Raw genomic sequence first — 56,583 nt, 5'->3', positions numbered from 1 at the left:
GCGTTCTATTTCTGGCTGGAGGCTGAGGCGGCCCGGATCGCGAAAGCTTCGCAGGTAGTCTGACGATGGTGAGCACCTTGGCATCCATGGCGGAAGATCGTGTCCGGCGGTTGCGAGTGCGTGTGCGCGGTGCCGTGCAAGGGGTGGGATTCCGGCCGTTCGTCTATAGGCTTGCGAGAATGATGCAGCTTACCGGCTTCGTGCTCAACGACAGCGCCGGCGTGCTGATCGAGGTCGAGGGCACCGCTGTCGACTGCTTTGCGGAACGCGTCTGGAAGGAGGCGCCGCCGCTTGCCCGCGTCGATACCGTCGATAAGCTGGAACTGGAGCCGGCCGGCGACGAAACGTTCGAAATCCTCGAAAGCGTCGGCGGCCGTGGCGCCACGCGCATTGGCGCCGACGCTGCCACCTGCGTCGAATGCCGGCACGAACTGAATGATCCGGACAACCGCTTTTTCGGTTATCCTTTTGTCAACTGCACTCATTGTGGCCCGCGCTTCACCATCACCCGTGCGCTCCCCTATGATCGCGGCCGGACCTCGATGGCTGCGTTCCCGATGTGCAGCGCCTGCGGCGCAGACTATGCCAACCCCGAAAGCCGGCGGTTCCATAGTGAGCCCCTCGCCTGCCCGGCTTGCGGCCCACAGCTTAGCCATCCTATCGCGGAGGTCTCCGCGCGGCTCATGAATGGCCAGATCATTGCGATCAAGGGCGTCGGCGGCTTCCAGCTCTTCTGCGACGCACGCAATGATACGGCGATTGATCGTCTCCGACGACGCAAAATGCGCGACGAGAAGCCGTTCGCGATCATGGTGCCGGACATTGAGACAGCCCGAATACTTGCCAGGCCCTCGCGGGCGCAAGAGGATTTGCTCGCCTCGACCGCCGCCCCGATCGTCCTTATCGAGGCGCGTGATCACCTTTCCAAGCTCATCGCTCCCGGCCTCAGTCGGATCGGCCTGCTGCTCGCCCATGCGCCGGTGCACCACCTGTTGTTTGCCGCGTTTGCAGCAGAAGCGGCCGGCGCTCCCGCCGCTCTGATTGCGACCAGCGCCAATCCGGAGGGTGAACCGCTCGTATCAGATAATGACGATGCCATGCATCGGCTTCCCGGGGTTGCCGACCTGATCGTCACACATGACCGTGACATTGCCATTCGCGCTGACGATTCCGTCATGCAGGTAATTGACGGCGCGCCGAGCTTTCTGAGGCGCGCCCGGGGTTTTGTCCCGGAGCCGGTCGATCTTGGCGAGGACGGCCCATGCGTGATTGCCACCGGCGCGGACTTCAAAAACGCGATCTGCGTGACACGGGGCCGGGAAGCGTTCCTGTCGCAGCACATCGGCGGTCTCGACAATGTCAAAGCGATCAGATTCCAGCGGGAAGCCCTCGAGCATCTCTGCTCTATCCTTGATGTCAGGCCCGAATTTGCTGCCTGCGATCTGCATCCGGATTTTCGTTCAGCGCGGATCGCGGAACATTTGGATTTGCCGCTTCTGCCGGTGCAACATCACCTCGCCCATGTCGCGGCCGTGGCGGCGGAACATCATGCCGGCGGGCCGGTCCTCGGGCTTGCACTCGACGGCCACGGCTATGGCGTCGATGGCAGTAGTTGGGGAGGCGAAATGCTGGTCGTCAACGGTCCTCGCTGGCGACGGCTCTCTTCGCTTCTGCCCTTGCCGGCGCCAGGCGCCGGCCGGGTCGCGCGGGAGCCCTGGCGCATGGGAATTGCCGCTCTTCAGGCCGCCGGCCGGCGCGACCTTGCGGCCACGCTTTGGCCCGGACATCCTGGTGTCGCGCAACTTGATGCGATGTTTTCCCGCGGCTTGCAATCAGCCGATACGTCCAGCTTGGGGCGGCTATTCGATGCAGTGGCTGCGATAGCGGGCGTCCGCCTCGTCCAGAGCTACGAGGGGCAGGCAGCAATGGAACTCGAAGCACTCGTCGATGATCCCCAATGTCTTGCCGGGGGCTACAGTCTCGCCGATGGCCTGCTTGATTTCCGACCCCTCATCATCCATCTGGCGGAGCGGCAGCTTGGCCGCCGAAAGGCCGCAGACCTATTCCACGGCACGCTGATCAGCGGCCTCGCCGATTGGGCTTCCCTTGGTGCATCGCAGGCTGGCACGCGAGCGATCATGCTCGGCGGCGGCTGCATCACAAACCGCATTCTGGCCGAAGGTCTTTCCAGCGCCTTGCGCGACCATGGCCTCGAGCCCTACCTGCCGCACCAGATCCCGCCCAATGACGGGGGTATAGCGCTCGGTCAGGCCGCCTTTGCACGGCACGTCATCAAACACGACTGCGCCCAGAACTGGGAGCACCGGACATGTGCCTAGCCCTACCGGTCCAGGTGGTGGAATTGCTGCCAGACAATATGGCCAAGGTAACGCTGGACGGCGTCTTAAAGGTCATATCGATTGCACTCGTGGAGGATGTGACGCCCGGTGACTATCTCATCCTCCACGTCGGCTACGCGCTTGCAAAGATCGAAACTGAAGAAGCAGAAAGGACGCTTGCCTTGATCCGCGAAGCTGCCCTGGGAGGTCCGGCGTGAAATATATAGACGAATACCGCGATGCCAAGCTCGCCAAAGATATTGCTCGCCAAATCGCAGCGGCGGTAGATCCGGCGCGCAGCTATCATTTCATGGAATTCTGCGGCGGCCATACCCATGCAATTTCGCGCTATGGCCTTGAAGACCTGCTGCCGTCCAATGTGCAGATGATTCATGGACCGGGATGTCCAGTCTGTGTGCTGCCGATCGGCCGCATCGACGCAGCGATCGCGCTTGCCATGTGCCCAGAAATCACACTTTGCACCTATGGTGACTTGATGCGTGTACCATCCTCAAACGGCTCGAGTCTGCTCAAGGCCAGGGCGACCGGCGCCGATATTCGCATGGTCTATTCGACACTCGATTCGCTAAACATCTCCGAAGCCGAACCGAACAGGCAAGTCGTCTTCTTTGCCATCGGTTTCGAGACCACGACGCCGCCGACGGCGCTGTCGCTGCGGTTCGCGATCGCTAAGGACCTCGCAAACTTTTCGATCTTCTCAAACCACGTGCTAACACCGGCTGCGATCCAGACTATCCTTGAAAACTCCGATGCTCGCACGCTCGGCACTATCAAGATCGACGGATTGCTCGGCCCTGCACATGTCAGCACCGTCATTGGTACGCAGCCATTTGAAGTCCTTGCCGAAGAATATAACAAGCCGATCGTGGTGGCAGGCTTCGAGCCGCTCGATGTCATCTATTCAATCCTGATGCTCGTCCGCCAGGTCAATGAGGGCGTCCATAAAGTCGAGAACCAGTATATCCGAGCCGTGACCACCCTTGGCAACGAGAAGGCGAGGCGCGAGATCGCCAATGTCTTCGAATTGCGGGAAAGCTTCGAATGGCGGGGACTGGGCGCGATTCCCCAAAGTGGGCTTGGCCTCAGGCCTGGATATGCCAAATACGATGCCGAGAAACGTTTCGACGTCGTGACGCCGGCGGCAAAAGACAATCCGGCCTGCGAATGCGGCGCCATCCTGCGCGGTGTGAAGAAGCCGTCCGACTGTAAGCTGTTTGGTAAGGTTTGCACGCCCGATTCGCCGATGGGTTCCTGCATGGTGTCGTCGGAAGGCGCCTGCGCCGCGTATTGGCTCTACGGCCGTTTCGGCAGGCAGGGAAAGGCGGACGAAAGCAGCAGGACGATCGCATGACCACGAAAGCCAAAAGGTCGCGGCTCGACCTCAGGAACGGACGCATCGATCTCTCGCATGGGGCGGGGGGGTGCGCCACGGACCAGTTGGTCAAGGGCATTTTCCACAGGGCCTTCGACAATGACTGGCTCCGGGCTGGCAACGATCAGTCGGCATTTGCGGTTCCGGCAGGGTGCATGGTGATGACCACCGACAGCTATGTTGTCTCGCCGCTGTTCTTTCCGGGGGGCAATATTGGCTCGCTTGCGGTGCATGGGACGATTAACGACATTGCCATGGCCGGCGCATGCCCGCTCTATCTTTCGGCAGGTTTCATTATTGAAGAGGGGTTTCCGCTCGCAGATCTTAATCGAATTGCCGACGCCATGGGAGCGGCCTCCCGCGCGGCAGGTGTGCCAATCATCACTGGCGATACGAAAGTGGTTGAGCGCGGCAAAGCCGACGGCGTGTTCATATCCACCTCCGGCATCGGCATGATTCGAGCCGGTCTCGACCTACGCTCCGATGCCGCGCGGCCAGGCGATGCGGTCATCATCTCTGGTTCGATAGGCGATCACGGCGTCGCCGTGATGTCGAAGCGCGAGAACCTGGATTTCGATACGGACATCATATCGGATTGCGCTGCGCTGCACGGGTTAGTAGCGGCAATGGTCGAGGTCGCCGGATCGTCAATCAGGCTGATGCGAGATCCAACGCGCGGTGGACTTGCGGCGACACTCAACGAAATCGCCAATGCCTCAAATGTCGGCCTCCGCATCGACGAGGAGACCATTCCGATCAAACCGGAAGTAGCCGCGGCCTGCGAATTGCTCGGCCTCGACCCGCTCAACGTCGCCAACGAGGGCAAGCTCGTCGTATTGGTGGCGCCAGAGTTTGCGAATGCGCTGCTCGCCGTCATGCGCGCGCATCCGTTGGGTGCGCAGGCCGCATTGATCGGCCATGCCGAGGATGACGACCATTGCTTCGTCCAGATGGCGACGTCGTTTGGTGGCAGTCGCATTGTCGATTGGCTATGGGGCGAACAGTTGCCGCGGATCTGCTGAGCACGGCTGTGCATATCGCTTCACGCAAGACGGCGTGCCCGGAGCCAGCAACGAGCTTGGTGAGCAGCTTTAATGCGTACTTTCCATACGCACTCCCTCCTGTGGCCATGAAGAGATCTAAGTGCGGGCACACAAACATGATTGGTTCACAAGATCTCGCGCTGATCGCTGAATCGCGCGAGCATCTGTCGAATCTGCATATTTTCTTGACGAAGATATTTCATCAGCAAAGCCTTAAGCCGTCGATTCTCTTCTTCAAGTGCGATTAGCTCCTCGCCTGAGATATCGTCGTGGCTGGCGTTTGATTGGCCGCTTGTCATTTCGTCGGCATTATCGATATTCGCTTCACGTCGACGCTTTATGTTCTTTCGAGACCGGCTGGAAGAGCCCTCTTTCGGTTGTGAAACAGAGGCGAAGATCGCCCCATCGTCCTTCTGAGACGGGCACGTTTGTTCGGTTTCGAGAGAGGACGCCGCAATCCGTTTATCATCGCCGGTTTCAACCTCGTCGTTGAGATGAGTCTCTGGTATTGGATCCGACCACAGCTCGCTTTCTCGCTTCGGAACATCTGAGACGGTGTCAGGCTCGAAGAGATGTGGTGCGTCTGCCTCCGCCTCGCGCGCCAGCGTCTTGAGGTCGGTATCACCCCAGATAGAAGCTGGCTGGATCGTTGATCTGCGCCGGGCCGATTTGAGCTCGACAACGAATTTTCGCTGCTGTGTTTTCATGTATGTCCCATCTTTGAGATCGTAAGGAGGATTACGATCGGTCAAATCGCTCAAGCATCTTTTTAAGCTGATCATTCTGCAAAAGCAGCTTTTGAGCCAATTTAACCCTCAGTTGCGTGATTTCCTCGTCCAGGTTTGTCACCTCTTCGAAAAAGCCGTCCTCAGACGATGAGGATGTCTCATCTTGAGCATTGCTTGAGACAGCTGTGCTCTGCGCAGTGACGTCAATGTGAACTCCTTTCGCATGTGCCGGCTTTTTCGTCCGCGGTATGCCAGGGACCCGACTGCGCGTATTGCTTTCAAGCGGCACCGCGGAAGCTTCAGCGCTCGGCTGCCCGACCTCCGGAGGCGACAGTTCTTGAACCTCGTCACCTTCAACCGGTGCCGCACCTTCAATTTCGACCTCACCTTCGAATTCTTTTGAATCAGTCCTTATGATCTCAATAGATCGGCTTTCATCGGGCTCGGAGCTACTGGAGGGCTCTGGTGGGTTTAGCGCAAGCTGCGGTACGTCTTGAGTTTTGCTTTGGCTTGCGTCGGTATCGACACCATGCCCAATCGAACTTTCGGGTGCGGACTGTCGCCGCGACGTTAATCGAGCAAGGAATTTCCAGGGTAATTTCATAGTGCCTCAACCTCGACCAGTCCGTATCCATAGTGGCGCCGCAGCTTGACACCGGGCTCGGAAGGCGAGCCCGGCGAACGCATCTTCTGCCGAGAAGGATAGCTCAGGTCGATTTCGCCACCATCCCGCTGTTGATCGGCGATCAATCTAGCCCGAGCCGCTTGCGCAGATCGGCATTTTCGGCACGCAATTTCTCTGCCAAGAGGTTACGCAGCCTCTTATTCTCTTCTTCCAGCTGAAGAAGATCCGCCATCTCGTCCCTTGCCGAAATGGCCGTCGTACCTTTTTGCACGGACTGCTGTGCCGGCCTCTTGGCTGCAGTGTCCTTTATGGGTTCCTTGACGGAGATGTCGGCCACCTGCATTTCGACAGGCTGGGACTTTGTGTCTGCGGCTTGGTCGCTACGCTTCCTGCGACCTCGCGGCGCCTTCGCGGGTTTCCCAACCTGCGTAGTACCCGCTGCCTCGGCAGTTGCTTTCGGGCGTCGCGGAGCGCGCTGTTTTTTAGGCGCCGGCGTTTTTACCGGTATATTCGTGTCTGCCATCTCAGTGCTTGTGCCAGTATTATTCTCGTCAGCCATGAGTATCTCCCTCTGTCGGCAGGAGTTCTTTTCGGCTGAGTGAAAGACAGAGTCAACATTGGTGATTTTGTGGCCTACTTTTTGGACAGCACCTCTCAAAACTCGTGCCTAAAGGCGAGCGGCTGGCCTGCGGACTTTGGCAATGAAAAAATGCAGAGCTTGCGAGGTCGAACCGTCTGTCGAACGACGAGTTAGCGACCACATCTGCCAGGAAAGGGAGCTCCCCCTACCAGCTTCTGCGATCGCTCACGTCATTCAATGTTCGGATTTTCCTAAATCATTTGCAATAGATCGATGCTTCAGCTGGCACCCGATTCTTGACAGATATGTGCAAAGCCCGTTTGCACCGTCATGGAAATTGGCCCTTGGTTTGACCGACAAAGAGGATACGAAATGCGTGCACCATCAGGTTCTGTTCCCGGACTTTGCTCTGCCTCCGCCACCATGTTCGCTGTCGGAATGGCGTTCCTTGGCTATTGGGGAGTGTATGAGCCAGGCGGCTGGCATCGGTCCGATTTGATCGTCGTGTCTTGGCGCTAATCGGTTTTGCGGCGCTTGGCTCAGTTCCTTGGATCGTAACGACCCCTGTCGCGGAGGAAGGCCAGGAAAAGATCGTAGCCGCCAGGCGAGCGCTGTTGCTGGGCGTCGCATTGATCTGGTTGTCCGTTCTCGTGTCGTTTTTTTCTTAAGCCTCAGTCCGCACCAGACTGGGATTGCAGGGTCTGTGCAGTTCCTTGGCTGGATCGAGCACATCCAGTACGCAACTCCATGCGCCAACAGCTTCAGCTGCCCAGGAACCCCCAAATCCACCAGCAATTTGTTGCAATTCGGTTTTCGAGAAAGATGGCGGTTTTCATTTGAAATGTGGATGATTGCAAAGGATTTGACCAGATGCGGTCTCTAAGGACTGGGGCCGTTCTCTGCTTAGATTATGAAATTCAGCAATTCGCAGACGACGAGACCCGCCGCGCCGCGCAGGCCGGCGACATCTTCACGATCGCCGAGGGCAAGGGCGATCTCGTTATCTCCGGGATTGAACATCAGTTGCCTGACGCTCTTTCGAATAAGATCTAACATCAATTTTCCGCCATGCACGATGTCGCCATGCAAAGTGATGCAGCTGGGTGCCATCAGCTGTTGAAGGTTCACTAACCCGACAGAAATATTGGACGCGTAGTCTTCAAGCAGTTCTTTTGCCCCTTTAGCGCCAGTTTCGGCGAGCCACACCAAGCGGCTCGCATCCAACAAGCCAGCCTGCGGCAGGCCCCTGGCCCTTGCTTCGCCTCTCAGCCATGGCAGTGTCGCGATCGTTTCCCAACATCCGCGTCGTCCGCATCTGCACATTTGGCCATTGAGTTGCACGATGGTATGGCCGATCTGGCAGTGTTTACCCCCGGCGGCCCTATAAGGATGTCCATCGACATAGAGGGCCGCGCCCAACGACTGACCGATGTAAACGACCGCAAAATTTCTCTGTCCACGTCCTTGCCCGAACCAACGGTCGCCAACCAGCAAGGCTCTGGCATCTTGGTCGACGCAAGCCGGAACCCCGAAACGCTTTGCTAACTCCGCTTTTATCGGAAAGCCATGAAGGTACGGCGCGAAATCCATAGCCGCGATCGAGCCCGTTTGCGGGTTGAGCTCTCCTGCAACTGCCATGCCGATGCCTAGAACCTCTTGGTCGGCAGATGCGACTGACTTCTCAATGCAGGCACTGACGATCTGAAATGCATCGGCAGCATCTGTCAGATCTTTCGCCAAATCCACCTCGTGTTGAGCATAGAGCTCGCCCTCCAGAGAGACCAAGCATGTGTGGACACGGTCGTGCATCAGCCGAACTGCGCAGATCGGCTTGGCCCCTTTCGAGAACCACAGCTTTGTAGCGGGTTTTCCGCCGGACCGATCGGGGGGTACCAGGTCGCCTTCTTCAAGAATACTCTGATTGATCAGTGGTTGGACTATGCCGCCGATGGTTGCGCGGCTGGCACCGGTGACGCGCGCAAGCTCGACCCTGCTGGACGGACCCATATCGTAAAGGGCCTGCAGCAAGCGTCCTCGATTTGCAATCCCTAGCGTCCGCGCGGCGATTAGGGGATGAGCTGGCCTAAATCCTTTACTGTCGCTCTGGTCCCCCTCGGCCGGCCTGATGAGGCGCTTGCCAGATCCTTCGTGAGTGTTCGCGTTGCTCGCACACGCAATTGATGGTTTTTCCGTTCTTTTTATCATGGACTCCGTCTGATCCGACTTTCTCTTGTTGTGGAAACTCGATCGTCTTTACGCCACTCCCGCCTGAGTGCCTGCAGTCGTTGCCGAACGCTCCCGAACCCCCGAACCGATATAGCAATCATCACACACCTGCTTTTCTCCACCGCCGTTTGAATGTTCATTTCGAAAACGAAGAATTATCCTTCGAGTATATATTTATATTCGGGATTAAAATTTCCAAAAACCGGAGCACTACAACAGAAAGTCCCACAAACGCAAAATATACTTTTAAATATATTTCAGAACTACTGTTGATCTGACCTCCTAAAACATTAGAACTCTTCAGCAAATCGACAGACATCGACGTAACCAATCGCCGGAGGAATAAATGAACGAATTTGCCAGCAATAATCTGGACCTCTGTGAGTCCGGAGGGCACCAGCGAGAAAGGGATCTCGCTCTCCTTGGTGGGGAGCCCACCGTTCCTTCCGGGCGGATCACGCCTTGGCCAGCCACACAGACGGAGCATTTGGATGCACTCCGCGAAGTTGTAGACAGTGGAAAGTATCATCGGGTCAATCACCCTATCGTGGCCGATTTGGAGCAGGATCTCGCTACTTGGACGGGGAAGTGGAAGGTGCGCGCCGTCGGCAGTGGTACGGCGGCAATCCATATCGAGCTTGATTATTTTAAAGGTCGAGGCGAGCAGGTGGTGACTGCGGCGCTAAATTGGCCGGGCGCGGTGGGGCCAATTGCGATTAGTGGCCTTCAGCCCGATTTCGTTGATGTCGACATGAACCTCGCCGGGATCGATCAAGACGCGGCAGCCGACCGATTCGGACCCGGTGTCGGAGCGGTTCTCATTACCCATCTCTTCGGGAATAACATTCGTGTTCCTGATGCAAGATCTGCCGCGCGCGCCGAAGGGATTGCCGTGATTGATGACGTCTGCCAATCGATCGGCGCCATAAAAGCGATCGCAAATGGGGCATACATTGATACAGACGCCCTCGCTTTGTCTGGCAACGGCGCCAAGCATCTTGGAGCCGGCGAGCTCGGATTCGTGATTACGGAGGACAAAGATCTAATTGAACATGTGGACTGCGTTTCACTGACGAGTTCATCTCGAAACGGAGATCGGACTTTTTCGCCGTCTTCAGCAGGATATAACTACCGTCCGAACGTCTTCTCCTCCTCCATAGCAAAAATGCGATTGAGCAACCTCGAGACACAACTTCAGATTCGAAGGAATAATGGGAAAATTCTATGGGAAATGATCCGAGATCTCTCCGGTATATTTCCCCTCTTCGACCCATCTGACTGCAATCAGTCCATGCTCAGCTTCCCACTTCGCATCGAGCCGGAAGCTCTCGGTTTTGGTCCGGGTCCGACGGCAAGGGATACCATCGTCAAACTGCTGCAGGCGGAGGGCGTGCCCGTTTTGATCTGGCTCAGGAAGCCAGTGTTCGAATATCTGCCGAATATTGCCAAGGATTGGAAAGCCGCCGATTTTCCAAACACGGTAAAACTTTTAGATACCATGTTTTGCGTATCGGAAATCGCGCCACCCAACGAAGCCGGGGTAATGGAACTTTACGCAGAAGCATTTCATCGGGTCTGGACGGCTCTTTCCAAGTTTGGCCCAAAGATTTCCGATATCATGACAACCGTCTGAACAAGCTGAATCCAAGCAAAGTCACCTTCGCGCTTGCTCTCTTGCAACGCCGTTTTCCAGCGACAACGGAGTGATCCCATGACCTCGTACAAAACGCCAAAACTTCTGATTTTCGATTGTGATGGAGTCCTAATCGACAGCGAAATCATTGCGACAGCGGTTCATATCGAAGTGTTGGCAGCGCACGGATATAATATAGCTGCGGAGACTTACAATCGTCGCTTCACAGGCATGACTGATCGGCAAACCTATTCAACCATCGAAGCTGAGTCTGGCTTGCGCTTGCCGGCGGGGCATCATGAATATGCTATGGCAGAAATTGGTAGACGGTATGCCAGCGATCTCAAAGCCATCTCAGGCGTCAACGAAGTTCTGGATGCCATTGATGTGGCGCGTTGCGTGGCATCGAGCAGCAATCTGAAGGAACTGCATTTCGCGCTCAAGCTAACAGACCTCTACGATTATTTTTCGCCGAATGTATTCAGTGCTTCCCAAGTCTCACGTGGCAAGCCCGCCCCGGATCTTTTTCTATTTGCGTCTGAGAGAATGAACACGTCGGCGGATAATTGCTTGGTCATCGAAGATAGCGTTGCCGGGGTCCAGGCGGCTGTGGCGGCTAAAATGCGGGTAATTGGTTTCGTCGGTGGTTCTCATTGTCCTCTTGGACATGCTGAAAAATTGCTGGAAGCCGGCGCCATGAGAACATTCAGCCAGATGGCGGCTTTGCCAGAAATTCTATCAAGTTGATGGTTGGGCGATGGTGTGCCAGGCAGGCTGGAGCCGTAGCGAGCGAACCAAACGCGCAAATGCGTTTGCGTTGGAGGGTTACCCAGGTGAGGACCCCTTTTGTCCGCGGCTACTGATCAGCGTCAGATTATCCCGCTGCAATGCTCTTTAGGAAGAGCTTCAATCTAAAGCAACCCGACACTCGGCAAATAGGAAGAGACGATGGCTGAAAAGCAAATACACATTCAAGCTCCAATAGTGATTGAGTATCTGGAGAATTGTCGCGATCTGGTTCCGGTTTGTGCAAGCTGGTCCTTTGGGCAATGGGGTTGTCAGGCCAATGGCTCATTCGAGCAGACACAGCGTGAGTTCCAAGCCTCCTCAAGAAGTTCTATGCCGCTAACTTTGGTTGCTAGCGAAGACAGCAGACCCACAGGGATGATCAGCCTTTCCAATTGTGATTTTAAAGGAAGGCCTGATCTTTCGCCCTGGCTAAAGTCGCTGTACGTCCATCCATTTCATCGCAATAAGGGTACAGCTTCATTGCTGGTTAAGAGGCTGGAACACGAAGCTTTGCGCCTCGGCTACGAAAGGCTTTATCTTACCACGGAGAGCGCAAAGCTCCTCTATACAAAGAATGGCTGGTCGGAAATGGACCACGTACAGACACCTTATGGTGATGCGACTTTAATGACAAAGATGTTGCTGGTCGCAAGTACGGCCTAGGTCAGACGGGCCAAGGGGCGCCTGTGTTGGTCTGCGTGTACTCAAACCTCCTCCGGGACTCCAACTGATCTGACCGTGTGAACATATCGTAGACTGCCATGAATCGTGTTTCGGACCATCAGATCATGGAAGGCGTGACCTCAGCCAGACTGTCATCTATAGTGGACTTCAAAAATCACGTCCCCACGAATCCTTAAGCAGCCCAAAGCGTTGTGGCGTTTGAATTTCCCGGCGTCACGCGGTCTTCAATTGCATCGACAGAGGAAACTGAAAAATGTGGCTTTGCGAGAATGCTCTCCAATGTCGCGGAATAGCCGTTCCAACTTCCGCTGGTGAACAGGTCCCCGCAAAGGCTGACGCGGCCTATAATGCGGTACTTCAATTGCTTTACCGCTATGCTCGCGTGCCGGTGCAACATCTTAGTGATCAGGAGCTTGCCTGCGAACTGGACCTTGGGCGGACACCGATACGCGAAGCACTCATCCGACTTGCCGCAGAGGGCAAGATCGTTTCGATCCCTCAGAAAGGCTATTTCACCAGGCCGCTCGTGGAGGGAGCATTGTTGGACTTGTATGGTATCGCACGTCAAACCCTCACCTACGCGCTCTGGCGTATGCGGCCGCATGTGCCGGATACTGACGGCGAGCGTGACAACCCGCCCCGCGACCAGCTCGCGATACATGCCGAAGCCGTCTTTGCCCAAATTGCCCAGCTGTCGGCAAACTGCGAAATCTGCCGAATTGTCGACAAATTCTGTTTTTGCTCACATCCCGTCCGGATGGAAATAATTATCTCGGAGCTTGGCCCTTCCTACGAACAAAGCCTTGCAAGGCTGATCGACGCGATGCGGTTATTGAGCAAGGCAACGGGCGCGGTGGAATCAGCATTGATGAGTCACCTTGATCTCGAACAGAACGCGCTCCCACGCGTCGTACAAGAGGTAAACAGGCGGCGGTCGACAAGTTTTCCTCGGCTGGTGAGAAGTTTGTAAATATGCAGTTGTGATTGCCGAAATCGAGCTCCGCGGCTGGACACATGACGGCAACCTTCGTCATGCCTCCTACAAGGGTTTGCGCGAAAACCAGGATAATGCCGCTGTCTTCGACATCGCCGAGCGGCCTGCGAGGGCGCTCGACCCTTTCGAGGAGCGCCCTATCGAACCTGGACGATCGCGCGCGGCGGGCCGAGCAAATCACCTGCTGACATTACTCACCCCAAATTCGTCCGCCGATGCCCCCATTTGGAGCGATCTCGTCGATACGCTTGAGGTCCGCGTCCGTCAGTACCAGTTCCGCGGCGGAAATGTTCTCCGACACACGTTGCTGATTGCGAGCACCTGGGATCGGCACGATGTAGTCCTTTCGCGTGAGCAGCCAAGCCAACGCAAGCTGGGAGAGGCTGACGCCTTTCGCCGCGGCGAGCGAGGTGAGCTCTTTTGCAATCTCGACGTTCTTGGCGAAATTCGCCGGCGCCCACCACCCGAGGTTCTGCCGGAAATCGTCGGCGGCGTATTGATCGCGAGATGCTACGTGGCCAGTCAGGAAACCACGCGCCAACGGGGAATAGGCAACCAGTCCGATGCCTAATTCTTCAAGGACCGGCAGCAGCGGCTCCACGTCCCTGGCGAGGATGGAATACTGGTATTGCTGAATCGAGATAGGGGCAACGGCACTGGCGCGACGGATGGTGTCCTCATCCGAGTTGGAGAGGACCGAGGCATTTCACCTTACCCGCGTGGACAAACTCCTGCATCACGCCGACCACGTCTTCGATCGGGACGTTGGGGTCGGGAATGTGCTGGTAAAGCAGATCGATGGTGTCGATGTTCAGATTCTTGAGTCTGGAGTCCACAACGTCACGGATGGTCTCCGGCCGGGAGTCAGGGGAGTAGCTTTCCGTCAAGCCGAATTTCGTTGCGATCGTCACCTGATCACGAATTGGCCGCAGCGCAATGCCGAGCAGCTTCTCACCTTCACCCCAGCCGTACATGCGTGCGGTGTCGAAGTGGGTGACGCCGAGCTCATGGGCGCGGCGGATGGCCGTGATCGATTCCTGATCGTCGCTGGGGCCGTAACCGATGGCGGTGCCCGTGGCACCGTAACCAATGGCGCCGACCGTAAGGCCGTGTCGGCCAAGCTTGCGTTGCTGCATCGTGAATGTCCTTTCTTATCCGATGCGCCCATTTTGAGTTTGACACTTCGATTGACGATGTCCGATCCTACCGTTTCATTGCCTGATCCTGCTGATCGCTTGACGTTTGCAGGCTAACGAGGGCAGAGGGCCCCATGACCGATCTTGCCCAGCTCAAAGCCATTGTCTTGCGCCATGCAGGCAAGCCCCAACCGAAGATGCCGCGGGTCAGCGTCAGCACCTTCGATCGACCGTCGGAGCCGGGCTGGCGGTCTACAACCCGGTTGTCTGCTTCGTGCTGCAAGGATCCAAGCAGGTCTTCATCGGCGACCAGGTGCTTGAGTATGGCGCCGGCCACTGCATGGTCGTGGCGGCCGAACTCGCCGCCATGGGACAGATCAGCGAAGCGTCACCCGAGGAGCCCTATGTCGCTCTCAACCTCTACATCGATCCGGAGGTAATATCCGCACTGCTCCTGGAGATGGGCAGCATGCCGGAACCCCCAATGAATAAAGGATTCGGCTTCAGCCCCGCAGGGCCGGCATTGATCGACGCCTGGCGGCGCCTCGTTGAACTTCTCGACCGCCAGGATGAAATCCCGATCATGGCGCGTCACAGGGAGCACGAACTCATGTTTCGCTTGCTCATGGGACCTCAAGGGGCGTTGCTCCGGCAGATTGCCGGCAACGGTAGCCGCCTGTCCCATGTCCGGCGGGCAATGGCATGGATTCGCGAGCATTACACGGAGCATCTCAGCATCGCAGCCATGGCCACTGTGGCCGGCATGAGCGTGTCGGTGTTCCATCGCCGCTTCAAGGCGATTAGCGGCTTGAGCCCGCTCCAGTACCAGAAGCAAATCCGCCTGCACGAGGCGCGTCGGCGCCTGATCGCGGAGCGCTCAGAAGCAGCAAGCGTCGCCTACGCTGTCGGCTACGAGAGCGTTTCGCAGTTCAGTCGCGAATACAAACGGCTGTTCGGCGCACCACCCCGGCAGGACGCCGGAAAACTGCAGAACATCGTTGAATCGGTAGCCTAGTCTTCTTAGAGCTCATGCACGAACCAGCGCGCGACAGGCTTCAATTTCGCCCAGATGATCCAGCACCCAGGTCGCCAGTTGCATGATCGGTGCGGCAAGAGACCTGCCGAGATCTGTCACGCCATACTCGACCTGAGGCGGCACGGTCGCATAGACCTTGCGGGTCACCATCCCGTCCGCTTCCAGAGACTTCAGGTTGCGGGTGAGCATTTGTTGGGAAATCTCGCCTATCACGCGTTTCAACTCATTGAAGCGCCGCGGCCGGTCGGCAAGCATCGTGATCTTCAGGATGGTCCATTTGTCGCGGATGCGGCCGAGAATCGCGTTGACCCTGCGACAGTTGGGGTTTGGTATAAGGCTGATTTGGCGGGACAGGCATATGCATGTGACTACGCCTCGAAAATATGCGTTGTTGCGGCATCGGCAGTCAGTAACGACCGTTCCTGCCAGATCATCGACGTGGGATTTGAAGTGGTGGAACGAGAGAGCACACGACAGTCTGATTGGGTCTCGCGCAAACCCTAAGCTGGTTCCGGCGATGAGTCGTGATCGGCGGCGCGTCGGAACTCAAACAACGTCGTTCTTTGCCTCACAGGACTTGACGGGGTGTGGCCCATAATGGAGATGTCGCTTCGTGGCTTTGCCGCTCAATTCTCCCTTCTTCGCGTAGGAGAAAGTCACTTTGAACAGAAAGTCACCGGTCTATCTGAACGCGCTGCGTGCCTTTGAAGCCAGTGCACGTCACGGCAGCTTCTCCGGGGCTGCCGAGGAACTCAAAGTCACCTCAGCTGCGGTAGGACAGATGGTGCGGGGGTTGGAGGATTGGCTGGGAATGCCGCTCTTTCATCGTACCACCACCGGAAAGGCGAGGCTTACCCCGACCGAACGGGCCGAACATGCCCTTCCCGATATCAGGGCAGGGCTCGATCAGCTAGTCATTGGGCTGGAGCGTCTTCGCGCGTCCGCAACGAGCGGAATCCTCAACGTAACCGTCAGTCCTGCTTTCGCCGCCAAATGGCTATTGCCCCGCATCGACCGCTTCCAGGCCAGATGTCCGGAGACCGACATTCGGCTCGAGACGAGCCTGAAGCTGGTCGATTACAAGGCACATGGAATAGACATTGGCGTGCGCTACGGAGATGGAAGCTGGCCGGACCTGATCGCCGAAAAGCTGATGGACGAGGAAGTCTTTCCTGTCTGTTCGCCCAGGTTTTCAGAAATTGGAAGTCTAAACGTCCCAGCCGATCTGACGCGCCAGACGCTCATACACGATCTCTCCGTGGACCCGGCACTCGGTTTTGTCACCTGGGACCGCTGGCTGCGCGCCGGCGGCGTATCAGATTCCCAGCCGCAAAGGGGCATGAGTATCAATAATTCCGCTGCCGTCCTGCAGGCTGCGATCGAGGGTCGGGGCGTAGCGCTGGCCCGCAGCATCCTCGCCCATGACGATCTGACTGCGGGAAGGCTCAAGCGGCTCTTCCCCGATGTGACCGTGCCATCGACGCTTGCCTACTACATCGTCTACCGGTCGCAGTATGCGTCGCTGCCGAAACTGCAGGCCTTTCGCAACTGGCTGCTTGAAGAAGCCGGCACGGCACGGCCCTAACTCGGCCGCAGCGCAGCGCGCCAAGATTTTCTTTGCCGCGCCCAAGAAACTCTCATTTGTCAAGCCGGCCATGCGGGCGCATCAAACGGCGCATATGCATTTTTGGCGAGGAACATCCCTCGCCGCGTGCGGCCAAGCGAAACCCGAAAGTATGACCGTGGCTTATCTCCAAATCACCCTTCAGATCGCCGCCGCGAACCGTCGCGCTGCCATCGGCATCTATCAGAAATACAAGGAAACGTTCCTCACAGACATCGGAGCGACCTCCAAGGAGCTTCTGATCCGCGACGATGACGTGCAGGTTCTCCATGGGTTCAACAGCGTTGAGGACGCAGGGCCTATCTCGAAAGCGAACTCTTCAACGACGACGACGTCACCGATTGAAGCCGCTGCTGGCGGCAGCGCCGGACATTCGGATTTACGCCATCGCCTGAACTGCAGCGAGCATAACATCCAGATAACCCGCTAATGGCTTCAACGACAACAATATCGACTAAGGCCATTGTCATCGTCGGCGGCGGCCTTGCCGGACTTACGGCAGCCTATCACCTTCATCGCAACGGGCTCGACTTTACCCTGGTCGAGGCACGGGAACGGCTGGGCGGCCGCATTCTCACGGCTGACCCGCAAACCGATGTCTCGCACGACGGTTTCGATCTCCGCCCTTCCTGGCTGGCCCGACATGCATCCGTCGGTTCAGGAATTTGCACGCGAGTTGGGGGGTCGATCAGACCTGGCAGAGCTGGATCAGTTTGGCAGGCAGCGAACAGCACTCAACGATCCCGGTTATCTGGCTGGGGCCATCGAAGCCGGTGAGCGTGTGGCCACGCCCCTGATCACCAGGCGAGACGGAGATCGTTCATCCCCTATCTTGAAATGCGAGGAAAGGAGCAGGTCATGAAAACAACCTATCGGGCGATGCAGATATCCACGTCCGGCGGCCTTGAGCTTGTGGACCGACCGACGCCGGGCGACGAAGAAGTGCTGATTGCGGTTGAAGCCTGCGGCATCTGCGGCGCGGATTTAAGCGACATCGACAAGGCGGACCGGAGACTACAGCCGCCGCGCGTTCCCGGCCACGAAGTGGTCGGCCGGATCATCGCGCTTGGATCAAACACGCCCTCGGCTTGGAAGCTCGGCCAGCGCGTCGGCGTTGGCCGGCTCGGCGGGCATTGCAACGAATGCAATGAATGCCGTGGCCGTTTCAATCTATGCCGCAACCAGCCCGTTCTCGGTTCTTCCTGCGATGGCGGTTACGCGGAAATGATGATTGCGCGCGCGACCGGACTCGTTTCCATTCCGGACAAGCTTTCATCGGAAGAGGCAGCACCGATCCTTTGCGCCGGCATCGCCACATTCAATGCCTTGAAGAAATCGGGCGCTGAGGCAGGCGATACGGTTGCTATTCTCGGAATAGGCGGGCTCGGGCACATGGCGCTGCAATATGCCCGCAAGATGGGCTTCCGCGTGGTCGCGGTGGGTCGGGGCGACAATATTGCCGAAGATGCTGTGAAGCTCGGCGCCCATCGTTACATTGACACGAACAAGGAAAATGCCGCCGAGGCTTTGAATAAGATGGGCGGCGCCAAAGCGATCCTGACCACGATCGGCAATCCGGACGCCGTCTTGGTTTTGATGCCTGCACTTACACCGGAAGGCCGCCTGGTCGTGCTCGGCGTCGGCAAGGATCCCCTGCCGGTATCGACTGGATATCTGGTGGGCGCTGAGCGAGGCGTGATCGGCTCAATTACGGGGTCGCCGTTCGAGAACGAGAAGACATTGGACTTCAGCGTCCTGGCCGGCGTGCGGCCGATGATCGAAACCATGCCGCTGGAGCAGGCCGCCGAAGCGGTCCGAAGAATGCGTTCCGGTGAGGCGAAATTCCGGATCGTTCTGACGATGGGAGACCAGACCAATGCGGATCAATGAAGACCTGACAAAGCCGGTCATCGCCCATGCGGCCAAGCTCGACTGGGTGCCGAGCCCCGCCGCCGGCGTCGACCGACGGATGCTCTACCGCGTCGGCGGTGAAGTCGCGCGTGCGACCTCGATCGTGCGCTACGCGCCGGCAAGCGCCTTTCCCCGCCATGTCCATAGCGGCGGCGAAGAAATTCTTGTGCTTCAGGGGACGTTCCAAGATGAGCATGGCGACTATCCGGCCGGAAGCTATTTCCGCAACCCGCCCGGCACCTCGCACGTACCGGCGCCGGAGGAGGGCTGCATGATTTTCGTGCGCCTTTGGCAGTTTCGTCAGGGCGACAGCATGCAGATTGTCCGGCAGCCAGGCGAAGGCCAAGCGGCCCCATTGCGCGCCGGCGCCCGTGCGGCGCGTGTTCTCTTCGAGGATATCGCGGAACGCGTTTCGATCGAGACCTGGCAGTCCGGCTCAGCCATTGCCATCGAAAATCGCCGTGGCCTCGAATTTCTGGTGCTGTCCGGCAGCCTGATATTGCAGGGCGAGACGCTGGAGCCGCAATGCTGGGGACGGTTGCCGGCAGGCAGATCATTTGAGGTGGCGACAGGCCCAGAGGGCGCCGAAATCTGGATCAAGGACGCCCCTCTTCAGCACGCCGATGTGCTGCCGATGCCCTCCTCGGCCAAATGGGGATCGCCGAGGCGACGTTCCGCGACAAGGACGATGTCGCGAAACAGGAAAAAATTGCGTCAAGAAACGTCTGGGTTCTGACGGCGGCACAGTCGCTCGGGGGCGCCAATTCTCCCATCGTCATTTCGCTCGGCGGGCTCGTCGGCCAGCATCTGGCATCTGATCCGGCCGCAGCAACTTTGCCGGTCAGCATGCTCAACCTGGGGCTTGCTCTGGGAACGCTGCCGGCTGCGGCCGTTATGCGCCGGTTCGGACGGCGCGCCGGATATATAATAGGTGCAGCGCTCGGTACGATCGCGGGGATCGTTGCCACGATGGGCATCGTCCAATCAAGCTTCATTGTCTTCTGCATGGGCACGCTGATCGCCGGTTTTTACTCGGCCTATGTCCAGAGCTACCGCTTTGCGGCGACCGACGGCCTGACTGGCGCCGGGCGTGACCGCGCAATATCGCGCGTGATGGTCGGCGGGCTGATTGCTGCCATCATCGGGCCGCAACTCGTCATATGGACGCGTAACGCTCTGCCGGGACATGCCTTTGCCGGCAGTTTCCTCAGCCAGGCGATGCTCGCCCTGCTCGCGGTGCCGATCCTTTTGCCACTGCGCCGCCCGGCGGGTTCCGCCGCCGTGCATGCCACCGCCATCAGCGCCCGCCCGCTTGCACAGATACTGACCTCGCCAGGCTATCTGCTGGCCGTTGCGACCGGCGTCGTCTCCTACGGCCTGATGACCTTCGTCATGACGGCGGCACCTATGGCCATGGTCGGACACGGCCATTCCGTCGATTCCGCAGCGCTTGGTATTCAGTGGCACGTTCTCGCCATGTTCGGGCCAAGCTTCATTACCGGCCGCCTCATGGCACGCTTCGGCAAGGAGCGCGTGGCGGCGGTGGGACTTCTCCTGATCGGCGGGTCGGCGCTTATTGCGCTCAGCGGTGTCGATATCGCGCACTTCTGGGGATCGCTTATCCTCTTGGGGCTGGGCTGGAATTGCGGCTTCATTGGCGCCACGGCGATGGTTGCCGAGTGTCATTCGCCATCCGAACGCGGCAAGGCGCAGGGCGCTAATGCATTTATGGTGTTCGGGACAGTTGCCTGCGCCTCCTTTTTCGCCGGTTCGCTGCTGCACAGCTCAGGCTGGAGCACGGTCAACTGGCTTGTGCTGCCGGCCGTAGCTTTTATGCTCGTTCCGTTGGTATCGCGCGCCGCCAGCTTACCCCGCAACAGATGAGGAAGGACTCTAGTGTCGGTTTCCGCGCGTCGCTCGATCAGATTGTACTCGCGCTTCATGTCTTGAGGCCGCAGCGCGTTTCTACGAGCGCTTGGCTTCCGGCGTGGCGCGCGCAACCGTCACCCAGGACGCCTTGGCATGGCAATCGGTTTTGTCTCGGACGGCTAATGCGGCAGGACACGCAACTTGCGCGGCGAACGAAACTGCCTCACCACGCATCCCGCAATCACGCGAGGGGTGTGCGGCCCATCTCTCGGGCAAGCGTCAGGAAGCCATCGATATAGGAGATGGTCTCCTCGCCGCGCCTGACGCCCAGATTGATGCTCTTCCGGATGCCGGCTTCTCCGAGGCTGAGCGCCCGTATCGGCATTCCTGCCCCATCCTCGTGCAGCAACCAGTCCGGAAGGACGGTGACCCCCCTGCCCGCGCAGACGAGTTGCAACATCAGGTCTACGGTTTCGGCCGTGCGGTGCTGACGGGGCCGATAATGGGCGGGAACGAGAAACTTGGTGTAAATGTCCAATCGCTCTAGGGTGACGGGAACAGTGATTAGCTCTTCGTCCATCAGATCGTGCGGTTGCACGCATGTCCTGCCGGCAAGAGGATGGGACTCGTGCACCATAAGGACCAGCTCGTAATCGAACACGGGCGTGAACAGCAGCTCCGGCGCCTCTACCGGGTCCGGCGTTATCAAGAGGTCGATTTCATAACCGAGCAGCGCCTCGACCCCGTCGAAGCGAAAGGCGGTGCGCACGTCGAAATCCACGTCGAGCCACTGAGCCAGATAGGGTGTCGCCATTCTCGAGAGCCAGCGCTGGCAGGGATGGCATTCCATGCCAACTCGGAGCATTCCTCTTCGCCCCAATGAGAAGTCTATGAGGACCCGTTCCGCGTGCTCCAGTTGCGGCAGAACCCGCTCGGCCACGGTGAGCAGGTATTCGCCCGTTTGCGTTAGGCGCAAACCCCGACCGGTTTTCATCCAGATCTTGATGCCATGCCGATCCTCGAACTTCGCGATCGTGTGGCTGAGCGCCGACTGTGTGACGTTCATCTTCTCGGCCGCCGCGGTGACGCTGCCGTGACGGTTGACTTCCCTCAGGATCGCAAGATGCTGCCGATCTATCATTATGACCTCCGCTCATCACCACATGAATTCATACCATTTCCATTCATAATGAACTGCGATTAACCTTTTCGTCAACCATGATCCTGCCGAGGCAGCCGCGACGGACGAAAGGAAATGTATTGACGAAGCTTGCAACTGCGCCGCATCCGCGTGGGGATCACGCCATGCCGTCATCTATTTTTGACGAGGTCATCGATCGCAAGAACAGCAACTCGATGAAATGGGCTTTCGCCGAGCGCCTGCTGTCCGCAGACGAAGCGGCCGCCGATCCTCTTCCCATGTGGGTTGCCGATACCGATTTCAAAGCCCCGCGACCGGTCATCGATGCGCTTGCCGAGGCTGTCCAGCACGGCGTCTTCGGCTATCCCGGCGGCATGACCAAAAATTACCTTGAGGCCGTGACCGGATGGCAGGCAAAGCGCTTCGGTTTTGACGTGGCGCCGGAATGGGTTGTTGCCTCGGCCGGCATCATTACCATCCTGAAGGTCGCCGCACAGGCGTTTTCCGCGCCTGGCGACTCCATTCTCATCCAGCCGCCCGTCTATGCCCATTTCCACAACGACATGCTGATGAATGGCCGTCATCTGGCCTTCGCCCCGCTCGTTCGCACCGAGGACGGCTACCGGTTCGATGCCGCCATTTTCGAGGCGGCCATACGGCCCAACACGAAGATCTTCATCCTCAGCAATCCGCACAATCCGACCGGAAATGTCTGGTCGGAAGAAGAACTGCGGACCATGGGAGAGATCTGCGCCCGGCACGACATTCTGGTGATTTCCGACGAAATTCACCAGGACCTGATCCTCAACCCGGCGAAGAAACACATCGCCTTCGCATCGCTGGGCGAAAAATTCGCGCAAATGAGCATCACGTGCACCGCGCCGAGCAAGACCTTCAATCTGCCGGGTCTGCAATGCGCAAATATCTTCGTGCCGAATCCGCGGCTGCGTGGTGAACTGCTGCGCCAATACGACCGCAACATGTTCCCGCTGGTCAACGTACTGGGCATGGTCGCTTGCGAAGCGGCCTATGCCCATGGCGAACCCTGGCTGGAGGAGATGCTCGCCTATGTGCGCGGCAATCACCTCTATTTCGCGGATCGGATCAATAATGCGACCGACAAGGTCCGCGTGCTTCCGGCAGACTCGCTCTATCTCGCCTGGATGGATTGCCGTGGGCTCGGCATGGATGCCGCAACACTCGAAAAATTCATGCTGACCAAGGCGCGCGTCTGGCTCGACAAGGGCCAGAAGTTTGGGATTGAGGGCCGCGGCTATATGCGCGTCAATCTCGGCTGTCCTCGCTCGACTGTCGATGATGCGATCACCCGCATCAACGCCGCCATCTCTAAACTGTGAGGCGCGCCGATGTCTCAAACGATTGAAAAACGCATGGCCGAACTCGGGCTAGAACTGCCTGAAGCGGCGAAGTCGGTAGCGAACTATCTCCCCATCGTCGCAAGCGGCAATCTCATTCTCACGTCGGGTCAGCTGCCACTGTCGAACGGCAAGTTGATTGCCACAGGTCTCGTCGGCCGCGAGCTTGACGTCACGGCCGCAGCGCTGGCTGCCAGACAATGCGCCTTGAACATCCTCGCCCAGGCGCAGGCACATCTCGGCAGCCTCGATCGGATTGCACGGATCATCAAGATCACGGTCTTCGTGGCTTCGGCTGAGGACTTCACCGAGCAACATCTCGTTGCAAACGGGGCGTCTGATGTCCTCCTCGCTGTCTGCGGCGACAAAGGCAAGCACGCGCGCTCCGCCGTCGGCGTCGCCGCTTTGCCGATGAATGCACCCGTCGAGATAGAGGCGATGCTCGAAATCGACCAATAACAATACGTGTCACCAGGCTCTGCGGAACGACGAACAATCGGGAACTCAACCGATCCCAAAGCGGAGAACCGGCAGGAAGCCGCTGCTTTCGGATCACAAACCGGGAGAATGTCAATGAAGAAGACTTTGTTGTTGGCCACAGTGGCCGCGGCGACGCTGACGGCGGGCATAGCGTCGGCCGGCACGATGGCCGACGTCCAGGCGCGTGGCAAGCTCAACTGCGGCGTGACCGGTGGTCAGGCTGGTTTCTCCGCGCCGGATGCGTCCGGCGTTTGGCAAGGCATGGACGTCGCCTATTGTCGGGCGATCGCCGCCGCGGTCCTGAAGGACCCCAATGCGGTGAACTTCGTGCCGACGACCGGCCAGACGCGCTTTACGGCGCTCGCATCGGGCGAAATCGACATCCTGTCGCGCACTACGACCTGGACGTTTTCGCGCGACGTCGACCTCAAGTTCACCTTTGCCGGCGTGAATTTCTATGACGGGCAAGCCTTCATGGTGCCAAAGGCGCTCGGCGCAAAGAGCGCCAAGGACCTGAACGGCGCGACGATCTGCATCCAGACAGGCACCACCACCGAGCTGAACCTTGCGGAATATTTTCGCAAGAACAGCATGACCTACGAGCCGGTACCGGTCGAGAACAATGCCGACATCGCCCAGAAGTACTTGGCTGGCGCCTGCGACGTTTATACCAGCGACGGATCGGACCTCGCCTCTACGCGCTCCAGCTTCAAGACTCCGCAGGACCACGTCATTCTTCCGGATGTCATCTCGAAAGAGCCATTGGGTCCGCTTGTGCGTCAGGGCGACGACCAATGGGCTGATGTGGCGCGATGGACGTTGCAGGCGCTGATTGCTGCCGAAGAGCTCGACGTCACCGCAGAGAATGTCGAGAAGCTTTCCGCCGGCACCGACAACCCCGAAATAAACCGCCTGTTGGGCAAGGAAGGCAATCTCGGCGAACAGCTCGGCCTCGATGCCGCCTGGGCCAAACGTGTGATTGCCGCCGAGGGCAATTACGGGGAAATCTTCGCCAAGAACATCGGCGAGAAAACGCCGATCGGATTGGCCCGCGGACAAAACGCCTTGTGGAACCAGGGCGGTCTTATGTACCCGCTGCCGTTCCGCTGAGAGCCTTCAAGGTGCGGGCTTGCCCCCGCGCCTTTCGCTTTCGCCTCGTCTGCCCGCACCGAAGGCCGCGCAGACCTTCAGGGAGATATCTCGCATGACAATGAAAACCGGTGCTCCGCGCCAGCCGTTTCACCTGGGCATGCTGTTTAACGACACCCGTTATCGAGCACGGACGATCCAGATCCTGGCGTTCATCCTGCTCCTGCTTGCGGCAGCGTGGCTGGTCGACAACACGATTCGCAATCTCGCCGCACTTGGAAAAGACTTCTCCTTCGGTTTTCTATGGAGCACGGCCGGTTACGACATTTCTCCGCATGCCATCGACTACTCCAGCACAAGCACACACGCCCGTGCCGCCGTCGTCGGCCTGCTCAACACGCTGATTGTCGCCGCAATGGCGTGCTTGACCGCATCAATTCTTGGCGTTTTGGCAGGGGTGCTGAGGCTTTCAGACAACTGGATCGTCGCCCGCTTGATGACGGTTTATGTCGAGAGCTTCCGCAACATTCCGGCTCTGCTCTGGATCATCGTCGTAGCTGCGGTGATGTCGCAGGCGATGCCGACACCGAACGCATTTCGCGGCGAGCATCCCACAGCAGCGATAATGCTCTGGGACAGCATCGCGGTTACGAACCGCGGCATCTACCTACCCACGCCCGCCTTCTCGCAAAGCCTGGGGCCGGCTCCTGATGTGCTTGGAGCATTTGATCTCAATTACGTAGCGATTCTGACTATTGTGGCGCTTTCACTCATCGGGCATCGGGGATTGGTAAAAGCACGCCGCGCAGGTCCAAGGCAAAACCGGTCAGCGCCCGGCCACGTGGTGGAAGAGCCTGGGCGTCTTTGCGTTGCCGATGATAATCCTCCTTTACGTACTCGGCTTCCACTTAGACTGTCCGGCCTTGAAGGGCTTGAACTTCACCGGCGGTCTGCAGTTGCGCAATGCCTTCATCGCGCTCTGGATAGGGCTGAGCCTCTATACCGGCGCCTTCATTGCGGAAATCGTTCGTTCCGGCATTCTTGCCATTTCGAAGGGCCAGTCTGAAGCGGCGCATGCGCTTGGGCTCTCCTCAGGACGCACGATGCGTCTGGTAATCTTGCCGCAGGCCCTGCGGGTCATCGTGCCGCCGCTGATCTCGCAATATCTCAACATCACGAAAAATACGTCGCTGGGCCTAGCCGTCGGCTACATGGATCTCCGTTCGACGCTCGGGGGCATCACGATCAACCAGACCGGGCGCGAGCTCGAAGGCATGCTGATGCTGATGCTGACTTATGTCGCGATCAGCCTCAGCATCTCGGCTGCCATGAACATCTACAACAATCGCGTCAGCCTGAAGGAGCGTTGAGATGAACATGCAAAACCTCTCCTTTGTGCGCCAGGACATGGTCGCCGCATCGCCAAGGCCTTCGGGGCGAGGGGGGACGCTCGAATGGACGAGAAAAAATCTTTTCAACAGCTGGCTCAGCACGCTTCTAACAGTCGGGTCCGTACTTACGGTCGCATGGCTCATCGTGGCCGTCGCACCATGGCTCGGCAATTCAGTCTGGCGGGCCAACTCACTTGTCGAGTGTCGGCAAGTCCTGGGCGATGCGCCGGGCGCGTGTTGGGGCGTGATCCGCGACCGCTGGCCGCAGCTTCTCTTCGGTTTCTACCCTGCGCATCTCTACTGGCGGCCGGTGCTGGCATTCGCGCTGCTCTTCGCCGCTTTGGCGCCAGTTCTGCTCCGCGCTTTGCCGCGACGGGCTCTCTGGTTCAGCATCGTCTACCCCGGCATAGCCTATTTCCTGATCTGGGGTGGCAGCCTCTGGTTTCCGATCTCGGTCTATTTCGGCTTCGCTGTCGGCGCTGGACTGTTCATGTTGGCAGCACGGGCCGGAAAAGGGCCGAGCGTCGGCATTGCTGTCATCGGCGCGAGCGTCTGGTGGGTTTATGCGGCCCAGCCGATCTCGTCCCTCGCAGACGGCATGGCTCCAATCGCTCTCGATAGCATCGCCTCGCGCGATGTCGGCGGCTTCCTGCTATCGATCATCATTGGCGTAACAGGGATAGCTATGTCGCTGCCGCTCGGGATCCTGCTTGCACTTGGCCGCCGTTCCAACCTGCCCTCATCCATATGCTGAGCGTCGTGTTCATTGAATTCATCCGCGGCGTGCCGCTGATCACGCTCCTTTTCACGGCTTCGCTGCTGCTCAACTACTTCCTGCCGCCCGGCACGAACTTTGACCTCATCCTGCGCGTTGTGATCATGGTGACGCTCTTTGCCAGCGCCTATATGGCCGAGGTCATTCGTGGCGGTCTGGCCGCTCTACCGAAAGGACAGTATGAGGCGGCGGAAGCGCTCGGCCTTGACTACTGGAAGTCCCAGCAGCTCGTCATCCTGCCGCAGGCCCTCAAGATCTCAATCCCCGGCATCGTCAATTCCTTCATCGGGCTGTTCAAGGACACGACGCTCGTCATGTTCATCGGATTGCTTGACCCGATCGCCCTTGCCGCCGCCATTCGTGCCAACACCAACTGGCAGGGCATATACTGGGAGCTCTTCATCTTCATCGGCGCCGTGTTTTTCGTCTTCTGCTTCAGCATGTCGCGCTACTCGCAATATTTGGAGCGTCGGCTGAAGACCGACCACCGGTAGGAGGATATCATAATGACCAACATCATGATGAAAACGGCGTCGTTACAGGACGACCGGCCAAGTCTTGCAGATATCGCCGTCGAGATTAGCGCCATGAACAAGTGGTATGGCGAGTTCCACGTCCTGCGCGACATCAATCTCACCGTGCAGCGGGGCGAGCGGATCGTCATTTGCGGACCGTCCGGCTCCGGAAAATCAACCATGATCCGCTGCATCAATCGGCTTGAGGAACATCAGGCCGGCAAGATCGTCGTCGACGGTATCGAACTGACCAACGACCTGAAGAAGATCGAGGAAGTCCGCCGCGAAGTCGGAATGGTGTTCCAGCATTTCAATCTCTTTCCGCATTTGACGATCCTTCAGAACTGCACCCTCGCACCGATCTGGGTCCGCAAGATGCCGCAAAAGGAAGCCAGGGAACTCGCCATGCACTTTCTTGAGAAAGTGAAAATACCGGATCAGGCGCATAAATATCCGGGTCAGCTCTCCGGCGGGCAGCAGCAGCGCGTGGCGATCGCGCGAGCTCTCTGCATGAAGCCGCGGCTGATGTTGTTCGATGAGCCGACCTCCGCGCTTGATCCAGAGATGATCAAGGAAGTGCTCGATACGATGATCGCGCTTGCCGAAGAAGGCATGACCATGCTCTGCGTCACCCATGAAATGGGTTTTGCCCAAGCGGTGGCCAACAGGGTGATCTTCATGGATCGGGGTCAAATCGTAGAACAGAACGAACCCAAGGCATTTTTCGGCGCGCCGCAATCGGAACGCACGCGCGCATTCCTCAGTCAGATCTTGGGTCACTAGGCAATAGCTACCGTTGAAGTTTGGGCACTGGCCGTATAGCATTTGATGACACAGCAGTGTCAGTGACGAACCGACTCGGGACTGCACGGACATCTGTTTGAGGCGGTCTAAATCCAAGCACTGACGCCCTGAACTTACCGGCAATCATCCGGAGACATTCATATCTTGGCCAAGTTTCTATTCTCGCGCCTCGCCGCGGGAATTCTCAGTGTTTGGATTGGCAACCTTCCAACCGCATCTAACGCGGGGGACATGATGCACCCGTAGGGCGTGCGGACCGCCGATTGGCTCCGCCTCAGCACCCGTCACCGTGATCGAATACTCGTCGCCGACCTGCCCCCATCGCGTCGAATACCGAACGCATGTCGCACTGCAGATCGAAGAGGAATTCGTCCGCACCGGTAAGGTCAGGATTGTCTTCCGACTAATTGTGCGCAACAATGTGGACATGGTCATCTTGATGCTTGCCGAACGGCAGCCCGCACCGAAGTCCCAGCAAATCCTGGATGCCTATTATGCAAGGCATGACGAGATCGTGCAATCGAGCAACATCGAACAGCACGGCGCTGAATCCGGGTTAACAGTCATGCTCGGATGATTTCGGCCATGTATTGTGGGTTTCTGCCTGCTTTGTTTCGTCTGAGTTTGATACTGCGCTTGTCGTTATGGCTTCGAACCATGTTGATGGCGAAGTGTCGGACGACGGCCATGTTGGCTGGTCCATGCCCGGTTCGAGATCGGGCGGCATCCTCGTTGAAGGTGACGTCGAGTACCCAATGGAGGGAGTTCTCGATGGCCCAATGGCCACGTATGGCCTCGGCGAACTGGAGCGCGGTCATCGACCGCGAGGAGATATAGAAGCGGACCTGGCTGCTTTGCCTGGACTTTTCATAGACTTGTGCTTGCACCTTGACGATGGTGGCGATGGACGGGAAGCGGTATTCGCCGGGAAAGCGCCTGTCGCCGGAGAGCCAGTCGATTTGAGTGGAGACGGTGACCCGCCGCTCTTCGACCCGGCCATGGCCCTTGTCGACTTCGGTCACGGTTGAGGTGAGGTTTGCCGGAGCGTCGGCAAAGAAGCGCTCGATCTCACCCATCAGGCCGGGCTGATTGGCCTTGGCCGCCAGGAGGTAATCAGCGCCTGCATCGAGCACCGCCTGGGCGGTTTTGGCATTGCAGGCAATGGCGTCGATGGTCACGAGCGCGCCTTTCAGGCGATCCTTTTCGGCCAACCGTTCCAGCAGCAAGGGGATGGTGTCCTGCTCACAGCTTGTCGTTGCCACTGCCTCTTGTCCAAGAACCAGCCGTTCACGGGTGGCGAAAGCCGAGACGAGATGCAGCGCCGCCCGGCCGTTGGCCCGGTCATGACTGCCGCGCGAGGTCTTTCCGTCAATCGCCACCAGCGCCGGAGCATCGGGTCGAAGCGTCGCCGCCCAGGATATGAAGCAGTTCGAAAACAGGTCCGGATCGATCCGGTTGAGCAGAATGCGCAGCCAGCGCGAACCCGGTATGCCATGGTGATAGGGAAGAAACCGACGTAAAAACGCCAGGTTATCCTCCCCCCATTCGACGATCTCGTCAAAATCGTCGCATGCGCCGATCGTCCCGCAAACGACCAGAAGAAGCACCTCGGGTAACGGATGGGCGACCCGCCATTGCTCCCGCTCATCCTCAACGAGACTAAAATGGTCCAGCAAAACCCGCAGCCGCGGGCGATCGTCTTCAAACATGTCGGCCTCCAAATCACCGACACTCTTGAATCACACCCAAACCGTTCAGGGAAGAAACGTTAACCCGAGTTCAGAGCCGTGCATCGAACAGACACTGCGTGAAATCGGACGCTCCGTTGGGATCGACAAAGACGTGTTCAACAGGGCAGTGGCGGACCAGGCCATCCTTGAGCGTCTGAACAAGCTCACCGACCAGGCGACTGACGAATTCGAGGTAGAGGGAACGCCTCCCTTCTTCGTCAACGGCAAGAAAATCACTGGGGCGCCGAGCCTTGAGGAGATGCGCAGCGCAATTGCCGCTGCTCTGAATGGGCATTGACCTCCCATTTGGTTGACTGGCGGAGAAGGCCCATTCCTTCTCCGCACTTCCTTCGTATCGTGCTCAGCCGGCGACGGTATCGAAGGCATCCAGCACGCGCGACGAATAAACCAAAGCTGCACCGGCGTTGAGCGCAATCGCGACCCCAAGTGCCTCGGCAATTTACTCCCGCGTGGCGCCGACTTTCGCTGCTTCGGACGTATGGCTGGCGATGCAGCCGTCACAACGCGTGGTCACCGCAACGGCAAGGGCGATCAGTTCCCGGGTTTTGGCGTCCAACCGACCGCTCTTCTGACCTGCGCCACCGAGGGTACGAACGCCCTCAAGTGTCGCCGGCGAAAGCCGGCCAAGTTCGGTTACGCGTGAGGACAGTTCCTGCCGGTATTTTTCCCAGTCGAGCATTCGAAAGTTCTCCGTGAATTTGGGCTGATGCAACGCGATGTAAGAGCCGCAGCCTTCATCTTTGGTCAGGCCGCGACCACATCTCGGAAAGGAGTATGGAGAAAACTTCATCAACTGAAATGGTATGATTTCACGAACCCATGAGCACCAATCATGCTTGTTGCCGGACAACCCTTGGACAGAGAGACCGCGAGTTGGAGAGACGACCTTGAGCGGCGGCCCAAATACGCGAAGCCGAATGGGCCCGCATTGTCTGCGGGGGCTTCAGAAATATTAACAGGGCAGCGCGCCATTATGAATGTTGCTCATGGAGACATGAGATAGTGCCACTTATCGCAATAATGACCCTGTGATATTCCCTGACGTTACCTGCGCGCCGCGCATACGGCAGATCGACGGACGGTGCGCGCTCGTTGCGAGAAAAGCCACTGGCTGATTTCGACGCTCGGCTGTTGCGGATCATGATCGCTGCCCGCCGGAAATAAAGGGAGAGGACCAATGTCGAGATTTTCGGCCGAACGCGAGAAGGTGATTCTGGCTTCGGTCATGGCGGCCAATGCCAATCCCGGCTGGTTGACCAGCGATCGCGTCGAGGCCCTGACCGGCGGCCATGGCATGCTCAACATCCCGGTCGTTGCAGTCTGCAACGTCATCGCGGCCGAACTGCGTCGTGGCATAAGCCCGGAAGTCAAGTTCGCCGATGCCGTGCGCCAGCCGATCGATGACCTTCTGACCAAGAGCATTGCTGTCGCCACGGCAGCCGGCGCCGACGGCGCCAATGCGGCGCTGATCGCGGCAACGCTGCTCTATCTCTGCGGCGCCAACGCCCAGGTCGGCATTCCTGCCGGTAACCGCAAGCTCGGCTCTTCGGCGCGCATGATCGCTGGCGTCAGCCGCTCCGGCCTTGCCGCCGTGCCGACGGCGAAGATGAACAACAAGATCTCGGGTTTCGCCGCCGTTGCGGCCGTCTACGAAGCCATGATGAAGGGGGAGCTCTCGCCGGTCCAGGGCCGTGACATTCCGGAAGGCGTGGGCGGCGGCGTGATGGTCGGCCACGGCGCGCTGGGCGAGGATTTGATTTTTCCCGGCATGGCCGAACGAGGGGCTGCCATCGGGACCAAGGCGATGATGGACGCTATGTCCGGCGCCGGCATGCCCAGCCAGAAGTTCCTCTCAGCCCTTTTTGGCGCGGCGGCGATCCTGGAAATCATCCATTCGGATGCCGACGTGGCCGAGGAATATGGCCCCTACGGCAAGGTCACCAGTGCTTTCGTCGCGGGGCGATCCGCCGTTCGCACCGCCGGCCTGCCCGAGAAAATACATGTCCGCATCACCGGCAAGGAAGTCGAGACCGCACGGCTGATCGGCGATCTCGGCCTGATCCTCAAGGATATCGGCGGGCCGACCGTGATCGGCATCATGGCGCTTGATGAAATCGTCTCGGTCTTCGAAGAAGGGATCTGCGGCGCGGGCGCGGGTCCCGTCAATCCGCCGCTCGGCCATATCTGCGGCGATGCGGTCATTGCGCTGATGTGTCTGTTGCAGGATGGTTCGACGGAACAGAGCGTGGCGCGCGCGCTACGTGCCCGTCGCCTTGGCTTCAGCTTCGATCCGGAAACTGCGATGGTGGCGATGAACATCGTTGCCCGCAAGGCGACGCAGATCTGCAACGGGCCGGTCACCGATGCAATGATCATGTCCTCCACCCCCATGGTCACCAAGGCGCTGCATGCCCGTGCGGCGCGCAGCTATGACGATCTCATGGCGGGCAGGAGCGTCGGCGAGATCGTCCGCGCGATGGACGAGGAGCGCCAGCTACTGGTGGAGACACGCGGGTCGGAATTCCTGAGCAAGGTGAAGGGTACCAATATCAAGGTTCATTTCACCAGGATCAGCAAGGGTGCGCGGCGATCGAGCAAGATGGCGGCGCGCTGGCTTGCCTTCGATCCGGCGCTCGACGCCGAAGTCACCGTCGGCGACGAGACGATCCATATGGAAGGCATCATCAACGCCGTGATCCCCGAAGTCGCGCAGGGCATCGGCAAGGAACGCGCGCCGTTCCTCACCGCACTTGCGCCGATCGCCAGCGAACTGCTGCTCGCCGGCAATGTAATTATCAACGTCACCATCCCGGCCGTCGTCGCCGCCGCCATGGGCAAGATGAGTGCGTCGGATGCGACGGGCGAAGCCCAGTCGGCAGGCCTGATTTCCGCCGGCATTCCCGGCACCAAGACCAAGGCAGAGGCAGCCGCCCTGGTCGCCGTCGAATCCATGGCGTTCTGATGGCGGGCGGCGTCATCCTCCTGATGGCCCAGATCGATGACGCGCCGGGCGAGTTGCTCGGGCACGTCATCGAGAAGATGGGCGAGATGGGCGCCAAGAATGTCCAGCTCCTTCCGAGTCTGGGCAAGAAGGGCCGCCCGTCCTATGTCCTGCTGGTTGACATAAACGCCGAAGACGAGCCGGACTTCGCCGGCCTGCTGGTCGGTGACCTCGGAATCTGGGGCTATCGGGCTCTCGAATCCCAGTACAAGCATTTCGACATCAGGCGTTATCGGACGCAACTTCGGCTAACGTGGAACGGCGGTGAACAAAGCTTTCCGCTGCGCCTCAAACGCATCCTGAGCGAGGGCGTGTTCATGCGGGCCAAGGCCGAACATGACGACCTCGTGGCGTTTGCGGAGCAGATGAAAGATCGTCTGCCTATACCGGTCGCAGTGCTGAAGGCGGCGATCGAGACCAGCGTCGGATCGGCAGAACCTGGCGAGACCCTGCACGTCGACCTGTCCGGTTGGCAGCATTCGGAACGATGAAGGAGGTGGGCCTCATGCATATCCATCTTGATGTTCTGGGTGGCATCGCCGGCGACATGTTCGTCGCCGCGATGTTGGACGCATGGCCCGAGCTGGTTGGAACGGTAGAGAGAAATCTTCGTCTGGCAGGTCTGGACGAAGACGTGCAGGCGGTCTTTCGGGCACACAATGATGGCGTGCTGACCGGCAGCCGCTTTGACGTCACGAAGACCGGCTCCGAACAGGAAGCTTCCGGTCCTGATCCTCATCGCCATTCTCAAGGACATGGCCATGCGCATCATCATCACCATGACGAACATGGACATGCTCATCCTCATGAGGAGCATGTCCATAATGGCGACCACAGCCACAGCCACCACCATCACCACACCCATTGGCGCGACCTTCGCGCCATGCTCGACGGCAGCCGTTTGCCGGAGGGCGTCAAGCGCGCGGCCATAGCCATCTTCCACGAACTCGCCGTGGCCGAAGCCGCAGTACACGGCAGAAACGTCGGTGACGTAGCTTTCCATGAAGTCGGCAACTGGGATTCGATTGCCGATATCGTGGCGGCAGCTACGTTGATCGACGCTGTTGGGGCCAAAAGCTGGTCGGTGGGTTCGTTGCCGATCGGGCGAGGCTGGGTCGAGACCGATCACGGGCGACTGCCCGTTCCCGCTCCCGCCACGACTCTTTTGTTGCGCGGGTTTGCCTTTCATGATGACGGTCGCCACGGTGAGCGCATCACGCCGACGGGAGCGGCGATCCTGTCCCATCTCTCGCCCGCGACAAGCCTCGGGTCGTCGCCTCGACTGCTCGAACGCACCGGTATCGGCTTCGGCACAAGACGCCTGCCCGGCATGAGCAACGTGCTTCGCATCCTGGCGTTCACCGAGGAGGGTGCAGCACAGGATCGGGTCGGCGTCATCCAGTTCGACATCGACGACCAGACCGGCGAGGAACTGGCCGTCGCCCTCGACCTTGTTCGCGCGGCCGAAGGTGTGATCGACGTGACCCAGACGCCGACCTTCGGCAAGAAGGGCCGCATGATGGCCTCGGTTCAGGTTCTCGCGCGCGTGGATGCGATCGACGCAATCGGAGCGCTCTGCCTGCGGCAGACCACGACGCTTGGCCTGCGCAGCCGGATCGAAGCGCGCACGGTCCTGCCGCGACAGTCGGTGACAACCGAGGACGGGATAAGGGTGAAGCTCGCCGACCGGCCCGGTGGGATGACGGCCAAGGCGGAAATGGACGACGCCCAAGGCGTTGATCGGAGCCACAAAGCCCGCGCCGAATTGCGCCGCCGGGCCGAAGCTGAGGCGCTGGAGCAAAAGTCATGATCGCGAAGGAAACCTCTCTCGCCCGTCTCAATGCCGTGTTCGACAGCGCCCGGCACGCGGCCGTGGCTGTCTCCGGCGGCGTCGACAGTATGACGCTCGCGTTTGTGGCGCATCGTCGGATGGGAGCTGACGTGATCATGTTCCACGCCGCCTCGGCCGCCGTTCCCCTGAGCGCCACCGAACGGGTCAAAGACTATGCAGCCCGTCATGGCTGGGACCTACGGATCATCGATGCGGGGGAATTTGCCGACGAACGTTATCTCGCCAATCCCTCGAACCGCTGCTTCTTCTGCAAGTCCAATCTCTACGGCACCCTGTCTTCGCTTTCGGCAGCGCAGCTCTTTTCCGGCACGAACACGGACGATCTTGGCGATTGGCGCCCTGGCCTCAAGGCGGCCTAAGCCAATGGTGTACGTCATCCCTTTGTCGAGGCCGGCATGTCCAAGGCAGATGTCCGTGCCATGGCGTCCGCCTATGATCTTGCTGACCTCGCCGAACTGCCTTCAGCGCCCTGCCTGTCGAGCCGCGTTGAGACGGCTCTCAGGATCGAACCCGAGATCTTGCAAGCCATCGATCGGGTCGAGATGCTGCTGCGGCGCGAGCTCTCGCCGGGAACGGTGCGCTGCAGGGTGCGGCAAACCGGGGTGGTTGTCGAACTCGATGAACCGACGCTGTCGAAACTCTCTGGCGATAGTCGCGCGCGCCTCGTGGGGCAGATTTCAGAGGCGTTCGGTAGTCGACGGCCGATCGATTTCCAGGCATACGCCCGAGGCAGCGCCTTTTTGCGGGAGCGAAATTCATGAACGAAGAAGTCCGGCTGGATTTCCAGCGCACAGAGCGCGTGGGATTCGATGAGGCAGTACTCTGCGCCCGGAAATCCGATGCGCAGCTTGCCACGATCATGGACCGCGTTTTAGAGCGCGGCACACGCTGTCTGTTGACGCGCCTCGAGGCGGAGGTCTTTGGTCGCCTCGCGCCGGCCTATCTTGAACGATTGGACTACGACCCCATCTCGCGGACAGCATTCCTGAATTGGACCCCGCCTGCCGAACAGCAAGCACCCGATATCGCCGTCGTGTCGGCCGGAAGTTCGGACATGCCCCAGGCCGCCGAGGTCTTGCGAACGCTGGCTTATCTCGGCGCCCCGACCAGACAGTTCATCGACATCGGCGTCGCAGGCCTATGGCGGTTACTGGAGCGGGTCGAGGAATTGCGGACTTTTCCCGTTATCGTCGCGGTTGCAGGCATGGACGGCGCTCTTCCCAGCGTGCTCGGCGGGCTCGTTCCCGGCGTGATCATCTGTCTTCCGACATCGACCGGGTACGGCGTGTCGAACGGAGGAGAAACCGCCCTGCACGCGGCACTCGCCTCATGCGCGCCCGGACTGACCGTCGTAAACATCGACAATGGCTACGGCGCCGCCTGTGCGGCGTTCCGAGCGCTCAGCATGGTCCGGCGGGTGTCTGTTCAAGATGGCAAGGGACGTCCGAATGCGTAGCCCTTTCGATGACGAACCGCTTTACGCCAAAACAAAAATTGCCATCGTTTATGCCTTGCTGGTCGCAGCCAACGTCCTGGCTTGGATCTGGGCTTGGACTTCGTTCTCCGATCGACCGGCACTGCTTGGCATGGCCCTTGTCGCCTATATGCTCGGTGTCCGTCACGCGTTTGATGCAGACCATATCGCCGCGATCGACAATGTCGTGCGCAAGCTTATGCACGAGGGTCGGCAGCCGTTTTCGGTTGGATTCTTCTTTTCGCTCGGCCATTCCAGCATCGGCGTTCTGGCGTCGCTTGCCGTTGCCATCACCGCCTATGCAATGCAGAGCCAGACTGAGGGTTTCCACGACATTGGCGGCGTAATCGGCACATCCGTCTCAGCACTGTTCCTGCTGGTGATCGGAATTGCCAATCTCGTTATCCTGAAACCTATCTGGGACGCCTTTTCGCGAGCGCGGCGTGGCGAGGAAATTGTCGATGAGGACCTTGATGCGCTGCTGGCTGGACGAGGCTTGCTGGCCCGCGTTTTTCGCCGCACCTTCAAGGTGGTCACACGCTCCTGGCATATGTATCCGATCGGCTTTCTCTTAGGCCTCGGCTTCGACACCGCCACGGAAATCGCTTTGCTGGGCGTTTCAGCTTCGCAGGCCGCGCAAGGCTTGTCGTTCTGGACGATCCTTGTGTTCCCGGCCCTCTTCACAGCCGGCATGTCGCTGATGGATACGACGGACAGCGCTCTGATGACGGGCGCCTACGGCTGGGCCCTTATGAACCCCGCCCGCAAGCTCTGGTACAATCTGACGGTCACCGCCGCCTCGGTGATTGTCGCGATCTTAATCGGAGGCGCAGAAGCGCTCGGCCTGATTTCCGACAAGCTCGGCTTGCGGGGCACTTTGTGGGAGGCAATCGCCACCTTTAACGACAGCCTTGAAAATCTCGGCTTTGGTGTCGTGGGCATCTTCATCGCGAGTTGGGTCGTTTCGGCAATGATCTATCGCATGAAAGGCTATGACCGCATTCACGCGAACGTATCTTGAGAAGGGAACGTACTCGACCCAAGCGAAGCACGCCGCCATATTTGCCGTGAGGTCAATGTAACGGTCGATGGAAGTTCATCTTCCTCAGCGCGTCCTCTATAGAGCTCGCGCCGACCGAGGTGACCGCCTGCTCAAGATAGGATCGGATGTCTGCCTCGCTCTTTCCTTCCAACAACGCGATTTCTGCGATGCTTCTGCCGAGCGCTATCCACAGCAGGCAAGACCTTTCAATCGGTGAGAGTATCCATTTGGGCATCAAACACCTTTTGCGAACTGATCACCTCGTCCGTGGAATCCTGGCTCGCCAACCTGTTCGAAGGCCGCTTGCAACTTACGACCTGTCCGCCCAGGCCATAACCATTCAGAAACGCACCGATGCCTAGGGCGCGACCGCTTAGGAGCGGGCCGTCGTATCAATGCTCGGCAACCTTGCGTGAGCCCTCCAAAGCACCCTTGACATCAGCGACGAGACGTAGCGCGGGCGAACCTGCCGACATCGGAAGGTCGCCTGACCGCTCAAAAGCTTGCAAAAGGTCCTCAGAGGCGTCGAGCCGAAACTCGGTGACGATATCCTGCAGACGCCGGACCTCCCCTGCCAGCGATGTGCTTGCCGAAGTATATTCCTCGGCCATGGAAGCGTTTTGCTGGGTGACATGGTCCATCCGGTTCACAGCGCTGTTGATCTCCGTAAGGGCAGCGGACTGCTCGTTTGCAGACGTCGCAATGGCAGAAAGCTGGCTGCTGATCAGGCCTACCTCCTCCTCAATCTTTTCGAGCGTTCGTCCCGTTTCCTGCACCAGCTTTACCCCGGAACTCACTTCGCCCGTCGAATTGCGGATCAGTTCCTTGATCCCCTTGGCCGCCTGGGCAGATCGTTGAGCAAGTTCTCGGACTTCCTGGGCGACAACCGCAAAACCTTTGCCGGCTTCGCCGGCCCGGGATGCCTCGACGCCAGCATTCAAGGCAAGCAGGTTCGTCTGAAACGCTATCTCGTCGATGACACCGATGATATTCGCGATCTCGTTGGACGAATGTTCGATGCCCTGCATAGCCGAGATCGCCTTTGCCATCACGGCCGCAGAATTGCGTGCCGACGTATTCGCGTCCGCTGCCGCGCGGCGGGCCTCCTCGGTGCGCCTGGAGGAATTCGAAACTCCTTGTGTAACCTGATCAAGGGCGGCGGCGGTTTCCTCAAGAGAGACCGCCTGCTGCTCGGTCCGCTTGGAAAGCTCGAGGGCACTTTGGCTTATTTCCGATGTACCGCCATCGATCGCCGCAGTGGCGACTGCCACCGTCCGGAGGCCGGTTGCCAATTGCTCGCGCGCAGCGTTGAAGTCGGCGCGCAGTTGCTCGAATTCGCTGGCAAACGGTTGTTCCAGTCGGAACGTGAGGTCGCCACTGGCAAGATGCTTCAAACCTTCAGCAAGGCTGGAGGTGGCCTCCGTCATCTTGCTTACCCGCTCCCGCTCTAACTCTTCCGCACGCACACGTTCGCGCTCGCGCGCCTCGCGGCCAGCTTCGACGTCTCTTTCCATCTCGCGTGCTCGCAACCCATTGTCTTTGAATATCTGCACCGATTTCGCCATCATGCCCAGCTCGTCGCGACGATCGGTTCCTTCGACAATTGCCGAGAGATTGCCGCCCGCCAGCGTCGTCATCGTGTCGGCGATCCGCCGGATCGGCTTGACGATCCAGGCGCGAACGGCAAGCACGCCCAGAACCAGCACCGCTGCCAAAGCGATCACGGCGCCGCCCATTGCCCTTTTCGACGTATCGGAGGCCAAGGCGGAAACGTCGCTGCGCTTTTGGTCGGCATCCTCGATCATCTTGGCTGCCGCCACTGAAATCTCGGCGATATTGCCGCGAATGCCGGTTGGCACATGCTCAGAAAGAGCTGCTGGACCATGGCGATGCTGGCCTCGCTGTCTGCCGTTCGGCCAACAGCGATTGCCGCACCGCATGTCGTCGTCAAGATTGCGAACCCATCCGTCTTCAACGGCGGCAAGTCGGCTTGCGCCGGTAACGCGGCGATCGCCAGATCCATGGAGGCGACGAAGCTTTCCTGCGCCTCCTTGAGGCTTTCTTCAGCACGCACCCTGCCGTCTTTGGAGCGCGCCATGATCATGTCGCCGATATTGGCGCGGGCTGTCTGGAGGCTTCGGTTGGATTGGGCCAGGTGAAGGGCGGCGGCTGCGTTCTTTGTCAGGAGGTCGGTGTAGGCTGCGTCGATCCTGAACAACTCCCGGGTCTCGTAGAGGGAGAGGCCGAGGGCCACCAGCCCGAACATGCCGACAACGACGAAGAACTTGCCAACGATTGGAACGTGTTTCACACGCCACTCCCCTTTGAGATGATGTTGATATCCGCGTTCGCAAACACGGGGTTCCAAAAAGCCAGCCACTAAAAAAAGGGGCTGCCGCCGAGACCTGAATGACGACAGCCCCAGTCGCCCTGGGAGGCAGGCAAGACGACCGGAAATCCGAGCGCTTGCTCGTTTCATCCGGTCAGTCGCGAATGGCAGCTCCTGTTTGCGGATCGAACCAGTGCAGCTTTTCCAGATGGACGGTCAGCGGCAGGCGCTTGTTGGGCGCGGGCGTCGATACTGGCGGGATACGCGCCACCAGCCGGTTCGTGCCCTTTCGTTTGAACTCTGGCGGATCCTCCACGTCGCTGATGTCGACGGGCGGAGAGGCAATGTCGAAAAAGACGAAGGTGTCGGGGCCGAGCGCTTCGGCAACCGGGATCGGCTCGTTGAACAGCGCTTCATGCTCTTTGCACACCAGAAACATTTCCGGGCGTATCCCGGCGATCACCTGCCGTCCGGCATAGGCAGACAATGCGGCACTCGCGGGAACCGGAAACGCAATCCCGGTTCCCGCGATCGTCGCGCGCAGGCTTGCCCCGTCCGCCTCAAGGTCGGCCCGGACGAAATTCATCGCAGGCGAACCGATAAAACCGGCAACGAACAAATTCGCCGGCCGGTCGTAAAGCCGCTGCGGCGTGTCGATCTGCTGCAGGTTGCTCTCGCCGGCATCAGCGACAGGCTTCAGCACAGCAACCCTGTCACCCATCGTCATCGCTTCGACCTGGTCATGGGTGACGTAGAGCGTAGTAACGCCAAGACGCTGGTTTAAAAGCTTGAGCTCGGCCCGCATCTGGACGCGCAGCTTGGCGTCGAGATTGGACAGCGGTTCGTCCATCAGGAATGCCATCGGATGACGGACGATCGCCCGACCCATCGCGACGCGCTGTCGCTGACCGCCGGAGAGCGCGCCCGGCTTGCGGTTCAGGTATTTCGTAAGGTCGAGCATCTCGGCTGCGTCGCGCACAAGCTTCTCGATCTTGTCCTTCGGCATTTTGCGCTGCTGCAGGCCGAAGGCCATGTTCTCGTAGACCGTCATGTGCGGATACAGCGCATAGTTCTGGAATACCATCGCGATGTCGCGGTCCTGCGGCTCGGTGTTGGTGACATCCTGATCGTCCATAAGCAGCCGGCCGCTATTGAGCTGCTCGAGCCCGGCCGCCATCCGCAGAAGCGTAGATTTGCCGCAGCCCGACGGTCCGACCAGCACGACGAATTCACCGTCGCCGACCGTGAAGCTCACATTGGCGACGGCGACGGTCCCGTCCGGATAGGTTTTTCCAATCCCGTCAAAGGTCATGGACGCCATATAGTTCTTCTCCCAGTATCACGTGGCGAGGCAAGTCATCGGGTCGGATGGCGTGCCTCGTAAGATTGGTCACGCCATCAGCCGATGGTCACGGGCTTGCCGCTGGCGACGGACTCCTCAATCGCAGCCAGTACCTTGGTGTTGGCAAGCCCATCATTGGCGTCGGCAAGCAGGGGCACGCCACGCACGACGCTATCGACGAAGCGCGCGATGGATTCCTGCACGAAGCCGCCGATGCGGGTTGCACCCGTCGGCGTCATGCCGATGTAGTCGTTGAACCGCATGCCACCATCGACGATACGGCGCAGGCCGCCGCTATGGGTGGGATCAGCCTGGATCTGACCCTTTTCGCCGACGACTTCCACCTTGAAATCGACAAGCGAAGGGTTGTCGCGCGACAGGATCCAGCTGTTTTCCATGGTCACGACAGTGCCTCTGGAAAATTCGAGGATCGAGGCATGGAAATCCTTGGTGTCGACGCCGCCGGCGGCAAGCGTCCCGGAACGGGCCACGGCGTAGACGCGGGTCACCTCGTCTTCGAGGATGAAGCGCAATACATCGACCAGATGGCTGCCCAGGAACCAGAGTGCGGAGGATTTCGCGGCCCAGCTCAGCATTTCGAAGGGAACGAAGGTCGTGTTGGAAAGGCGCGCCGTGCCGTGCTTGGCAAGCCCGATTTGGCCCTCCTGGATCATGTCGCGAACCTGCGCCAGGATCGGGTTCACACGATTGTGGAAGTCGATCATCAACTTGCCCTTGGACTTTGCGGCAGCCTCGGCGATCTCTTCTGCTTCCTTGACTGTGGTCGCGAGGGGCTTTTCGCTCAAGACATGTTTGCCGGCCTTGAGCGCTGCAAGGATGATCGGTGTGTGGGTAAAGTCGGGTGTGGCGACGGACACCGCGTCGATCCGGTCGCTGGCGATGAGCTTCTGATAGTCGGTGAACGCTTCGATTGCGCCAAAACTCTCCTTCATCTTCAGCGCCCTGCCCTCGTCGAGGTCGCAGACGCCAACCAGTTCGGTCTCCGGCAGCACGTTGAAGGTGTGGGCGTGGTTATTGCCCCAAAGGCCGGCGCCGATGACGCCGATGCGAAGTTTGCTCATTTTATATGACTCCATTCAAACCGTAAAAGATCAGCCCTTCACCGAGCCGAAGGTGAGACCGCGCACGACGTAACGGTCGAAGACCAGGAAGATGATCATCGGCGGGATCATCGCGAGCACGGCGGCGGCTGCGATGTAGTTCCAGGTCACGCCGCTGGTGGCGAAATATCCGAGCGTTCCGATCGGAAGGGTGGCGGTTGAACGCGAGCTCAGCACCAGTGGGAAGGCCGCGTTGTTCCAGGCAAAGACGAAAGCGAACATCGAGGTGACAATGATCCCGGGGCGGACGATCGGCAGCGTGATGCGCCACATGATCGTGTGCCAGCGGGCGCCGTCGACGCGGGCCGCCTCCTCCAGCTCCGCCGGCACCTCGTCGATAAAGCTCTTCATCAGCCAGACCGAAAACGGGATCGTCAACGTCTGCAGCACCAGCACCATCGACAAATACGAACCTTGCAGGCCGACCCGCGTGATCAACACGAAATACGGAATCAGGAAGGCAATCGGCGGCGCCATCAACAGGCCGAGATACCAGAGCATGATGTTCTTCTTGCCCCGCATCTTAAAGCGCGAGAGCGCGTAAGCGGCAGGCACCGAGAACGGCAGATTAAGCAACACCGCGCCGATCGCCACGATGAGCGAGTTCACGAGTTGCGGCGCGTTCGTGCCAGGATCGACGAGGATGTGGCGGAAGGCATCCAGCGTCGGTTCGAAGGTCACTTGCGGGGGCATCGCGAACGCTGTTTCTGCCGGCCGGATAGCGAGCGCCAGAAACCAGAGGATCGGGCCGATGAAGACCGCCAGGAACAAGAGGCCGGCGGCATAGGTGAGCGCAGTATAGAAGGTCTTGCGGCTGGCCATGTCACCACTCCTCATTGCGGAAGGCGAAGAACACGTAGAGGGCGATGATGACGTTGACGATCAGCACCGTGATCCACGTCTGGGCACTCACCAACCCGACATTGAAGTTCACCAGACCCTGTTCGTAGAGCGAATAGCCGAGTGTGCGTGTCGAGGTCCCCGGCCCGCCGCGGGTCAGCACCAGCACCGTGTCGAAGGTGTTGAAGATCTGCATGAAGCGCAGCATGACGATGATGGTCGCGGTGCGCCGGATGAGAGGCAGCTTGATGCGCATCAGGATCGTCCAGGCCGATGCGCGATCGAGACGCGCCGCCTCGATGATCTCGTCGGGAACGGAAAGCAGGCTCGCATAGAGGACGATGGCGAAGAACGGCGTCCACTGCCAGATGTCGACGAAGAGTATGGCGGCAAGCGCAGTCGTCGGTGACCCGAGGATGCCCTCCGCCGGCACCGGTAGCCAGAGCGACTGCAGCACCCATGTCACGAGACCGCCGCCCGGATCATAAAGATAGCGAAACAGGAAGCCGACGACGATCGGCGCGATCGTGGTTGGCAGGATCAGCAGCGCGCGTACGACATTCATGCCGGGCAGCGCCTTGAGCAGCACCAGTGCGATCGCCAGGCCGAGCGAAAACTCAATCGCCGTGCCGAGCACCGAAAGGATCAGCGTGTTGGTAAGTGCGGCGCGAAAATCGAACGCATCGAGCGCCTGGACGTAATTGTCGATGCCGACGAAAGCCAAAGGCTGCGGCCCGACCTGCAAGTTCCAGAAGTAAAAGCTGGATTTGAGAGCGAAGAGCAGCGGGTAGGCGATCAGCGCCAACAGCATAATCACGGAAGGCGCGATCAACAGGTAAGGCAGGTTGCGGCGGACGAAGCCGCGCCGGACGGGCGTAAGCGTTGGCAAGGAGCGAATGGCTGTCGTGTGCATCGTCGAAGTCCAGTTCTTCTTGGCGGATGACCGCCGGCGCGAGCGTTTCCGCGCCGGCCCGAGAAGAATTCCATTACGCCTTGCCGAGCTTGCCGATCAGCGCCTTGGCGCCGTCGAGCGTGTCAGCGTAGCTTTCCTTCTGGTAGGGGATCATCAGATTGCCCTTGAGGATGCTTTCGAAGAGGCTGTTGGCGCGCTCCAGCGCGGTCTTCGGATCTTCGCTGCCGGTCAGAAGCTGGTTGAGCGTCAGGCCGAGCACACTTTCGACCGCGGTATAACCCGGAACCGGCGGACGCGTTATCTTGCCGTTGCCCTGCTTCATCATGTCGTACTGGACATCGAGGTATGAATAGATCTTCTTGACGTCCGCGTCTTCGTAGAGCGACTTGCGGGCAAAATCCGAGAACTGGAAATTGAGGTCCGGCCACTCAGCCATCTTCTTCTGGGTCGCCTTTGACGTCGCCCACTTTATGAAGGCGTAACCGTTGTCCTGCCGGTCGGAACTCGACGGGACGCCAAGGCTCCAGCCGCCGAGGCTGACTGTCTGCGCCACGCCATCTGCCTTCGGCAGGGCTGCGGTCGCATACTTGTCCATGACATCGGACTTCTTGCCGGTCATGTAGCCGGAGTTCTTGACCAGGTAGAAATACGGCGTCCACCAGTAGAACATGCCGATATCGCCCTTGGCGAAACGGGTGCCGGCATCGAACCAGACGTAATTGATCGCCTCGGGCGGCGAGAGCTTGTAAAGCTGCCGGTAGACCTCGAGCGACTTTGACCAGGCAGGACCTGTGAGCTGCGGCGAGAAGTCCCACGGTGCGCCGGGGAAGGATTTGAACCAGTTCGCGCCGTGACTGGCGGAAAGCTGGGTGAACATATGGGTGATCGGGGACGGCTGCGATCCGCAGATCACCGTCGGGAAGAGCGGCTTGCCACCGAAGGACTTGCCTTCGAGCGACTTCAGCGTCTCGATGTACTTCGTCCATGTCCAGTCTTCAGAGGCCTTTGTCGGTGGCGCGGCGATGCCGAAGCTGTCGAAGATGTCCTTGCGGTACATCACCCCTTGCGCATAGGCCGCAACCGGCAGTGTGGCGATCTGCCCGCGCCACATGTTCGACGAATAGAGGACCTCGGGAATGAAGTCGGCGAGATCGATATCACTATCCTTGGCGATGTAGTCGTTGAGCGAGATGATCCAGCCGTTGTCGAGATACTGCCCGAGCCACATCTGGTCGACCGCGATGACGTCCGCGTCCGACGTCTTGGCGACGAAGGCCGAGACAAGGCGGGTCTGCAACGCGTCGTAAGAGAGGCTTTCGAGCTCGACCTTGATGCCCGTTTCCTTTTCGAATTCCGGGATCATGGCTTTCATCGAGAAGAAGAATGGATCTTCGACCGACAGAACGCGTATGGTCTTCGCGTCTTGGGCAGACGCACGCCGTGGCGCGACAAGCGCGCCCGCGCTCGATGCCAAGAGAGCGGCGACAGATGCCGACTTCAGCATGTTCCGGCGCGACATATTTCCAATATCGAATGTCATGTGGTGCCTCCTCAGTTGTTCTTAAATCCAACCTCATCCGACCACGGGAAACCTTCACGGCGCCGAGCTCGAGTTCGATTGTTACCCCTCATCTGCCATTGCCAACAGTTTGTTTGTACTTCGCACAAACTTATGGTACTGTCAAGAAGGTGCGTTCGGGCGTTCCCGCGGCTAAAGCCTCCGCATCTGTTGCGGTAAGCCATCAAGCGCCATCTGGTCGAGCAAGCGCTCTCAAGCTAGAACGACGGGGCTGGCAAATCGGAGATGCAAGTTGAAGTTCGAGAATCAGCCATCCTATTCGCTGGGGCAGCGCGGTCCCAACAAGGACACGCTTGCTGGCGAAAGTGGCAATGTAAGGCTCGTTTCGCAGTCGACCCTCGGCGAGATCAATCGCGGTCGGGTGCTGCAGGCGTTGTACGACAACGGTCCGAAAAGCCGCGCCGAGCTTGCCCGTCTGGCGGGCGTCAATCGCACGACGATCACGGGAATCGTCCAGCCGATGATCGAGGAGGGCCTGCTCGTCGAAGGCGACGCAGTGCCCTCAGACTTCAAGGGCGGTAAGCCGGCGCGTCCGATCTATTTCAATCCTGAAGCACCAATGCTAGGCGCCGTGCTTCTCTTGCCCGGCAGGATCCAGACATGCCTTGTGACGCTCAGCGGCGATATCAAAGCCCTCACCAAAGCGCAATTCGATCCGCATGGCGATAGGGGTGCGTTCCTGGCGATCATCAAGGACACCTTGTCCGCGACGCTTTCCCAAGCCCACCAGGCACCGTTCGGGATCGGCATCGCCTCGGGGGGCATGATCGACAGCGACAACGGGGTGATCCTCGCCGTCAATCTTGCGCCCGTTCTGACTGGCCTCCACTTGGTCGATATCCTGCAGGCGCATTTCTCATTGCCTGTTGTCATCGACCATCATCCGCGCGCGCTTCTCGTTGGCGACCGGTGGTTCGGGCCGGGACGGGGCCAACAAAACTTCGCGGCGATCTATACCGGTGAGGTATTGGGCGGCGCTTTCTACATCGACGGACGGGTCTACCGGGGCCTTGCCGGCTCCGGCGGCGAACTAGGCCATACCGTCGTGCAAATCGATGGGGAACTCTGCAATTGCGGCAAGCACGGATGCTGGGAAACAGTCGCCGCCCTACCCTGGCTGCGGCGTGAAGCGGCCCGACTTGGCTTCGCAAACCCTGAAAGCGTCACCTGTGCTCGCCTCGTCAAAGAGGCAGCAGAAGGCGCCGAAGCTGCGAATGGTCTGCTGGACCGCTATACCAGAAACGTCGCCTTCGGGATCCTCAACCTGCAGCAGACCCTGTCACTCAACTCCTATGTGCTGCATGGGGACATTGCAGGCGGCGGCGCGGACGCGGCCGAACGCGTCAGGCAACATGTCGAACGGTTGGTCAAGAAGCGACCGAACCAGGAGATTTCGATCACGCTGAATGGCATCGGAGAAGGTCATACGGCATTGCGAGGGGCCGCTGGCTTGGTCTTGTCCAGCCACCTGAAGCTCGTCATCTAGGCGGGATACGATCCCGGCGGCGAAACGGCCAACGACGCGGCTGAGCCATTGTGGTTTCAATTGTCGGGAGGTCACAAAACTATCGATCTCGCCGCACAAGCGGGCCGCTCGCGCTTTGTCTGGGAGGGGTCTTTCTCCAGCACAATCTCGGATACCCAATGAAAGTTCCGTGAGGCAATCGATAAGGGCGTAAGGGCCAATCATGGTCTGCGTATTGCTTCAAGTAGCGGCTGCTTGATCGCTTGATCGGATTGCTATCCCAGCGGCTCTTAGTTCGATCGGGGGAACGACAACATGCAGTGCCGGCGATCGCTAGATTGCAGAACGTCGATTGCACGCGCGCGCTCGTGCAACTCCGATAGACGACTGCGAATTTGCCGTGCTCGTTGAATAATGTATCGAATGTGAGATCGACAAGAAGGAGATACGTCTGCGCTACGCGAAGCTGCTCGGCAAGCGCACTCATTCACACCTTGCTCGTTTCGGTGCATGATCAACCGGCCGTTGTCGCCAAGGTCGACCACACCGCCAAGGAACTAGCCTTCATCAGACGGTCGACGGGGGCGATCTGGATTGGACTTGAAAGCGCAAGTCCAGCCTTGAGCAAAGCGGGACCATCCAAATCATTGGACGAGAGCCCGCCGAGCGATTCGTCCCGGGTGGGCGTTCGGCTTGGCTTTCAAAGGGGCCACCATGCCGGCTTCGAGGCAAGCGGCCATGAATGCCTCTCGTGCAACGACGGCGGCTACGCCGCCATTGAGGGCACCGCGACAGGTCCTGATGGCACGCTGATGGCGCTCGCCATAACGCAATGGCCATTCGTTTTCGAGAAAATCCAAAGCATCGTAAACGCCCGCAAACGTCCGCTCAAGACCACACTGCAGTCGGATAGTGACCAGACGAGTCCAGGAGACATCGGTTATCGGCATCCTATTTTCCTTTCCAATGTCACCTGTGACCATCCGGCAAATATTGGAATAACTTTCGCGCGTTCAAGAGTCGGAACGACGCGAAGTCGCCTTGATCGAGCCAGCAGGGGGCGACCCTCAAGGCAGAGCGGGTGGCAAACGTCGCCTGTTACGATGCGACGCGATATCGTGAAACTTGCCACCGCCTACGGCAATAATCGCAAAGCCTTTTCTCTGATCGTGCGTGGTGCGGCCAACCAAGCCGCTCCCTTGCGAAGATCGCACCGACTGACGATCGTAGAACGGGAGAGTCGTCGTTAGCTGCGATGATCAGGATGGCGCAAGGTATCGAGCAACTAAGCCCTTGCTAGCCGCGCGCCTCCCGACGACCACTTCAAAAAAGCGGTTATTGCCGAGGCTGCGACCGCGTCAGTTTCCTTGCTTCGGCAATTAAGCGCTATCACATCCCACGGCTCCTTCTGTCAAACAATTCTTTAGTGGCCTTGGATTCTCTAAACGAAACTAGGATCATGATCCGTCGATTGAAATTGCGAACACAACAGATCGTAGGGTAGCGCTCGTCTTCCTCCTAATTAAGACGGAGGGTACAACAGTCCCATAGGACGTTGTTGCACTGGCCAGCCAATTTATACTGCCTTGAGGTCCGCCAAAAATTTGTCAAATGCATTGTTGATCGGCTTGGCGATCTCAGCCACTGCCTTGCTCGCCAGTGCCCGGAATTCCTTGGCATTCTCGATGCTGGTGTCTACGCGCTTGTGCAGGAACGCCGATTGGAGTTCGAAGACCTGTGACGGCGAGTTCGCGCCGAACAACGCTTGCAAATGCGAGAAACCGGCCACCGCATTCGCCTGCAACGCAGCGACGGACTTAAGCGACAATTCGTAGCCGGCCAGCGTTGCGGTTTCGAAGATCGGAGTGAGTATTTTTTGCGCCTCTTCAGCGCTCGACGCGAATTTAAAGAAAGCTTCGGTCAACTGTTTGTTCCCCTTTTCTACGGATGCCCCGATTTGATCGGCCACCTTCAGAGGCGATGATGCTGAATTTTCGATTGTTTCAAAGGACCTTTCTGAAACCTTGGTGGTCATAGTGCTATTCCTTCTCACGTTGTTTGTTAATGTCGCTAGGCACGGCGATATTGTTGAAAAATTTGATCCTGAGAGTATCACCTGGCAGTTTGGACATGGACAAATGCGGAACTCAGTTTGACGGCCGTTCTTCAGAAACGGATCCGAGAGATCCGAATTGGCTCCGTTACCGCCTGGTTTAGGAAGGCGGCCATATACTTGGCTGCTTCTTGCCGCCTAACGACGAGTACGTGCAAACTCGATGCCAACTAGGCATACGCTTTCAAAAAGGTGTTTCCGAGTATTGTTCTGCCGCTTGCGCGCAAATCTTCAGACTGCAACGCGTCTGCTATGTCGCTTATTGTCGGACTCAAGACTTTTTTGAACGCCAGATAGATCGACCCTCGGAGTGATCGCTCTGCCGTAGACCCACTTTTGTTTGGCACGAAACTTGTGTGTTTATCGCAGACCGCCGGGAGCAAGCCGCAGCAAGGGCACCGGTCCTGATCTCGGCTGGTCGTCACAAAATTGAAGTCAACGACATAGGGCACAGAACGGACCGGACGATTGATCCTGTGGGCGTCAAAGGGTTCTGGCGAACACTGCATCGATAACCTGCCAAAAACCCAGTCGGCAGCGAGAATGTCGAGGTTGACGACAAATATCCGCAGAGATGCAATCAACGGAGTTAAGGATGAATAGATATTTTTGCGAATTACTAGGAACGTTTGCGCTCATTTTCTTCGGCTGCGGCACACTCGTCTTTATGCGTTCCGAGGTGGGCCCCCTCGGTGTCGCTCTTGCCTTCGGGATGACAGTGGTGGCGATGGCCTACGCGATTGGCCCAGTATCAGGCGCTCATCTCAATCCCGCGGTCAGCCTCGGTTTTCTTGTTTCGCGACGGTTTGGACTGTGGGACTTCCTCGCGTATGTCTTGGCTCAAAGTGCGGGGGCTATAGCGGCCGCAGGCGCTCTCTATGTGATAGCCATGGACAAAGTCGGTGGCTACGACATTGCCGTAGAAGGTTTCGCCCAAAACGGCTGGGGAGCTTATGGGGTCAGATCTGTGTTCCTGTTTGAGTTCATCTCCACGTTCCTGTTTGTAACGGTATTTCTCAAAAGCACCACCGAGGAAGGGGCGGGCACTGTCGCAGGTTTTGCAATTGGTCTTACCTTAGTCGCAATCCATCTGGCCGGCATTTCGGTTTCGGGTGCTTCTGTAAACCCTGCACGGTCGCTCGGCCCGGCGCTCTTTGCAGGGGAGACGGCGCGCTCACAGCTCTGGCTCTATATAATTGCACCGATGCTCGGTGCTGTTGCGGCGGGCCTTCTGCAACTCACTGAAGTTCTCGCGTTTCGACCAACAAGCAACTCGCTGAAGCGCAATGGCGCTACTCTTGCAGGGCGAAGTAGAGCTGATGCAGCTCGCCACTTCCAACCGCGCCCCTGACCGGGATTTCGACGGACTTCACATTTCCTTGGCGGCGAACCGCCCCGCCCCCGAGCCAGTATGGGGCTACATGTCACGTGATTCCATTTCCGCCGTTTCATTGTCACCTAAGCCGGTTCCAATCTCGTCTTTAGGGCGCATCGACCTTCTTTCCCGAGAGGAAAATCGGACCGCGGCCAGTATTGGAAAAAACTTGGGTCCATTCAGACCTAGCCCAACGGCCGAAAATACGTCCGATCGATATTGCGGCTGATGCTCCTTCAGGAGTCCTCTGTGAGCGGTTCGAACGCGAGCACTTTTTGGCTTCACCTGCAAACACTCTCTGCTCACCATTATGAGCGCTGCTCATGGATCCATGAAGGAATGCCATTTCAGTTTTGGTTCGCCTCATGATATTGGCCGCTGGGGTCAAGGATATCGCCTCGCCCGCGTCCATAGGACGAAGAGCATCAGCCTTGCAGGAAAGCCATCGGCCAGCACTTGTGCCGATATACTACCATTGCTTGTCGTAGCGATATAATAACAACCCTTAGGCCGTAAATCGTCCGGCCAGCGTCAAAAGAAGAGGTCTTTGAATGCGCGCAGACGTGCAGTGGAAATTGTGCTGGGAAAATGAGTTGCAACTCTCCGATCATGTCGAACTCGCCGAGTTCTTTCGGAAGACATACGGGCCGACTGGCGCGTTTAATGCAAAGCCGTTCCAAGGCAGTCAAAGCTGGGCCGGAGCAAGACCGGAGCTTCGTGCGATCGCGTACGACTCGATCGGTGTTGCGGCCCATCTGGGCTTGCTGCGCCGCTTCATCAAAGTTGACGGGGTAGACCTTTTGGTGGCTGAGCTAGGTTTATATGGAGTGCGTCCGGATCTCGAGGGGCTCGGCATCGCCCATTCGATTCAGGTTATGCTTCCCACATTGCAGAAGTTTCAAGTTCCATTCGCCTTCGGTACGGTTCGACCCGAGCTGCGGAAACACATTGAAAGATTCGGCCGACACAGTCCACTGACTGTTGTGTCGCAGGTGAGCGTACGATCTACGCTGCCACACGCACGCATCGACTTGCCGCCCACCCGTGTCGAGGATCCGCTTGTCATCATTATGCCGATTGGACAGCCCATCTCCGCCTGGCCAGCCGGTACGATGATCGACCGGAACGGACCGGAGTTATGAGCTACCTCGACTGCTAGCGGAAGTGCTCAGGCTCCTCGTGGAGCTCACTGTCCCAAGCGCAATCCGGTCCGGTCATCGGCAGGATCATATCGGCCGCCATCGGATGAAGAAATATGCGGTTCAATGGCCTTGATCTCAATCTTCTGGTTGCGCTCGACGCCCTGATGAGCGAACGTAATCTGACGGCGGCGGCGCGCAGCATTAACCTGAGCCAGCCAGCCATGAGCGCGGCGGTCGCACGGCTGCGCACCTTCTTCCAAGATGAGCTGTTTACGATCGCTGGGCGCGAATTTATCCCCACACCTAGGGCAGAAAGCCTGGCACCCGCCTTGCGAGATGCTCTGCTCCATGTTCAGCTCTCCATTATTTCCAGAGAGCCGTTTGAGCCCGCCCAATCGGATCGTCGCTTCAAAGTTATCCTTTCCGATTACGTCGCGCTCGTATTTTTCGAAAAAGTCGTTGAGCGCGCGGCGCGGGAAGCTCCTGCTGTCAGCTTCGAATTTCGGCCCCCGGGCGATGACACTGATGATTTACTCCGGCGCGGCGACGTCGATCTTCTCATTTTGCCGGAAGTGTTCGCGTCGAACACCCATCCCCGAGCAGGGCTGTTCGATGATGTCCACGTGTGCGTAGGCTGCACCTCGAACAAGCAACTGGAAGAGCCGTTTACGTTCGAGAGATACATGTCGATGGGACACGTTGTGGTCAAGTTTGGGAATGTCCGTAGGCCTGGCATCGAGGAATGGTATTTGCTCGAATATGGTCACAAGAGACGCATCGACGTCGTCGTGCATGGCTTCAGCATGATCCCGCCGATGGTTTCGGGCAACGAACGCATAGGAACCATGCCCTTACGGCTGGCGCAGCATTTCGCAAAAACCATACCCCTGCAAATCGTTGAGCTTCCGCTACCACTACTCCTTCCGTTCACCGAAGCCGTACAATGGCCCGCTCTGCACAATAGTGATCCGGCAAGCCTCTGGATACGCGAACTCTTATTCAAGGAGGCGTCCCACATGATTTCGCCGCCGGGCGCGGCCGAACCTCATATGCACCGGATTAGCACCGGCCCTGACCCGCTCACCTGCGATCGGCGAACTTGATAACGGGCGGAGAAGTCACGTGCTTTGCCCTTCACTTTAAGATTTACACAAGCCAATTGGGTTCGACCGCACGGCGATAACCGGTCGCAACGTTATTTTGCGTCCGGGCGCAGCGGAACAGCATGGATGCTCCAGTTGAACGAAAACTCGAATAATTGCAGCGGTCCGATCGACAGGAAGGACGAGCTGCCATAACTCGGGTCGCCTTTGCGGACTGCAGGCATAAGGCTCAGCACCCGTTACCGAGGCGATCGACGTTAGCCGTTACTTTGCAGAGTGCCGGTAAAAGACATCCGCCAGAATGTGGTGATCATGGCGGTAGACTTCAGCCATGATATTGTAGAGCTCTGGATCGTGAGCCTCGAACTCGTCTGATGTGGCGACGGTGAGTGCACCATGGCTGTAAGCTGTATTCGTATTGAACCAAAACCGCGTGCCTTCGGCCCAATACTCATCGACGGTGTTCTCCATATACGAACGCGCCCAGAGTCCTTTCTCGCGGGCGTGGAAATAGGCTTTTTCAACTCGCGCGACGAGATCAGGATCCACCGTGCGAAGCGCGTTGAAGATATTATGTGAGAATTCGTGAACAAGAATGTTTCCTCCGTAATAGCGAGTGCCAGGCACGCCCATCAAATTTTCCACGGCCCCCGTCGTGTAGAGCCCGCCCATGCCGCGTGCCCGTTGGGCCCAGTATTCCCGGGCAGTCATCTTGTCGATCGTGTTGGCGTAATTCCGCCGTTCGTCGGGGGTGAGGCGGGGATCATCGGGCGCCGGCTTCTTCCAATCCCGCTGCTCCGGAATGTCAGTCGTCGTCTCGTCGATCGCCATGATGCCCACCCGCGCCCCGGCCCAGATTAAGGCATCGCGAACATCACGACGTTCTGACAACATGTATAGGACAATGTCACGTGCGATTAAAAGTGCCGTGTCTGGAACCTTTTCGGACGAGATAATAGTCTTACTGCGTCACAAATTTGTGGATTTTATCGATCCTTCATCCGGGAGCAGCATGGACATCGCTGGAGGTTGCGACTGAGTGCGACGGTCAAGTGCCTTCGGATTGTGGCGATCGAATTCGACACGTGTCGCTCGGGTCGGATCGGGGGCTCCGCGGGGTCGATAACCCTGGGGAAGGCCAGATTGCGGGCGGTTTTTGGTTTCGGGCGGCGCTGAGGGGGGAATCGTCTCCCTTTGGGAGATGAGGAATCCGTAAGCGGCAATGCAGAGGCTTGCATGATGATGGAAGCCGCGCCAACCGCGTCCCTCATAGTGGCCGAGCCCGAGTTCCTGTTTGAGTTCCTGATAGTCGCGCTCGATGCGCCAGCGCAGCTTGGCGGTGCTGACGAGCTTTGCGAGCGAAGCGGCGGCCGGGAGAGTGGAGAGCCAGTATTTGAGTGGTTCGGCATCACCCTCGGGCCATTCGATCAGCAGCCATTCCTCGGCGCGGGGCTCGGTCAATTTGTAATCCCTGGACGCGGGCCTGACGCGCACGGCGGCGAAGCGAGAGTTGAGGTCAGTGTTGGTTCCTTCCCGCCAGCCGATGATCTGCCAGGCATCTTGCGGCAGTTCCTGCGCCAACGCCTTGGCCGATATCGGGCTGTGCTCGGGGCTGCGGCGCATCAGCGAGGTTGGCCGCCCCTTTCCGCGCCAGGGCTCGGGTGGCAATGGTCCCTCGCCGGGTCGCCAGACGCTGAGTGTCGGCTGCACGCCCACGACATAGTCGAGGCCGAGTGCCGACAGGCCGGCGCGGAATGCGCCGTCCACGCCATAGCCGGCATCGGCCAACACCACACCGGGCGCCACTCCGGCTGCCTGGGCGGCTCGGATCTGCTCCAGCGCGATGGCCGGTTTGGTCTGGAATGCGACGCTGTCAGGGATCTTCGCCTTGCGCCGCCGCTCGGCATCGTCGGCCCAGATCTCGGGTAGATACAGCCGGTAGGCAATCGGCAAGCTCGCTGCGACGTTGGCGATCGACAAGCTGACCGCGACTTGGCAGTTGTCCTGCTTGCCGAGTTGGCCACAATATTGCCGCGCCACCCCGACCGAATGCCTGCCCTACTTGGGAAAGCCGGTGTCATCTACAATCCACGCCTCGATCGGCCCATGTCGCTCGATCAGCGGCAGCACCAAATCGCCAATCCGCCGCAGAAGCGCCTCGTCCGACCACGGCGCCTGACCGACGAAATGCAGTAACGACTGATGCTTGGACGAAACCCTCGCCGGTGCCGTTACCGCTGCCAGAGGCTCGACACTCTTGCGCTCCACCGGCAGCATGAGGCCAAGGCAGTAATCCTTCAGCGGCTCTGCCCGATCGGCATGGCCGATCACATCGACAAGCCTCTCGACATAATCCGCAAAGTCTGATTCACTTCTTCCGCTCAGGCCATTCATCTCAGCTTGCTCCTGCTGACCACGAATCGCCACGCTAGCACATCATCGCAAACCGCGAATCTCCCGTTTTTTGTGACTCATACGGCTTCTCATTGATCAGAACGCATTGGCCCATTCTCTGCGTCCGATGGACATGATGCGCCAGGGCTGACTTTCGAGTTTTCGCCATGCGTCGCAACAGTGATTGACGATATCGTCGTAGGATTTGAAGACTCGGTTCGAGAGCCAATTCTCGCGCATGAAGAGCCAGAGGTTTTCGACCGGGTTCAACTCTGGCGATTTCGGCGGGAGCGGCAGGATCGTTATGTTTTCGGGCACGACGAGATTGTTGGACATGTGCCATCCCGCCTGATCCATGATGAGGATGGCATGGGCGTCATCGGCGACATGACGGGCGATTTCGGCCAGATGCTGCGTCATCGCGTAGGTGTCGCACCACGGCATGACCAGCGCTGCCGCTTTGCCGAGCTTCGGGCAGATTGCGCCAAAGATGTAGGCCGATCTGGTGCGTTGATCATGCGGCGCTGAAGGTCGCGTTCCGCGCTTGGCCCACCGGCGCGTGATCTTGTTCTTCTGACCGATGCGAGCTTCGTCCTCGAACCAGATTTCTATTTGCTTGCCTCGTGCCGCTCCAGCGGCAATTTCTGCCACCGCGGCGGGGAACTTTTTTTAAATTCCTCAATGGCTTGGGGGTCTTGCGCGTGATGTTTGGGCCGTGCGGCCAGCTTGCGATAGCCCATGGCTCGCACCTCACGGCTCAGCGTTTGCTCGCTCACCGAGATGCGAAACCCTTCCCAAAGCCATTGAACCAGATCGCACAGACGCCAACGCACAATGCCGTCAAGATAGGGCGTCGGTCCGCGCTCGATGGCCTGTGCCAAGGCCGCACGCTGCTGATCGTTTAATCGCGACTGCGGACCGGGAGCCTTGCCGTTGATCAGGCCTTGGGGACCACGCTCGTTGAAGCGCATGACCCAGTCCCGAACGATCTGGAGCGTGACATTGCCGAGACGGGCGGCATCGGAACGCGAGCCTCCGTCATAGATCGACGCGAGCGCCAACAAACGTCGTGCCTGGGCGGCGTCCTTCGTCTGCCGCGCCAGCCGCCGCAGACCTTCTCCCTCAAAATCCTCACGCAATGAAATCCCTGATCGCATCGCAGACCTCCGGTTTGCTCCAGAGATTCAGATTCACCGCGTTTTGGGAAGGCCAAAGAGTCAAGTTAAACGGGACGCGGTATCAGTAAGAATAGGTATGCCTGCTGCGTCAGCATACTTGGCATAAAACGGATCCAGGCCGAGTGAAATCGGTGGGCTGCGAACCATGAAAGTATCGAAATTGGATATATCAGCCATCGACAATGGCGACGCAGATAAACCATCCTCAGCGCCGCCAAGTCCCCTGCGGATGCAGCAAGAAGGTATCCACCGACAAGGACCATCGCCATCGAGCATCCATGAATCATCATGACCTTTCCTTAGTGCACTGTCTTCCTGAGACGACGCAACAACCATGCCAATCACCAAGCAAAGAACCGACGGTTATATTTGTCGGCCCTGTCGCGCT

The 56,583-nt window shown here is 58.8% G+C and carries 56 protein-coding genes and 5 pseudogenes (1 of these 61 only partly in view); 39 read left to right on the top strand and 22 right to left on the bottom strand.

The features are described 5' to 3' along the window. The 5 genes in view from hypB to hypE are tightly spaced (at most 2 nt apart) and all read left to right on the top strand, a layout consistent with a single transcriptional unit that may run on beyond the window. On the top strand, positions 1–63 hold the end of the coding sequence (hypB, locus tag RHSP_RS08270) for a hydrogenase nickel incorporation protein HypB (protein ID WP_004112846.1). 807 nt of this gene lie to the left of the window's left edge; the window shows 63 of its 870 coding nt (coding positions 808–870); its start codon lies beyond the left edge, outside the window; it ends in the stop codon at positions 61–63. A 2-nt stretch (positions 64–65) separates the two neighbouring features. Continuing rightward, complete coding sequence (hypF, locus tag RHSP_RS08265; protein WP_004112843.1) at positions 66–2,339, top strand: carbamoyltransferase HypF; 2,274 nt, start codon at positions 66–68, stop codon at positions 2,337–2,339. Beyond that, a complete protein-coding gene (locus RHSP_RS08260; protein WP_004112840.1) occupies positions 2,330–2,557 on the top strand; it encodes a HypC/HybG/HupF family hydrogenase formation chaperone in 228 nt (75 codons plus the stop codon). Before hypF ends, RHSP_RS08260 begins: the two co-directional genes overlap by 10 nt. Further along, positions 2,554–3,711, top strand: a complete 1,158-nt coding sequence (hypD, locus tag RHSP_RS08255; protein WP_004112837.1) for a hydrogenase formation protein HypD — start codon at positions 2,554–2,556, stop codon at positions 3,709–3,711. The genes RHSP_RS08260 and hypD overlap by 4 nt, the downstream gene beginning before the upstream one ends. Next, entirely contained in the window at positions 3,708–4,754 is a 1,047-nt protein-coding gene (gene hypE, locus RHSP_RS08250; RefSeq protein WP_004112828.1) for a hydrogenase expression/formation protein HypE, read from the top strand. The genes hypD and hypE overlap by 4 nt, the downstream gene beginning before the upstream one ends. Before the next feature lie 146 nt (positions 4,755–4,900). Here hypE and RHSP_RS08245 read toward each other — a convergent pair whose 3' ends face one another. The 3 genes from RHSP_RS08245 to RHSP_RS08235 form a co-directional block, all read right to left on the bottom strand. After that, positions 4,901–5,482 carry a hypothetical protein gene (locus tag RHSP_RS08245; RefSeq protein WP_004112825.1) on the bottom strand — a complete coding sequence of 194 codons (582 nt, stop codon included), beginning with the start codon at positions 5,480–5,482 and terminating at the stop codon, positions 4,901–4,903. A 31-nt stretch (positions 5,483–5,513) separates the two neighbouring features. Then, the gene (locus RHSP_RS08240; protein WP_004112823.1) at positions 5,514–6,107 is read right to left on the bottom strand and encodes a hypothetical protein; all 594 of its coding nucleotides are present in this window, start codon (positions 6,105–6,107) and stop codon (positions 5,514–5,516) included. A 142-nt stretch (positions 6,108–6,249) separates the two neighbouring features. Next, on the bottom strand, positions 6,250–6,687 hold the full coding sequence (locus RHSP_RS08235) for a hypothetical protein (RefSeq protein WP_004112820.1): 438 nt from the start codon (positions 6,685–6,687) through the stop codon (positions 6,250–6,252). 393 nt (positions 6,688–7,080) lie between these two features. Between RHSP_RS08235 and RHSP_RS35510 the strand changes: the two are divergent. Next, positions 7,081–7,376, top strand: a pseudogene (locus tag RHSP_RS35510) (hypothetical protein). Positions 7,377–7,611: 235 nt separating this feature from the next. Here RHSP_RS35510 and RHSP_RS08230 read toward each other — a convergent pair. Next, complete coding sequence (locus RHSP_RS08230) at positions 7,612–8,736, bottom strand: ROK family protein (RefSeq protein ID WP_240535390.1); 1,125 nt, start codon at positions 8,734–8,736, stop codon at positions 7,612–7,614. A gap of 544 nt (positions 8,737–9,280) precedes the next feature. Between RHSP_RS08230 and RHSP_RS08225 the strand changes: the two genes are divergently transcribed. From RHSP_RS08225 to RHSP_RS35505, 5 genes and pseudogenes are all read left to right on the top strand, one after another. Next, a complete protein-coding gene (locus RHSP_RS08225; RefSeq protein WP_004112816.1) occupies positions 9,281–10,567 on the top strand; it encodes a DegT/DnrJ/EryC1/StrS family aminotransferase in 1,287 nt (428 codons plus the stop codon). Positions 10,568–10,645: 78 nt separating this feature from the next. Next, the gene (locus tag RHSP_RS08220; protein WP_004112813.1) at positions 10,646–11,314 is read left to right on the top strand and encodes an HAD-IA family hydrolase; all 669 of its coding nucleotides are present in this window, start codon (positions 10,646–10,648) and stop codon (positions 11,312–11,314) included. 201 nt (positions 11,315–11,515) lie between these two features. Continuing rightward, on the top strand, positions 11,516–12,019 hold the full coding sequence (locus RHSP_RS33450) for a GNAT family N-acetyltransferase (RefSeq protein WP_004112810.1): 504 nt from the start codon (positions 11,516–11,518) through the stop codon (positions 12,017–12,019). Positions 12,020–12,293: 274 nt separating this feature from the next. Continuing rightward, positions 12,294–13,010 (top strand): GntR family transcriptional regulator, encoded by a 717-nt coding sequence (locus RHSP_RS08210; RefSeq protein ID WP_004112807.1) that lies wholly within the window; start codon positions 12,294–12,296, stop codon positions 13,008–13,010. Positions 13,011–13,020: 10 nt separating this feature from the next. Continuing rightward, positions 13,021–13,128: pseudogene (locus RHSP_RS35505) on the top strand (non-homologous end-joining DNA ligase); the annotation flags it as partial. Between the two features lie 96 nt (positions 13,129–13,224). Here the strand turns inward: RHSP_RS35505 and RHSP_RS35835 are convergent. Together RHSP_RS35835 and RHSP_RS35830 are read right to left on the bottom strand one after the other, a co-directional pair. Continuing rightward, positions 13,225–13,671, bottom strand: coding sequence for an aldo/keto reductase (locus tag RHSP_RS35835; RefSeq protein WP_276307812.1), 447 nt, complete (start codon positions 13,669–13,671; stop codon positions 13,225–13,227). Positions 13,672–13,711: 40 nt separating this feature from the next. After that, complete coding sequence (locus RHSP_RS35830; protein WP_004112801.1) at positions 13,712–14,170, bottom strand: aldo/keto reductase; 459 nt, start codon at positions 14,168–14,170, stop codon at positions 13,712–13,714. A 274-nt stretch (positions 14,171–14,444) separates the two neighbouring features. Here RHSP_RS35830 and RHSP_RS08200 point away from each other — a divergent pair, with 274 nt between their 5' ends. Then, entirely contained in the window at positions 14,445–15,185 is a 741-nt protein-coding gene (locus RHSP_RS08200; protein ID WP_240535389.1) for an AraC family transcriptional regulator, read from the top strand. A gap of 12 nt (positions 15,186–15,197) precedes the next feature. Here RHSP_RS08200 and RHSP_RS08195 read toward each other — a convergent pair whose 3' ends face one another. Continuing rightward, positions 15,198–15,461, bottom strand: coding sequence for a winged helix-turn-helix transcriptional regulator (locus tag RHSP_RS08195; protein ID WP_004112797.1), 264 nt, complete (start codon positions 15,459–15,461; stop codon positions 15,198–15,200). Between the two features lie 406 nt (positions 15,462–15,867). Between RHSP_RS08195 and gcvA the strand changes: the two genes are divergently transcribed. The 6 genes from gcvA to RHSP_RS08165 all read left to right on the top strand — a co-directional run bounded on the left by gcvA (position 15,868) and on the right by RHSP_RS08165 (position 20,625). Next, a complete protein-coding gene (gene gcvA, locus RHSP_RS08190; protein WP_004112795.1) occupies positions 15,868–16,791 on the top strand; it encodes a transcriptional regulator GcvA in 924 nt (307 codons plus the stop codon). Then, entirely contained in the window at positions 16,763–17,260 is a 498-nt protein-coding gene (locus RHSP_RS35500; RefSeq protein ID WP_240535388.1) for a hypothetical protein, read from the top strand. The genes gcvA and RHSP_RS35500 overlap by 29 nt, the downstream gene beginning before the upstream one ends. Continuing rightward, positions 17,260–17,607: an FAD-dependent oxidoreductase gene (locus RHSP_RS33440; protein WP_081598424.1), complete on the top strand. Its 348-nt coding sequence runs from the start codon at positions 17,260–17,262 to the stop codon at positions 17,605–17,607. Before RHSP_RS35500 ends, RHSP_RS33440 begins: the two co-directional genes overlap by 1 nt. Positions 17,608–17,688: 81 nt before the next feature. Further along, positions 17,689–18,720 (top strand): alcohol dehydrogenase, encoded by a 1,032-nt coding sequence (locus RHSP_RS08175; RefSeq protein ID WP_004112791.1) that lies wholly within the window; start codon positions 17,689–17,691, stop codon positions 18,718–18,720. Next, the gene (locus RHSP_RS08170) at positions 18,707–19,477 is read left to right on the top strand and encodes a cupin domain-containing protein (protein ID WP_004112789.1); all 771 of its coding nucleotides are present in this window, start codon (positions 18,707–18,709) and stop codon (positions 19,475–19,477) included. Before RHSP_RS08175 ends, RHSP_RS08170 begins: the two co-directional genes overlap by 14 nt. Then, positions 19,393–20,625 (top strand): MFS transporter, encoded by a 1,233-nt coding sequence (locus RHSP_RS08165; RefSeq protein ID WP_015341989.1) that lies wholly within the window; start codon positions 19,393–19,395, stop codon positions 20,623–20,625. Before RHSP_RS08170 ends, RHSP_RS08165 begins: the two co-directional genes overlap by 85 nt. 226 nt (positions 20,626–20,851) lie before the next feature. Here the strand turns inward: RHSP_RS08165 and RHSP_RS08160 are convergent, their stop codons facing one another. After that, entirely contained in the window at positions 20,852–21,751 is a 900-nt protein-coding gene (locus RHSP_RS08160; protein ID WP_004112786.1) for a LysR family transcriptional regulator, read from the bottom strand. Positions 21,752–21,870: 119 nt separating this feature from the next. Here RHSP_RS08160 and RHSP_RS08155 point away from each other — a divergent pair, with 119 nt between their 5' ends. The 9 genes and pseudogenes from RHSP_RS08155 (at position 21,871) to RHSP_RS08125 (ending at position 28,758) form a co-directional block, all read left to right on the top strand. Further along, on the top strand, positions 21,871–23,109 hold the full coding sequence (locus RHSP_RS08155) for a MalY/PatB family protein (RefSeq protein ID WP_240535387.1): 1,239 nt from the start codon (positions 21,871–21,873) through the stop codon (positions 23,107–23,109). 9 nt (positions 23,110–23,118) lie between these two features. After that, positions 23,119–23,586, top strand: a complete 468-nt coding sequence (locus RHSP_RS08150; RefSeq protein WP_004112782.1) for a RidA family protein — start codon at positions 23,119–23,121, stop codon at positions 23,584–23,586. A gap of 114 nt (positions 23,587–23,700) precedes the next feature. Further along, a complete protein-coding gene (locus tag RHSP_RS08145; RefSeq protein WP_004112780.1) occupies positions 23,701–24,717 on the top strand; it encodes an amino acid ABC transporter substrate-binding protein in 1,017 nt (338 codons plus the stop codon). A 94-nt stretch (positions 24,718–24,811) separates the two neighbouring features. Continuing rightward, a pseudogene (locus RHSP_RS35950) lies at positions 24,812–25,192 on the top strand (amino acid ABC transporter permease); the annotation flags it as partial. A 379-nt stretch (positions 25,193–25,571) separates the two neighbouring features. Next, a complete protein-coding gene (locus RHSP_RS35490) occupies positions 25,572–26,066 on the top strand; it encodes an ABC transporter permease subunit (protein WP_081598423.1) in 495 nt (164 codons plus the stop codon). A 1-nt stretch (position 26,067) separates the two neighbouring features. After that, positions 26,068–26,841: a hypothetical protein gene (locus tag RHSP_RS35485; protein WP_004112775.1), complete on the top strand. Its 774-nt coding sequence runs from the start codon at positions 26,068–26,070 to the stop codon at positions 26,839–26,841. Between the two features lie 5 nt (positions 26,842–26,846). Next, a complete protein-coding gene (locus tag RHSP_RS35480; protein WP_240535386.1) occupies positions 26,847–27,356 on the top strand; it encodes an amino acid ABC transporter permease in 510 nt (169 codons plus the stop codon). A gap of 12 nt (positions 27,357–27,368) precedes the next feature. Then, a complete protein-coding gene (locus RHSP_RS08130; protein WP_004112771.1) occupies positions 27,369–28,160 on the top strand; it encodes an amino acid ABC transporter ATP-binding protein in 792 nt (263 codons plus the stop codon). Between the two features lie 283 nt (positions 28,161–28,443). Beyond that, the gene (locus RHSP_RS08125; RefSeq protein WP_081598422.1) at positions 28,444–28,758 is read left to right on the top strand and encodes a thioredoxin domain-containing protein; all 315 of its coding nucleotides are present in this window, start codon (positions 28,444–28,446) and stop codon (positions 28,756–28,758) included. On the opposite strand, the gene RHSP_RS08120 is transcribed toward RHSP_RS08125, so the two are convergent. After that, positions 28,745–29,890, bottom strand: coding sequence for an ISAs1 family transposase (locus RHSP_RS08120; protein WP_004112765.1), 1,146 nt, complete (start codon positions 29,888–29,890; stop codon positions 28,745–28,747). The two genes, RHSP_RS08125 and RHSP_RS08120, sit on opposite strands and share 14 nt — an antisense overlap. Here RHSP_RS08120 and RHSP_RS08115 point away from each other — a divergent pair. Then, complete coding sequence (locus tag RHSP_RS08115; RefSeq protein ID WP_028755235.1) at positions 29,889–30,209, top strand: DsbA family protein; 321 nt, start codon at positions 29,889–29,891, stop codon at positions 30,207–30,209. The genes RHSP_RS08120 and RHSP_RS08115 overlap by 2 nt on opposite strands. Before the next feature lie 63 nt (positions 30,210–30,272). Here the strand turns inward: RHSP_RS08115 and RHSP_RS08110 are convergent. Continuing rightward, positions 30,273–30,611: pseudogene (locus RHSP_RS08110) on the bottom strand (carboxymuconolactone decarboxylase family protein). 498 nt (positions 30,612–31,109) lie between these two features. Here RHSP_RS08110 and RHSP_RS08105 point away from each other — a divergent pair. Genes RHSP_RS08105 through RHSP_RS08080 form a run of 7 tightly spaced genes read left to right on the top strand, consistent with a single transcriptional unit; the run spans position 31,110 to position 37,280 of the window. Next, positions 31,110–32,894 (top strand): hypothetical protein, encoded by a 1,785-nt coding sequence (locus RHSP_RS08105; RefSeq protein WP_004112731.1) that lies wholly within the window; start codon positions 31,110–31,112, stop codon positions 32,892–32,894. Continuing rightward, positions 32,894–33,424 (top strand): nickel pincer cofactor biosynthesis protein LarC2, encoded by a 531-nt coding sequence (larC2, locus tag RHSP_RS08100; RefSeq protein WP_004112728.1) that lies wholly within the window; start codon positions 32,894–32,896, stop codon positions 33,422–33,424. The genes RHSP_RS08105 and larC2 overlap by 1 nt, the downstream gene beginning before the upstream one ends. Before the next feature lie 14 nt (positions 33,425–33,438). Further along, complete coding sequence (larC, locus tag RHSP_RS08095; protein ID WP_004112726.1) at positions 33,439–34,743, top strand: nickel pincer cofactor biosynthesis protein LarC; 1,305 nt, start codon at positions 33,439–33,441, stop codon at positions 34,741–34,743. Continuing rightward, the gene (locus RHSP_RS35475; RefSeq protein ID WP_004112724.1) at positions 34,740–35,144 is read left to right on the top strand and encodes an adenine nucleotide alpha-hydrolase family protein; all 405 of its coding nucleotides are present in this window, start codon (positions 34,740–34,742) and stop codon (positions 35,142–35,144) included. Before larC ends, RHSP_RS35475 begins: the two co-directional genes overlap by 4 nt. A gap of 36 nt (positions 35,145–35,180) precedes the next feature. Continuing rightward, positions 35,181–35,546, top strand: coding sequence for an adenine nucleotide alpha-hydrolase family protein (locus tag RHSP_RS35470; RefSeq protein WP_004112722.1), 366 nt, complete (start codon positions 35,181–35,183; stop codon positions 35,544–35,546). Continuing rightward, positions 35,543–36,241 (top strand): nickel pincer cofactor biosynthesis protein LarB, encoded by a 699-nt coding sequence (gene larB / locus RHSP_RS08085; protein WP_004112720.1) that lies wholly within the window; start codon positions 35,543–35,545, stop codon positions 36,239–36,241. The genes RHSP_RS35470 and larB overlap by 4 nt, the downstream gene beginning before the upstream one ends. Then, positions 36,234–37,280, top strand: a complete 1,047-nt coding sequence (locus RHSP_RS08080; protein WP_004112717.1) for a HoxN/HupN/NixA family nickel/cobalt transporter — start codon at positions 36,234–36,236, stop codon at positions 37,278–37,280. The genes larB and RHSP_RS08080 overlap by 8 nt, the downstream gene beginning before the upstream one ends. 413 nt (positions 37,281–37,693) lie before the next feature. On the opposite strand, the gene RHSP_RS08070 is transcribed toward RHSP_RS08080, so the two are convergent. From RHSP_RS08070 to RHSP_RS08040, 7 genes are all read right to left on the bottom strand, one after another. Beyond that, the gene (locus RHSP_RS08070; protein WP_240535385.1) at positions 37,694–39,121 is read right to left on the bottom strand and encodes a methyl-accepting chemotaxis protein; all 1,428 of its coding nucleotides are present in this window, start codon (positions 39,119–39,121) and stop codon (positions 37,694–37,696) included. Beyond that, a complete protein-coding gene (locus RHSP_RS35465) occupies positions 39,103–39,612 on the bottom strand; it encodes a hypothetical protein (protein ID WP_240535384.1) in 510 nt (169 codons plus the stop codon). The genes RHSP_RS08070 and RHSP_RS35465 overlap by 19 nt, the downstream gene beginning before the upstream one ends. 172 nt (positions 39,613–39,784) lie before the next feature. Further along, positions 39,785–40,951 carry an ABC transporter ATP-binding protein gene (locus tag RHSP_RS08060; RefSeq protein ID WP_004112713.1) on the bottom strand — a complete coding sequence of 389 codons (1,167 nt, stop codon included), beginning with the start codon at positions 40,949–40,951 and terminating at the stop codon, positions 39,785–39,787. A 77-nt stretch (positions 40,952–41,028) separates the two neighbouring features. After that, a complete protein-coding gene (locus RHSP_RS08055) occupies positions 41,029–42,054 on the bottom strand; it encodes a Gfo/Idh/MocA family protein (RefSeq protein WP_004112709.1) in 1,026 nt (341 codons plus the stop codon). A gap of 30 nt (positions 42,055–42,084) precedes the next feature. Beyond that, the gene (locus RHSP_RS08050) at positions 42,085–42,915 is read right to left on the bottom strand and encodes a carbohydrate ABC transporter permease (protein WP_004112708.1); all 831 of its coding nucleotides are present in this window, start codon (positions 42,913–42,915) and stop codon (positions 42,085–42,087) included. Between the two features lies 1 nt (position 42,916). Continuing rightward, positions 42,917–43,846, bottom strand: a complete 930-nt coding sequence (locus RHSP_RS08045) for a carbohydrate ABC transporter permease (RefSeq protein WP_004112707.1) — start codon at positions 43,844–43,846, stop codon at positions 42,917–42,919. A gap of 73 nt (positions 43,847–43,919) precedes the next feature. Further along, on the bottom strand, positions 43,920–45,386 hold the full coding sequence (locus RHSP_RS08040; RefSeq protein ID WP_004112705.1) for an ABC transporter substrate-binding protein: 1,467 nt from the start codon (positions 45,384–45,386) through the stop codon (positions 43,920–43,922). Between the two features lie 271 nt (positions 45,387–45,657). Here RHSP_RS08040 and RHSP_RS08035 point away from each other — a divergent pair, with 271 nt between their 5' ends. Then, positions 45,658–46,911, top strand: coding sequence for an ROK family transcriptional regulator (locus RHSP_RS08035; protein ID WP_004112704.1), 1,254 nt, complete (start codon positions 45,658–45,660; stop codon positions 46,909–46,911). Between the two features lie 623 nt (positions 46,912–47,534). Here RHSP_RS08035 and RHSP_RS08030 read toward each other — a convergent pair. Together RHSP_RS08030 and RHSP_RS08025 are read right to left on the bottom strand one after the other, a co-directional pair. Beyond that, positions 47,535–47,840 (bottom strand): DUF982 domain-containing protein, encoded by a 306-nt coding sequence (locus RHSP_RS08030; RefSeq protein WP_004112697.1) that lies wholly within the window; start codon positions 47,838–47,840, stop codon positions 47,535–47,537. Positions 47,841–48,466: 626 nt separating this feature from the next. Next, entirely contained in the window at positions 48,467–48,925 is a 459-nt protein-coding gene (locus RHSP_RS08025) for a phasin (RefSeq protein WP_004112695.1), read from the bottom strand. A gap of 673 nt (positions 48,926–49,598) precedes the next feature. On the opposite strand from RHSP_RS08025, the gene RHSP_RS08020 reads away from it, so the two are divergent. The 3 genes from RHSP_RS08020 (at position 49,599) to RHSP_RS08010 (ending at position 52,623) form a co-directional block, all read left to right on the top strand. Continuing rightward, positions 49,599–50,354, top strand: a complete 756-nt coding sequence (locus tag RHSP_RS08020) for an aquaporin (protein WP_004112693.1) — start codon at positions 49,599–49,601, stop codon at positions 50,352–50,354. Positions 50,355–50,929: 575 nt separating this feature from the next. Then, on the top strand, positions 50,930–51,520 hold the full coding sequence (locus RHSP_RS08015; RefSeq protein WP_004112689.1) for a NodA family N-acyltransferase: 591 nt from the start codon (positions 50,930–50,932) through the stop codon (positions 51,518–51,520). Positions 51,521–51,633: 113 nt separating this feature from the next. Continuing rightward, positions 51,634–52,623 carry a LysR family transcriptional regulator gene (locus RHSP_RS08010; RefSeq protein WP_004112688.1) on the top strand — a complete coding sequence of 330 codons (990 nt, stop codon included), beginning with the start codon at positions 51,634–51,636 and terminating at the stop codon, positions 52,621–52,623. 264 nt (positions 52,624–52,887) lie between these two features. Here the strand turns inward: RHSP_RS08010 and RHSP_RS08005 are convergent, their stop codons facing one another. The 3 genes and pseudogenes from RHSP_RS08005 to RHSP_RS33420 form a co-directional block, all read right to left on the bottom strand. Continuing rightward, complete coding sequence (locus RHSP_RS08005; protein ID WP_120671006.1) at positions 52,888–53,454, bottom strand: hypothetical protein; 567 nt, start codon at positions 53,452–53,454, stop codon at positions 52,888–52,890. Between the two features lie 138 nt (positions 53,455–53,592). Further along, positions 53,593–55,017 (bottom strand): annotated as a pseudogene (locus RHSP_RS08000) (IS701 family transposase). A gap of 96 nt (positions 55,018–55,113) precedes the next feature. Beyond that, a protein-coding gene (locus tag RHSP_RS33420; RefSeq protein ID WP_184462176.1) for an IS630 family transposase occupies positions 55,114–56,174 on the bottom strand; the annotation gives its coding sequence in 2 pieces (ribosomal slippage) (positions 55,114–55,682 and positions 55,682–56,174; 1,062 coding nt in all). Between the last annotated feature and the right edge of the window lie 409 nt (positions 56,175–56,583).

The organism is Rhizobium freirei PRF 81, assembly GCF_000359745.1.
GTDB classification, from domain to species: Bacteria; Pseudomonadota; Alphaproteobacteria; order Rhizobiales; family Rhizobiaceae; genus Rhizobium; species Rhizobium freirei.
The sequence above is the reverse complement of the archived record's forward strand: the minus strand, read 5'-3'. Positions and strand labels throughout refer to the sequence as shown.

Coding starts and splice junctions, on each gene's coding strand:
- hypF (WP_004112843.1), top strand. CDS start 66: ATGGTGAGCACCTTGGCATCCATGGCGGAAGATCGTGTCCGGCGGTTG.
- RHSP_RS08260 (WP_004112840.1), top strand. CDS start 2,330: ATGTGCCTAGCCCTACCGGTCCAGGTGGTGGAATTGCTGCCAGACAAT.
- hypE (WP_004112828.1), top strand. CDS start 3,708: ATGACCACGAAAGCCAAAAGGTCGCGGCTCGACCTCAGGAACGGACGC.
- RHSP_RS08245 (WP_004112825.1), bottom strand. CDS start 5,482: ATGAAAACACAGCAGCGAAAATTCGTTGTCGAGCTCAAATCGGCCCGG.
- RHSP_RS08240 (WP_004112823.1), bottom strand. CDS start 6,107: ATGAAATTACCCTGGAAATTCCTTGCTCGATTAACGTCGCGGCGACAG.
- RHSP_RS08235 (WP_004112820.1), bottom strand. CDS start 6,687: ATGGCTGACGAGAATAATACTGGCACAAGCACTGAGATGGCAGACACG.
- RHSP_RS08225 (WP_004112816.1), top strand. CDS start 9,281: ATGAACGAATTTGCCAGCAATAATCTGGACCTCTGTGAGTCCGGAGGG.
- RHSP_RS08220 (WP_004112813.1), top strand. CDS start 10,646: ATGACCTCGTACAAAACGCCAAAACTTCTGATTTTCGATTGTGATGGA.
- RHSP_RS33450 (WP_004112810.1), top strand. CDS start 11,516: ATGGCTGAAAAGCAAATACACATTCAAGCTCCAATAGTGATTGAGTAT.
- RHSP_RS08210 (WP_004112807.1), top strand. CDS start 12,294: ATGTGGCTTTGCGAGAATGCTCTCCAATGTCGCGGAATAGCCGTTCCA.
- RHSP_RS35830 (WP_004112801.1), bottom strand. CDS start 14,170: ATGCAGCAACGCAAGCTTGGCCGACACGGCCTTACGGTCGGCGCCATT.
- RHSP_RS08195 (WP_004112797.1), bottom strand. CDS start 15,461: ATGCTTGCCGACCGGCCGCGGCGCTTCAATGAGTTGAAACGCGTGATA.
- RHSP_RS33440 (WP_081598424.1), top strand. CDS start 17,260: ATGGCTTCAACGACAACAATATCGACTAAGGCCATTGTCATCGTCGGC.
- RHSP_RS08175 (WP_004112791.1), top strand. CDS start 17,689: ATGAAAACAACCTATCGGGCGATGCAGATATCCACGTCCGGCGGCCTT.
- RHSP_RS08170 (WP_004112789.1), top strand. CDS start 18,707: ATGCGGATCAATGAAGACCTGACAAAGCCGGTCATCGCCCATGCGGCC.
- RHSP_RS08165 (WP_015341989.1), top strand. CDS start 19,393: ATGGGGATCGCCGAGGCGACGTTCCGCGACAAGGACGATGTCGCGAAA.
- RHSP_RS08160 (WP_004112786.1), bottom strand. CDS start 21,751: ATGATAGATCGGCAGCATCTTGCGATCCTGAGGGAAGTCAACCGTCAC.
- RHSP_RS08150 (WP_004112782.1), top strand. CDS start 23,119: ATGTCTCAAACGATTGAAAAACGCATGGCCGAACTCGGGCTAGAACTG.
- RHSP_RS08145 (WP_004112780.1), top strand. CDS start 23,701: ATGAAGAAGACTTTGTTGTTGGCCACAGTGGCCGCGGCGACGCTGACG.
- RHSP_RS35490 (WP_081598423.1), top strand. CDS start 25,572: ATGATAATCCTCCTTTACGTACTCGGCTTCCACTTAGACTGTCCGGCC.
- RHSP_RS35485 (WP_004112775.1), top strand. CDS start 26,068: ATGAACATGCAAAACCTCTCCTTTGTGCGCCAGGACATGGTCGCCGCA.
- RHSP_RS08130 (WP_004112771.1), top strand. CDS start 27,369: ATGACCAACATCATGATGAAAACGGCGTCGTTACAGGACGACCGGCCA.
- RHSP_RS08115 (WP_028755235.1), top strand. CDS start 29,889: ATGTCGGCCTCCAAATCACCGACACTCTTGAATCACACCCAAACCGTT.
- RHSP_RS08120 (WP_004112765.1), bottom strand. CDS start 29,890: ATGTTTGAAGACGATCGCCCGCGGCTGCGGGTTTTGCTGGACCATTTT.
- RHSP_RS08105 (WP_004112731.1), top strand. CDS start 31,110: ATGTCGAGATTTTCGGCCGAACGCGAGAAGGTGATTCTGGCTTCGGTC.
- larC2 (WP_004112728.1), top strand. CDS start 32,894: ATGGCGGGCGGCGTCATCCTCCTGATGGCCCAGATCGATGACGCGCCG.
- larC (WP_004112726.1), top strand. CDS start 33,439: ATGCATATCCATCTTGATGTTCTGGGTGGCATCGCCGGCGACATGTTC.
- RHSP_RS35475 (WP_004112724.1), top strand. CDS start 34,740: ATGATCGCGAAGGAAACCTCTCTCGCCCGTCTCAATGCCGTGTTCGAC.
- RHSP_RS35470 (WP_004112722.1), top strand. CDS start 35,181: ATGTCCAAGGCAGATGTCCGTGCCATGGCGTCCGCCTATGATCTTGCT.
- larB (WP_004112720.1), top strand. CDS start 35,543: ATGAACGAAGAAGTCCGGCTGGATTTCCAGCGCACAGAGCGCGTGGGA.
- RHSP_RS08080 (WP_004112717.1), top strand. CDS start 36,234: ATGCGTAGCCCTTTCGATGACGAACCGCTTTACGCCAAAACAAAAATT.
- RHSP_RS08060 (WP_004112713.1), bottom strand. CDS start 40,951: ATGGCGTCCATGACCTTTGACGGGATTGGAAAAACCTATCCGGACGGG.
- RHSP_RS08055 (WP_004112709.1), bottom strand. CDS start 42,054: ATGAGCAAACTTCGCATCGGCGTCATCGGCGCCGGCCTTTGGGGCAAT.
- RHSP_RS08050 (WP_004112708.1), bottom strand. CDS start 42,915: ATGGCCAGCCGCAAGACCTTCTATACTGCGCTCACCTATGCCGCCGGC.
- RHSP_RS08045 (WP_004112707.1), bottom strand. CDS start 43,846: ATGCACACGACAGCCATTCGCTCCTTGCCAACGCTTACGCCCGTCCGG.
- RHSP_RS08040 (WP_004112705.1), bottom strand. CDS start 45,386: ATGACATTCGATATTGGAAATATGTCGCGCCGGAACATGCTGAAGTCG.
- RHSP_RS08030 (WP_004112697.1), bottom strand. CDS start 47,840: ATGCCGATAACCGATGTCTCCTGGACTCGTCTGGTCACTATCCGACTG.
- RHSP_RS08025 (WP_004112695.1), bottom strand. CDS start 48,925: ATGACCACCAAGGTTTCAGAAAGGTCCTTTGAAACAATCGAAAATTCA.
- RHSP_RS08020 (WP_004112693.1), top strand. CDS start 49,599: ATGAATAGATATTTTTGCGAATTACTAGGAACGTTTGCGCTCATTTTC.
- RHSP_RS08015 (WP_004112689.1), top strand. CDS start 50,930: ATGCGCGCAGACGTGCAGTGGAAATTGTGCTGGGAAAATGAGTTGCAA.
- RHSP_RS08010 (WP_004112688.1), top strand. CDS start 51,634: ATGCGGTTCAATGGCCTTGATCTCAATCTTCTGGTTGCGCTCGACGCC.
- RHSP_RS08005 (WP_120671006.1), bottom strand. CDS start 53,454: ATGGCGATCGACGAGACGACGACTGACATTCCGGAGCAGCGGGATTGG.